Here is a 57,671-nt window from a genome sequence, read left to right as displayed (position 1 = left end):
GTGCTGTTTGTACCAGTTTTTGGACCCTTTTCAGCAAAATAACGTACGTTCTGCTGCTAAATGCACTGCGTTTTGGTGCTAAATGCGGTGCGTTTTGGTGCTAAATGCAGTGCGTTTTGGTGCAAAACGCATGGTAAAATGGTGCTAAATGCAGGGTAAAATGGTGCTAAATGCAAGGTGAAAAGCATAAACATACACTGCTATGGTATAAATAAAACCTCTTAGAACCATGAAACACATGGTTAAAATGGGCAAAATAATCGTTAAAAAGTGGTTTTTTAGGGGCTAAAAGTGGGTTGTTGGGCGCAAAAAATAATGGGCGGGCAGCCAAACTAGAAAGGCTAAATGGTGCAAAATGCAGGTTTTGTTCTTCAAAACAGACAAGACAAGAGGAGTGAAAGGCTGGAAATAGTGGCTATTTACCTACTTTATAACTGATGTTTTCGCTAGAACGGAGCGAAAACTTGAGTGGTTTTGTAAAAGAAAAATAATAATTTAAGCTTTTTGATTTGGTGATTTTCTGAGTTGGAGCTCTTTTGAGTTGATGAGTTCTTGATTTGATTTGCGCGTGTTTATTTTTTTCCTTTGGCAAAATGAAAACATTTTTTCTACGACCGATTTGGGATAAACTAACAAACTCATTAACTTGCAAGCTAATGAATTTATAAACTCATGAACCCATAAGTTGTTTTCATGCGTGTGTTCAGGCCTTAGCATAAGTATCGGTCTGCCAAAGCCAAGCCCGAAGGTTAAGGGCTTTATCGGGTGAGCGAGAATTTAAGGCTTAGGCCGAAGTCTTGCGTTGTGGTGGGGTAGCTGTTGCTACTTAATAGGGGCGTATTGGTTTGTCGGTCGTAGAAAAAGCTCATGGTGAGCAGGCGCGAGAGCGTGTAGTCGGCCGAGAAACTAATCTTAATGGCCGTGTTACCGCTGCTTGCGGCACTTGTTCGCGTGGCAATGTCGCGACTGATGCTAGCTTGCGACCTGTAACTTAGGTCGAGGCGCATGTTTAAATCGTGGTTGGGGTTGCCCTGCGAACTGCTGCTTGTGGCTGTACTTTCGTTGGTGTCGGTGCGCTTAGTCTTTGTCTTCTTGGCACGTGGCGCACGCATTCCAAAGAGTTTAAAGTTGTTGATGCGATAGCCCATGCCCACAACCCAGTCGCGACTGACGGCCTCGTTTATCTGAACACTTGTCATGCTGAGGTTCAGCACGCGCGTTGAGCGATATTCAACCTTGGCGGTGAGGTTGTTGTTAAAGGTCATATCAACGCCAAGCAGTGGTGAGAAAGCCTCGTTTATGCTTACATTGGCCACGTTGTACAGACTTCGCGGAAGGGGATTGCCCGTTGTAACGTCGCTGATGAAACCCAATCCGTTCATGTATTCAACAAAGGTGTTGTACGATGCGTAGGCTCCAACGGCGTAAATGCTCTTATAGCCGTGGTTGATGTTTACGCTTTTGAAGTGGTCGCGCAGCCAAGGCAGCTTGCCTAAACCGCTATAACGGAGGGTCCAGTTGGGCAGCAGGCGCGCCAATGTTGGGAAAATGTTGAGCGAAGAGCCGCCCATCGCCGTGTAAGTGTTGAGGAAAGCGGGTATCATTACGTCCGAACCATATCGGTCTACTGCTCCGTTGGCCGGATTGAACACTGCACCTGCCATACTTGTTCCTGCGGGATAGCGTGCCCCTACATATTGCGATTCCACACGATTGCGGAAGGCATCGAGGGCATTGCAGAACCTTTCGAACGATGCACTGCGGTATCCGTTGGCCGCCGAACCCATTCCCTCAAACGCACTACGTATAGATATGGTGGTCATCATAAACGTTCCGTTTTGCGTTGTGGGTGTTCCGGCGTACATATATTGGATGTTTCGCGCCGTGGTTTGCGTTCGCGAGGCGTGCAGGTCTATCTTTAAGTTGCGCACGGGTTCGAGTGTCATGCGCAGTTGCAGGTCTTCGGTCTTGGTAGTTGCGGCAGGTGTGGCGATAGAGTCGTTGTCGAGCAACCATCCCATGTTGCGTGCCTTATTGATGTAAGAGTCGTCTGTAAGTCCAAAAGCAAAGTCTAAGCCAGGCGAAAGGGCAGAGGGAAGGCGCGCCTGACCGAACGCGTCGCCAATGCGCGGCATGAAACCGGGTAGCGATATGGCGTATTGGTTGCGGTAAGAGATGCTTACGTTGCGCACCATCATCAGCACGCGCGCCACGGTTTGCGCCGTTTCGTACCACGACTGCTTTTCTTGTGGCTGCCGCGGAGTTACGGTTAGTTTCAGCCTTAGTGCCGAGTCTACCTTGCTAAGTATGCGTATGCTGTTCTCGCCACTGGTTTTAAACTTCAGTGGGAAACGTTTGCCGTCTTCTGTTCGTGCCGTAACCATTAGCCGTTTCGAGCGTTTGTTGTGGCTGATGATGAAGGTTGAGTCGGGCATGAGGGTTATTTCTTGCTCAAAGCTGTTGCGGTTTTTGGGCAATTCGTTGCGTTGCTGTTGCGCCAAAGTCTCGTTATTATCAATCTTTTGGCCATTGGGCGTAACGCCTTTACCCTTCATTCGCGCCTCCATAGCCTTGCGTTCTTGCGCCTTTCTCCGCTGTTCGGCCTGCCTTTCTTCGCGTTTTCTGCTCAGTTCGGCAGTGTTTGGCTCGCGGTTAAAGCGTTCGTTGGCCTTTTTAAGGAAAGGTATTTGGTTGTAAAGGCGCACGAGGTCGAACGTTCCGTTGAGATTTAAGTCGCGGTTGTTGGCAATGGTGTTGCCCAACGAAGAACCGTCTTCGAGTTGCGTTCCGCGAACCCAACGATAGGTGGCGTTATAGGTGAGGTCGGCATTAACCCAATTGAAGATGGGCAACAAGTTGAGCGGCGGTTGGTAAGAAAGCGTGAACGACTGGTTGTAATCTAGCGGCGTGCCGAAGTTTCGTATGCTGTTCCACACCGAGTCTTTCCAGGCTTGGTAGCGTTCGGCGTACAGATCTTTGTTGACGGGTGTGTAGGGTTGTTCCACTTCGGCGTGTGTGGCACTTTGGAAATTGGCGTGCAGGTTGCGCGTTAGGTCCCAACGAATGGCAAAGTCGCGGTTCCAAAGGAATTGCGAATTAAAGGTTAGCGGTAAGCGGTCGCCGCCCTTGCTCTCCATGTCGCGCTCTTGCAGTTCGTAATAACTGCGGTTGATGTCGGAGTTAAACGAGAGATTTTGAGGCAGCCAGTTCAGTCCGAACCGTTTAAGAATGTCTAGCCACTTGCTCTTGCTTTTAATATTCTTAAATGGTTCGAGGGGTTTGTACACGGGAGTCCAATTGTATGCCATTGCGGCACGCCAGTTGTTTTCGCGTTCGTAGACGGTTGTTTCGCCGCTAGTGAAACGCGAAGAGTTGCTGTACGAGAACGAGAAGTTGGCCGGGTCGTAGGGCATGGGGTGGCGTTTGTTCTGTATGCCGATGCGAACATTAGACAACGAGAAGTTTGTATTGGTGGTACGCCGTATGGCAATGCTTTTAATTGAGTCGCGTTCTTGGCGGTTTGCCGCATCGAGAGCATCTTTAAGGCGCAAGTCGGTGTCAAGGGGATTGTACTTCGGACTGCTTTCTTCCTGTGTTCGCGAGTAGTAAAGCGGAGCCGAGACCTTGGCTTTTTCGGGGAAGAACTTACCCAATTCGAGGTTTGTTGTTACGCTGTAAGCCTTAAAGTTGTCTTTGGCGCGGTCGGCAACGCCGTCTTCCAGTCCGCCGAAACCTTCTGAAACGTATCGTCCTTGCAGGTTAAGCGTTCCGAAATCGGATAGTTGCACGTTAAGGTTTCCTTGTGCAGCCCATCCGCCTTCGTTCTCATATTCCTTCAATCGCAGTTCGTTCACCCATACTTCGCCGCTTTTTTGCGTGGCGGCATTGTTGCGCACGCCGATGATAATGGTTTTAACCTCGCCCAAAGTGGGGTTACCCATGATGCTAACCTTGTTCTTGGGTTTATCAACATCGTAGGCACTGTATAGCGAAGTAAACGAGGCTAATCCCGTGGCACGTGCCTTATTGCGTGCCTTCTTTAAGTTGGTAAACACGCTGAGGGCAATGTCGAGCATGTTTTCTTCGGGCCAAACGGCGCGACTATCTGCCCACAAGCGGTCGTTATAGCGGTGTGCTGGGGTGAGCGATAGGGGAATGTCGTATTCGTAGAAGTTGTTTTTGTAGTCGCTACCCAAGCGAATGAACACCGACAACTCGCCGTTGGCCAAGGCTGTGGCATTGGGTTCGAGCGCGTTGGCGTGCACAAACATCTGCAAACGACGATATTGTCGCAGGTCGATAGTGGTGTTTTTGTACACGGCTTTCGCTTCGCCCTGACCTAGATTGTCCACAACAAGGCTCAGTGCTTGCTCATTGTTCTCCACCATTTGCGGCTGGTTGGGGTCGGCTCCGCGCTCTATTCCAGGCGGAAGGATATAGTTGACGGGCGTTTTGTCGCTGTTTTCTTCGTAGCTTACGGCACTAACCGACATCCTTCCTGTTTGTGAGGCCGTGTTGCTAAGGTTTTGTTCGTAACTACGCCATTCGCCCCGCACAAGGTCGAGCGAACCGAAACGCAAAACGATGGGGCGCTTAAAGCCCGTGAGGAACATACGCATGAAACGGATGCTGGAAAAGTCGGAGATGGAACCGAACCGCTTTTCGTATTCGCGAACGGGGATGCGGAACTGATACCAAGTAACGTTTTCGTTGGTGCCATTGCGCAGAGAGGCCGATGCTTCGCGCTTGTCTACGATGAAGTTACGGCCCACCACCATGTCTTGTGGGCGCAGCGATACGTGGTATTGGTAGTATTTTTCGTATTCGTTGAGCGTATAGTCTTGGTTGATGTCTTCCACATCGGGCGTAGACTTGTACGACGTGTCGTAGCTTTCGCTGCGTTGGTCGCTGTCGGGCGAGTTGCCTTGGGGGTTGTTTATGCGTTTGTATCGTTGCAAGATGGGCAGTTCGGCACGGTCGTAATCAGAGCCGCGGAAGTAGTGGTAGTTGTCGTTGGCGGGGTCGGCCTGTATCGAATCGAATACGGCAGCATTCACCCTGCCCCTTACCGCGTTAAGGAACGACTGGTAAGCGGGGAACGAACGCTCCTCGTTATCGTTCAATCCGTTAAACCCAACGTCTTGCAATGCCCTCGCTCCACGCGATGTTGCGAAGGCGTAAGTAGTGGTGGCTTGGGTGGGTATCTTACCCCATTGGGTGGTAACAAAGCTTTGTGAGCCGTCCACAGGCATGCCGCTTTCGTAAAATTTCTTGCCGTCGCGCAGCACGTCTTCGCTCACTTCGCCCAGGTTGAGGTAGAAGTCGCCGCCGTAGTCGTTGGCGTTGGGCTGGCGATTAGAATAGATAAAGGGGTCGAGCATCCAGAATTCGATGTACTCGATGTTGGCAGCCTCAAAGTCGTTTGTGTCTAGTTTGCGCATCATACCGCCCCAACGCTTGTCGGGATTGTCGAGTGTACCGTCGGGATTAAGGTTGGGATTGAAGTTGTAAGGTCCTCTTTCGGCCGGGTAGAAGGCCAAATTGAGCACCGATAGGGTTGAAACGCCACCATAACTGTTTTGGTCGCGCTTGGGAAAAAGCTCTCTTACGGGCACTTCGCGCACGTAATGGTTGGACAATTGTTGCAAGTCGCCCTTGATATGCGAGGGCGTTAGCGAGCTACTTCTTCGAGTAAACAGCGGGTCTATGGTGTACCAAGCCAGTAGGCTGCGGTTAAATCCGCTGTTAAGCGTGGCTTTGTCGTTGTGTTCGGCAAACATCGAGGGCGTGCTGGCCAACGTCCACGAGGTGGGCGTGCTAACATCGAGCGAGCTTTTTGTGGTTTCAAAGTCGTCGAGATACGAGGCATTGTCTTGCGTTCCCTTGTTACGGCCCGCTATGAGGTGGGCAAACTCGCCCGTAAAGCTAATCTGCGAGGGCTGAGTAACGTGCAAAAAGGGTATTTTGTCGAGCAAATTGGTAAGCCATTGGCTTTCTTTCTTCCAATTAAGGTTCAGTCCCCATAGGGTATTGTTCAGCGGTTCGGCACCCATATTCACCTTCGTGGTCAGTGCTTGCTCTGTCAGGTGCTGCAAAGTACCGCTTAGTTGCAGGTCTTTCGAAAAGTTGTATTCCCAGTTTAGGCCGAACATCGTTTTGCGTTGTTGGCCATAGTCGGTGTTGCTTTCTAGCGAAACGTTCACCGCTGTGCCTGCATCCAAGATGCTTTGGTTAAGGATGGTTACTTCGCCGGCATAATAATCCACGGTATAATCTACGCCTTCGGTGAGCCTAACGCCGCCAGCCGTGACCACAACCGAACCTTGCGGCACGTTGTATGCGCCAAGTGAGATGACGTTGGCACTGGTTCCGCGGAATTGTCCGGTAAGAATAAACTTGTTTTTCTCGGCAATTTGTTTGGCAATGGTCTTGGTCGAGTCGTACAATTGGTCGTAAGTGTAGCTGCGAGCAACGGCATCTGGCACGCCCTTGGCCCGAAGATAGTTGTACAGGTGCTTGCCGAAAGGCTGTGTTTTGGGCAAGAACACGCGCCCGTTGCTTATGGTATAGCCCTCAACGAAGTCGAAATAGCCGTTGGCATGCACCTTATTGTTGTTGTCAAGTCGGTCTGCGCCCATCACCCTAATCAAGGGTTGGTCTTTTACTTGCGTCTCGGGAATGTAAGTAAGGTAAACACCTGTGGTATCGCTTTGATACTTGATGTCTAGACGGAAACGCTCTTTCTCAACCGAAGTTGCCAGATAATACACGTTCTTCATCATCAAATGCCAGTTGCCTTGCCGCGGGTTGTTACTGGTGTTTTTAAGCGATTTAACGAACAACGCCTGATTGGTGTCGGTGTTGTCGGCAGCAAATTCGCCCACTTGATAGGTGTTTCCGCCGTAAGTGTACTCGTAGGCCACGGCCAAAACCTGGTCTGTTTGCAGGCCTTGCCTTAGCGAAATGTAGCCCATCGTGGTGTTAACGGTGTACTCGGAGGGTTGAAGTAGTCGTGCGTTTTGAAGTTTTTCGTAGTCGTTTCCGCCCACGAAACCCGCTATTCCGTCGAGTGTTGTCGACGTTTGGTCGATGTTGCGGGCTGCAACGTATGTGCTAACCATCGCCGGATATTCGGAGTTGGCGTTGTTGGCAGGCACCAATCCCGATGCGCTCCACAGCGGATTAGAGATGTGGCTCACCTCGCCAAGGTCGGTAAGGGCCACGATATTGCGCGTGTTAGTGGTTGTTCCCGTCTTGTTTGTTACCCAAACCTCCACGCGATTGATGCTGATGCCACTCTTAACGGTGGGTAACGAGGCCATCCACTCGTCGTACTTGTCGCGGAAATAGTGCGAAAGAAAGAAGTGTCGGTTTTCTTCGTAGTTGGCTGCATCCAACTCGAAAGGCGTTAGTTGCACGCCTCCGCGCGAAGAAACGCTTTTCGACGACGATTTCTTTTGCGAGGCCACGAGTTGCAATTTCAGCTTACCAAACTGCAAATCAGTACGTATGCCGAAGAGCGAACTAGCCCCCTTGATGAGCGATGAGTTGGCCGGAAAACTCACGTTGCCAGCCTCAACAAGCTTTATTATCTCGTCTTCCTTACCGTCGTATTTCAGTTTAAGGCTCTGCGCATCAAAGTCGAAGGTGGCATCGGTGTTGTAGTTTAGGTTCATGTTCACCTTATCTCCCACCTTTCCGTTCATGTTGATGTTAATCTTCTCGTCGAAGTTCATCGTCGTAGTCTTGCGATTTCGGATGGGTATAGACGGGTTGTCGATGTTTTTAAGCGTAGCACCGAAACGAATTTCTGCCGAACCTTGCGTTTTGATGCGCACGCCGCCAGGTCCGAATATCTTTTCGGCAGGACCTAAGTCGAAGTGCATGTCGGTAAAGTCGAACTTCTCTTTGCCTTTCGCCTTATATATCTCGTCGTTCTTTTTCCTGAAAAAGCTGTTGCGTGCTTGTCGTTCGCTCCAACGCCGATATTCGTCGGGTGTCATCATGATAGGCGTTCCCAAATACGTCCTTCCCCATTTCGTTCCAAGCAGATAACGGTCAAGCGTGTCGTTATATTCCACCCCCTGTTTCATGTTTTCAGGGCGTTTCAGGTCCATTGCGTTTTGCCACAGGTCGCCATAAGTGGTGGGCGTAGTGGGCTGCACGCGCCAAAGCGGTGTTGCAGGGGCTGTTTGGGGGTTGTCGTTGGTTTGTGTTTCGGGTGTGTCTTCGTTGTCAATCACCAGCGTTGTGTCTTCCGGTTGCTCGTCTTCGGGTAGGGTGGGGCGTTCCACGTCGCGTTGAGGCGTGTTGTTTTGGGGCGTGTTGGCGTTTCTTGCAGGAGCCGTGTTGGCGTTTCTTTGCGTGCGGTTGTTTTGCCTTCGCCCTCTGTTGTCTTGCACAAAGGGCAAAGCGAGGGCATAACCCGTCAAGCAAATGACGAGCACCACCATCAACGTCCTTTTTATTTTCTTACTTCGCAGCACGCCTTTTAGGTCACTTTATCATTTTCAACGCCGCTTTCACCACCTGTTCAACGGGCAGTTCGGGTTGTTCTTTCAGTATTTCAACCACCACTTTGGCCGATGCAGATGGTGCAAAGCCCAGCATGGTGAGCGCGCCCACGGCCTCGTCTTTCACGGCTGTGTTCATCACCGTGGCGTTTGCGTTTGTGGGTACCGACAATTCTTGGGCCACTCCGCTTGTAACAATCTTGTCTTTCAGGTCTACGATGATGCGTTGCGCCGTCTTTGCGCCAATGCCTTTAACGGTTTTCAGCATCTTGTCGTCGCCGGCGGCAATGACGTTGCACAGTTCGGCGGGCGACATTCCCGAAAGAATCATGCGTGCCGAATTGGCTCCAACGCCCGAAACGCTGATAAGCAAGCGATAAAGTTCGCGCTCTTGGCGCGTGGCGAACCCATAAAGCGTGTACGAATCGTCGCGCCCGCCCGTTACCAATGCCTCGTGAACAAACAGCTTTACCTTGTCTTTACCTTGGATAGCGGTGTATGTATTCAGCGATATGTTGAGCGCATAGCCCACCCCGGCCGCCTCAATCACAGCCATGGCTGGGGTAAGTTCGGCCAAGTCGCCCTTGATATATTCAATCATTAATGATGTTTTTTATATGTGTACGTATACGTTATTATATAACGACTCTCGTTGCGCATTATTGTGTGTGCGCATAAAAAACTGCATTTGCAGGCGAAAGAAGGGGGTGTAAGTGCCTTTGCACAAGCTAATTGTGTGCTCAAAAGTGGCGTTTGCTGTTCTGCTTACATCATTTGTGCCTTTTTTGTGAAGTGAAATTGCCGCGTATATGCCAAAATGTAAATAAATCATAAACCATATAATGTAACGCTTGTAGTATAAAAAGAAATGTTTATCTTTGCCAACGTATAGGAATAGCCGAAGAAATTTAGAGGTAGTTTCTGATGTATTCGTCAGAGTTTGATACAAAGTATCGTTTATGGTAAATGGGTTTTACCATAAAGTAAACTTCTACGGCGTTCCTATATTTTTAATATATAACCCTAGATAGCATGGCCCGAACTGATAGAGATGTAAACCTAAAAGCACTAATAGGCAACCAATTGCAATACATATATTCGGCCGACGAGCTGACCAATGTTCTTAATACCTTGGCCAGCAATATTGGTGTGTTTGCCGGTTTCAGGCGAAACCAGATGCTTTGCTTCGCAGATACCAGTAAAGACAACCGCCGGGCAAAACGCTACCGCATGCACAAAAAGCACGGCGGAACGCGTGCTATCGTGGCTCCCCATCAGAGTTTGTTGTACATGTTAAAGGGCTTTAATGCCTTGTTGCAGCAGTATTACGAACCCACAACTTGGTGTTACGGCTTTGTAAAGGGGCGTTCGGTGGTGCAAAATGCCCAACAGCATCTGGGCAAACGCTACATCCTGAACATCGACATCAAAGATTTCTTCCCCTCCATTACTAGGCAAATGGTGGAAGAGGTTTTGTTGGCAGAGCCTTTAAAGTGCTCTGCCGAGGCCGCACGCCTGCTTTCGGGGCTGTGTACTGCTGCCGAACCGCAGGGCGATGTGTTGCCGCAGGGATTTCCCACGTCGCCAACACTCTCGAATATGGTGTGCAAAAAGATGGACGAAGAGTTGGCTGCCGCCGCCCAACGCATAGGGGCAACCTACTCGCGCTATGCCGATGACATGTCGTTTAGCAGCGACAAGGATGTGCTGCGCCCAACGGGAAGTTTTTATTTGCAGGTTTCTACCATCGTTGAGAAGTACGGATTTAGGCTGAACGACCGCAAAACGCGCTTGCAACGACGTGGACGAAGGCAGCAGGTTACGGGCGTTGTGGTGAGCCATAAGGTGAACGTAACGCGCGAATATGCACGGCAGATACGCAGCTTGTTATATATGTGGGAACGATATGGCTATTGGGAGACTGCCAGAGCAGCCTTGCGCGCTTATCGTGAGCAACATGGTAAGACTAGGGGGCATGGTGAATACCTCACCTTGTATGCGGTTTTGCGCGGTCGACTGAACTATATGAAGATGGTGAAGGGCGAAACAGACCCCACATACCTTAAACTTTGGAACAAGTATAACCAACTGATGCAGCGGGATGTTCCTAAGCGCAGGAGGGGTGTTTACGGCACTAACGCGCATAGACCTGAACCTTCTAGGGCCAACGATTATCTTGGCGAACCGCAACGAAAGGGTTGCGCAGGTGTTGTGGCACTCTTTGTGGCGCTTACGTTAGCGGGTTTGCTGGCTTGCAACTTGTTGGCATAATGTCTTTTTATTGGTTGTTGCACGCGTTAATCAGCAGCGTTTTAACCCTCATCGGGCATAAGGATTGCTAAGATTTGTATTGCATAACGCGAAAAGCCTTATGCTTGTCTTTGCCTTGTTTATTGTTAAACACATCTTGTTTTTTGGGAACGGGTGTAAAATTTTTGGTGTATTTTTTAACATCGAGAGTGCCCTCGCCGTTCACCAATTGCCCATTCGGTGGCAAATATTCAATTCTCGCGGAGGTTCTTTTGGGCTAAAATTGGCATTAGCCTGTATAATGTTAGCAAACCACTTTGCGGTGCATAAATGCGTATTTATACAGAATGGTGGGCAATTAACAACAAAAAAAGTGCTATTTGCAGCAAATTGCACTGCATTTAGCGGCAAAACGCAAGGTAAAATGCAGCAAAACGCAGTGCGAAATGCAGCAAAACGCAAGGCGTTTTGCTACTAAATGCAAGGTAAAATGCTACAAAACGCAAGGCGGAATGCCGTAAAATACAAGGTGGAATGTATATTCTTGCATCTTGTATGTTGGCTTTTTGGGGGTTGTGAATGGTAAAGAAAGACATACTTAGTGGAAAAACCCGCTTAAAAAGGTGATGTTTTAACCACTAAAAGTCGTTTTTGGGGTGGCGCAAATTTGCGAGTCGGCGACAATCTAGAAAGGCAAAATGGTGCATTTTGCTTGTGTTGTGCTCAAAAATAGACAAAAAAATAAATGCGAAAGACCGAAAATCCTGCTAAATAGCATGCTTTTGGGCGTTTGTTTTCGCTAGAAGGAGTGGCAAACAGTTTGTGTTTTGTAAAATATGTCGTAAGTTTTTAACTCTGCGAGTTTGTGTGTTTTTTAGCTGTTGAGTTTAAAAATATCTTGACTTCAATAAAAGGTAAGCAAATTAAGACATTGAAATCATTTATACCTCTGTCTTACAGTGAACCTACATTGTGGATAATTTGAGCAACCATAGAAAGTGCCGTATTTACCTCGTCGCTCTATAAGATGGCCTCTACACTTTGGACAGACACCCTGTTTGATAGTTTCATTGACTTCTCTTGCTGTCGCCTGTATGTTCTTAATATGTTGTCTGTCGCTTACGCTCTCTCTTATATTGTTTTCATTAAGTATTGTAAGTATGGTTTGAACATCATTATCTGTCAGGTATGTTGCTTTATATCCACTTATCACCTCCAAGAGTTTGTCTTCGTAAATGACATGATGGTTACTCTTGACGTTATTCAACACGGCCCCGCCAGTAAACACGACAATAGGAACTATTTTAACATGTGGATAAGCGGTTAGCAGCTCTTTAATTTTGAGAGCATGACCTGCAGATTGCTTAACTGGGTTATAAAAATGCTTCTTTGTGACGTAGGTATATGTTTTCCACCATTTTTTCGCAAAAGTAACTTTGGTTACTATAAGCTGCGTCCATTCCTTGCGGTTGTCATCTCCGTATATATTGCCTCGATAGTTCTTGGTTTCGATAGCAATGATGCCATACTTGCTAACAACGATGTGGTCGATTTGTGTTGTGCCTTTTTTTGTTTTCAACACAATGTCACACAATATATGGTATTCTTTCGGTAAATGGGAAAGGATGTCATTTACTCTCTGTTCACCCCGTTTGCCTTTCTGCTTTGGAGAGGAGTACCACCATCCGAGGGAAAAAAGGCTGATGATGATAACAAGTGGAAGTATGGATAAAAACGACTGCATGAATTATATCATCTCAATTGTTATATAGAAGTCATCTTGACTATTCTCTCTTTCTTATCTTCGTTCAGAGGGGTTAAAAGCCAAGACAACTTCAACGCTAATATTCATAAGCAGTTGAAAGCGAGTAAAAACAACCATGTACTTAGAGCCATAAAAGGAGGCTAACCCTCTTCTTCTAGCATTTTCTTTATTTCCTCATCGGTCTTAGTCAATTTGTCTTTGCACATCTTGATAAGTTTCTGAGCCTTTTTCAGTTCATCGGCAAGCGAGTCGAGGTTGAGTTCGCCTGTTTCCATTCGGCGAACAATAGCTTCTAGTTGTGCCACAGCCTCTTCGTATTTTATTTCTTGTTTAGCCATAATTTGAGTTTTTGAGTTTATGAGTTTTTGAGTTTATGAGTTTATGAGTTGTGTAAGTTATTGAGTTTATGAGTGTTTGGCTTTATAAGCTTATTTGTTGTTGAGCGTAATGGGGTTTATAGGGTTAGCAAACTTACTAATTCACTCCCAAATTCATAAACTCAACAACTCAATACCTCACAAACTTCCAAACTCAAATCCTTATTCAACAACAGATTTAACCTTACCTTTTTGCAGTTGGGTAACGATAACATCGCCTTTTTGCAAGTCGTTGGCGTTGCGTACCACCTTTCCGCCACGCGTAGTGATGCTGTAACCTTTGGCAAGCAACAGCGATGGGTCGTGCGACTTGACGGCTTGTTGCAGCAGTTCGAGGCGATGAGCGGCCTTTGTAAGCAGGCGTTCGGCGTGGGTTGGCAGGGCAAGTGCCAGCCGTTGCAGGCGCAAGTCTTGCCGTTGTAAGGTGGTTGTTATGGTGTTTTGCATGCGCAGAGCCAGGTTTTCGAGCCTTTTCTCTTGTCTTGTACGCACCAACGAAAACAACATCGGCACCTTTTCGGTAAGCCGGGCCAGTTGGATGCGCTCCAATTCCATGCGCCTTTGCACCAGGTGCACCATCTCTTCTTGTGCATCGAGAATGCGTTGGTAGGTTTCTGCGAGGTGTTCTACCAGAAAAGCGGCCGCAGCAGTGGGCGTTTTTACACGGCGGAAAGACACCATATCTAGTACACTTTCGTCGCGGTCGTGCCCGATGCCGGTGATGATTGGTAGGGGAAAGTTGGCCACATTCTCGGCCAATGGCAGGCTGTCGAAGCCACTGAGGTCGCTGGTGGCCCCTCCACCGCGGATGATAACCACCACATCGAAGTCGGCTAGCCGCTCGTTGATGGCGTTGAGGGCTGCAATGACGCTCCGTTCAACGCCTTCGCCCTGCATGGTGGCAGCAAAAAGCTGTACCGAGAATTGCAAATGCCATTCGTTTTCGTGCAGATGACGACAGAAATCGCCGTAACCAGCCGCTTGTTCGCTAGAAATAACGGCCACACGCTGCGCAAATAGCGGCAGGCGAAAGTCTTTTTGCAGGTCGAACACGCCTTGCTGTTTCAGCGTTTGCACAATTTCGAGCCGCTTGCGCGCCATGTCGCCCAGCGTGTAAGTGGGGTCTATGTCGGCCACAATCCACGAAAAACCATATGCTTCATGGAAATCGGCGTACACCAAGAGCCTTACTTTCAGTCCTGCGCGTAGTATTTGGTTGGCGTTGCGTTCGAAGTGGGGGCGCAAAAACGCCCATTTGTTCTTCCAACATTTGGCCGATGCCTTGGCCACGGGCGTGTTTCCCGCCGCGTCTTTCTGCACCAACTCCATGTAACAGTGGCCGCGAATCTCCCTCATTTCAGAGATTTCGGCCTCTACCCAATATTCGTCGGGCATGGTTATGGCGAGCGCATCGCGCACCATTTGGTTCAGTTCGTACAGTGTTAGGGTTTCTTTGCGCATGGGTTTGGGTTGTAATGGTATGGAGAGCCTTGCGGTTGGCGACTCTTTACGTGATGCAAAGTTAAGGTAAATGGTGGTAATGACAAAATATAATTTGCTTAAATGGGGGAGTAAGTGGTAAGTAGTAGGGTGGTAAGTGGTAAGTAGTAAGTAGTAAGGTAGTAAGTAGTAAGTGGTAAGTGGTAAGTGGTAAAGGAGTAGGTAGTAAGTAGTAAGTAGTAAGTGGTAAGTAGTAAGTGGTAAGGTAGTAAGTGGTAAGTAGTAAGTGGTAAGTGGTAAGGTAGTAAGTGGTAAGGTAGTAAGTAGTAAGTGGTAAGGTAGTAAGTGGTAAGGTAGTAAGTGGTAAGTAGAAAAGGAGTAGGTAGTAGGGTGATAAGTGGTAAGATGGTAAGCGGTAAGGCGTAAGTGGTAAGTGCACTTACTTACTCTTTTACTCCTTACTACTTACTACCCTACTACTTATTCCTTCACCACTTTGAGCGTGTCTTGCACCTTGCCCCTAGTGGCTTTCACAACGTAAACTCCCGCAGGCAGATGGCGTAGTGACAGCACGTGGGGTGGCTTTGTTGCCGATAATACACGTGCACCGTGCATGGCGTACACTTCAATAGCATCGTAATCGGCGGCGGTGAGTAGGTTGCTGCCGTCGAAACGTAGCGGCGTTTCGCCCACATTCGCTTCATTACGCGGCAATGCAGTGGTGGAAAGGTCGTAAGATAGCAATGGACAAACGGCCATCGACAAGGGTTCGTCGTCGTTGCGATACCACGTATAGGTGCCAGTGGGCTTGTTGTTGCCGTCTTCGTCGGCCAAGAGATGGTATGTTGTGGATTTTTCTTTCGCTTGTCTGCGTAGACAAAGGATGGCAATCTTGTCCGAATTGTTGCCCTCATCGTTGTTGGGCAGTCCGCCAATGACAACGAAGAACTCCTTCTCTACCGTTGCGGGTGTGTTGAAAGTGAAGGTGGTTGGCTTTATCGCATTGTTGTCGTAAACCAATTCAGACGCTTTTAGCGTAGAAGTGGCGAGCACTTGGCCCGGCATACCCTTGTCGTCGGCCAGCGTTAAGGCAATGCTTATTTCGGCATTAGGGCTAACCGTGACCGTAGACCCGAAGTAAACGTCAACACTTTTCACTTCGGCCTTAGCCTGTGGTGCATCGAAATGTTCGGCAAACTTTGACATGCCGAGCCAGTTGGAGCCTGCGTAGAAACCATAAAATCCCAGCCCAATGACATTGAGGTTGGGGTTTTCTTCGGGCGTTATGTTCCAAATGTGCTGCTGTCCACCCACTTGTATGTAGTTTACTAGCGCGTCTTTGCTGGTTCCGGCATCGTTGGTTGCACGTAATCCCACGCTGAACACGCCTTGTTTGTTGTAGGTTACGGTGGGATTTTGCTCGTTGCTCTGCTCGATGTTTGCCCCATTGAACGACCATTGCCATTGGGTGGGGTTGCCCTTAGAGAGGTCTTTAAACGTGAGCGACGAGCCTAAGGCGATGAAACGGCCAACAAATGGCGAGAGATAACCGCCTGGTTCTACCCCGATAAAGGCTTGCGGAGCCTTCTTGCTTACGTTTACATAGGCCTCGCGCGTAAAGCTATGCGCCTCCGTACCATTGCTAACGGTCAGCGTTACGGGGTAAGTTCCTGCCTTTGCATATACAACTTTGGGGGTCTCGTCGGTGGAAACATTGGGTGTTCCGCCCTCAAACTTCCAATTATAAGACGTAACTTTGCCTACGGAAGAATTGTAAAACGCCACTTCTTCGCCTTCAACGACGTGGATGGAGGTGGCGTTCTCATCGTTTTGCGATACTTCAAATCCGTCGATGAACACGTCTTCGCCACCTGAACCCTCATAGACGAAGGAAAATTGTACCTTCTTTTGGGCGTAAGCAGACAGCTTGATGTTGAACTTGTTCCAGTTCGGGCCGTCGAAAGCATTGTCTTGCGACCATTTGAACGCATCGAGTAATTCTTCCGTTTCCTTTGTGTCTACATCGGTGATAAGTAGTTTCCATTTGGCAAAGACCAATAACCCAGGACTGAAACAGGCGTAAAAGCTGCACGTGCTGTTGGGCTTGATGGTTATTTGGGGCGATTGGGCAGTTTCCTTTTGTTTTTTGTTGGAGTAGCCAATACCTAACGAGAACTTGCTGTTTGGATTGAAGTATGAGAAGGGTTTCAGCCCTTTCCAGCTTGGTTTCTCGTATAACTGCCATGTGGCAGTGTTGTTAAGGGCGAAGTATTTCCACTGATTGGCCTCTTCCACCGAGTCCCACCCCATGCGATAATAGGGTGTAGTTCCTCCTAAGGCATAGAAATTGGCTTGTAACGACTGTCCGTATGCCACGAAACACAGGCAACAGAGTAAGAGGAGTAGCGTTCTTTTCATCATGTCGAGGTTTTAATTTGTAATCAAAATATTGCTTTCGTATTGCAAATATACACAATAATATGTTTTAAACCAATAAAATAACATATTTTGTTGGCTTGATAGCTGTGAGAAAGGTGTGAGGAAGAAGGGCACGCCAGCAACACTTGCATTAGTTGTTCTTGAAGTGCTGAGGGCAAGTTAAGCCCCAATTGGTTCATTAGGCCGCTTGTCAAATATTCTAAGTTATGTCCATCGCTTCCTGTTCATCTAAAAAAATAATTTGTGATTATCTTTGTTGTTGCTTTTATTTTACTTAAATTTGCGGTATTCAACTTAAGCATCAATGAGTTTATGGCACACGGAATTTACCTTGACAAACCTTCGCCATACACCACATTTGTGTTGAAGTGAATTGCAATCAATGGGTTCTTAGTGTCTGTCGATACGCTCTCAATTGTCTAAATAAAAAGTTAATGACGTAATGTCTTCTTAAACAGACTGGCGTTGTAGAAAGCTCTCCCCAACACATTTTTTAATTATCTGAGACAATGAAAACAATGTTGATTAAAGTGTTGTTGTGTGGCCTACCCATAAGTTTGTGGGCCCAAGCTACACATGTGATTGAACCGGCCATACTGGAAGTGAATTATAAGGTGGTGTATGGCAAGGATAAAGACGAATATGCTTTGCGGTGTGGTAAACATACGAGTCAATATATTAACATAGACAAGTATGTATCTGACTCTATGAGCAACTCTCCAAACGGCCCCGACTATGATATGGAACGCCTCAGAAGAATGATGGATGCCCTTGAACATCGTGACGACGACAGTAAACGCATGCCTTATAGCCCAGGGTGTGGGCAGTATTTATACCGAAATCTAACGCAAGGTAAAATCACTGTGTATACTTCTTTGTTCGGCGATTATTGTTTTTATGAAGAACCCATACCACAAATGGACTGGCATTTGGTGGCAGATAGCACGCGAACGATAGTTGGCCAGCAATGTCTAATGGCTAAAACGCGATTCAGGGGGCGTGAATGGACGGTTTGGTATGCACCCGAGATTGGCATTCCACTTGGGCCTTGGAAACTGGCAGGCTTGCCTGGGCTGATATTAAAAGCCCATTGCGAGAACTACATAGACTTGGAGGCGAACAGCCTACAAACCAAAGGCGTGCCGCCCGTTATGTTTTACAATTTCTATAACCATAAGTACACACTCATCGCACGTGAGAAATACTTGAAAGCAAGTACCGATCCCAAGACCTATCCACCCAAAACAATCATCGCCCCACCAATGGAATTAGAGTGAATGGTAAGAGTGAAGAGTACGAATAAGCAGTTTTCTTGGAGGCTCCTAGCTCACTTTCCTGCTCTCCTTATATTATAGATGTGGCGGCATAGTGCACATGTTCACATCACGTAACTAAACTTTTACAACGATGAAAAAGGCATGTTTGATGGCAATAGCCATATTGTGGACTTTCGTCACATGTGCACAAGTGGTGAAAGTGGAAGGTCGGTTGACTGATACAAACGGTCAACCGATGCAATGGGTTGTGGTGAAACACGTGGATGCAGAAAGCAACAAGATGCTGAATTATTGCCAAACTGATGCGGAAGGGCGATTCAGCATCGAGGCCAAGGTGGGAAACAGCCTGCAAGTTTCCTCTCTTGGGTATAAGGCTAGGCGTATTGAAGTGAAGGAGGGCATGCCTTTTCAGAAGCTGACAATGACTGATGATGCCGTGACGCTTAAAGAAGTAAACGTGAAATCAGAAAAGGTCAAGCTTAGTGGAGACACCATAAAATATCTGTTAGCTACCTATGCACAAGCCGGCGACCGAACATTAGCCGACGTGTTGAGGCGCGTTCCTGGTTTTGAAGTGAACAAGGAGAGCGGCCAAATTTCCTATGGAGGAAAGCCGATAAGCAACTTTTACATCGAAGGACTCGACCTTCTGGGGGCTAAATACGGTGTGGCCACCAATACGCTACCGCAAGGTGAGGTGGCATCGGTGGAGGTGATAAAACACCATCAACCAGTAAGAGTACTTGAGGAATTTACTTATACCAACGACGATGCCGTGAACATACGTATGAAAGACGGAGCGAAGGCACACTGGATCGTTACGGCTAAAGGCACAGTTGGCATAAAAAGTAAGGGCACTTTGTGGGAAACCGAGAGTTTTGCTATGCGCATTAAGCCACAATGGCAGCTGATGGCTACCTACAAATCCAATAATTTGGGTAAACCAATAGGCAAGGAAACAACAAACCTGTTTAACTTCGACGAGATAAGTAGTAGGCTAACAGATGTGATACAGCTGCCTGTGGCTAATTCGGGATTTCTTGGTAGACGGTCGCTTTTCAACAGAAGCCATAGCTTTACGTTAAATACGCTGAAACGCATAAACGACATTTCGCAGGTGAATTTGCAGCTGATATACGAGAACAACGAAGAAAATACGTGGGAAAGACGGGTGACTGAATATTATAGGGCAGGTGACACGCGCCTGACAGACAACCAAAAACATGGATTGACCCGTGAGAACAATCTCCACGCCTTATTGAAATACGAGAACAATGCCAACAACCATTACCTGAAAAACAAGCTACAAGGCGACCTGGAATGGCGTAAGCAATGGCTAAACGAGACAGGAACGAATGCCCATATCGTGTATGCCAAGCTACCGAAGTTTACCGTCAGAGACGACCTTTACCTTATCAAACGGTGGGGTAAGCACCTCTTGTCGTTCAATTCGGGCAGCATCTACGAAACAAGGCCACAGCGAATACAAGCAGATTCGGCTTTACAGACCCTTACACAGCATTATTTTGAAACCAACACAAGTTTGCATGGAGCCTTGCTTATAGATAAAGTAAAACTATCGACAAGCCTTGGTGTGAATGCGGTTGTGCATAATTTGCAGTCCAATCTCTATGGCGTGCCCGATAGTGTTTGGGCTAATAAGATTGGTGATGGTCGTTTCGGTTTCTGCCAACTATACGCCAATCCCGAAGCGGAATATCGTTTGCGCGACGTACGCTTTACACTTTCGGCCTTCTTGGAGCACAACATGTATTGGTATCGGGGGCATGGTGGCCAGTCGCATGCATACGTCTCGCCCGGCCTAACCATACAGTGGAATGCCACGCCACGGTTAGAATTCAGGTGTAGTGCAAGCGAATACACTTCGCAAGTAGACATCAACAGGTTTTTCGACGTGCTAATTCTGCAAGATTATGAGTATGCCAGCAGGGGCTATAACGGCTATGCCGTGTGCCGGGAACGAAACGTACGACTAAGAATGCTATATAAAAACGCCTTGCAGGCTACGCATTTTAACGTGAATGTGACACGAACGCAGGGCACGAACCCATATACCACATCGCGTGAGTTTGTGGGAAAGTACATTGTGTTGTCGCTGTTGCCCTTCGAAACGCGGTATAATATGTGGAAAGTTACATCGATGTTGTCAAAGGGATTTTCGCTGTTCAACACTAAACTGCAAACAATGGTGGACTATAATCACACGAACACCTACATATCGCAAGATGGAATGCGTATGCCCTTGCAAACAGACGGACTGGGGTTGAAGACTAGTCTCGGCATGGTTTTATGGAAAGGAATGGACTTTAACTATGCCCTGTCTTACCGTTGGAGCAAGATGTACATGCCCGATTGGGACAAAAGGTCGTCGCTAAATAACTGGCATCACGAGGCACAGGCCACCATTCCGCTTGTGGGTGCAATGAAATTGGAAACCAACTTGGAATGGTATCGCAATCAATTACCTGACAGAGGCTATAAGGATATGGTGTTTGTAGACCTGGCTTTGGGGTATGTGGGCAGACACATTGACTGCAAGTTGAAGTTAACCAATGCGCTGAACAAGAGCAGTTACGCTTACAGTATGAATAACGACTTGGTGCGGACTACTACAGACATGCGTGTTAGAGGGCGTGAACTGGTGTTGACACTCACATATAGGCCGTGATGCATGGTGTGAATTGCTGCTAACGGTGATACGCTCGGATTGCTATGGGGGTGCAAAAGAAAACTGTCCACTCGTCAACTTGTCTGCTTTTGTCAACTTTTCAGTGAGAAATTTAACATTATAAGTGCCCTTTTTATCCACCAATCGCCCACCTTGCCGCAAAAAATCGATTCTCGCGAAGGTTTGTTTTGATGCAAAAAGGGGTTAGTCTGTGAATGCAGTAAAATGAATTTTTATTTAAAAAGACTGCCATTTGTACCACATTTTGGGCTATTTGCGGCTAAATGTACTGCAATTTGCTGCAAAACGCAGTGCAATTTGCTGCAAAACGCAGTGCGTTTTGGTGCTAAATGCAGTGCGTTTTGATGCTAAACGCAAGATGAAATGGTGCTAAATGCAGTGCAATATGGTGCTAAATACAAGACGAAAAGAATAAATATGCGCCGTAATGGTATAAACAAAACCTTAAAGAACCATGAAATACATGGCAAAAAAGGGTAAAATGGTGGTTAAAAAGTGGGGTTTGGGGGTCTAAAAGTGGGTTTTTGGGCTGCAAAAATCATGAGTTGGCAACCAATCTAGAAGGGCTAAATGGTACAAAATGCAGGTCTTTTTCTTAAAATTGAACATATTGGAAGGTGCCAAAGACTAGAAATAGTGGCAAATTACCTACTTTATGGCCTATATTTTCGCTAGAACGGAGCGAAAATTAGAGCGGTGATGTAAAATAAAAGATAACAATTTAAGTTTTTGAGTTGATGAGTTTTTGAGTTGATGAGTTTTTGAGTTGATGAGTTTGTGAATTGTGGCGTTTGTGAATTGTTGAGCTTGTGAATGGATGTCTTCGGGAGTTGTTGGGCTTTTGTGAATTTATAAGCCAGTGAGTTGGCTTATCCTGAACACCTCTCAATTTTAGAAATATTGAAGGTCAAGACTACTTCGTTGATATAGGTTAAGATTGTGCACGTTTTAACGCAAATTGCATAGCGAAGGGTGTTTTTTTGTTGGCTTGTTTGCCGTTATTTCATTGTAATGCACTACTTTTGTAGATCGCAGCTGGCGTTTGTTTGTTACATCGCCTGTTGGCGACAAACAGAATGATAACAATACAAACATTTAAGAATATGAAAAAGATTAGAGCGGCCGTAGTGGGCTATGGCAACATTGGGCAATATACATTGCAGACGTTGGAGGTGGCTCCCGACTTTGAAGTGGCTGGTATCGTAAGGCGGCAAGGGGCTAAGGAAAGGCCGATGGAGTTGGAAAAGTACAACGTGGTGAGTGACATTGCCGAACTACATGATGTGGATGTGGCTATCTTGGCTTTGCCAACGCGCGAGTGTCCGACATACGCGAAGAAGTATTTGGCTATGGGGATAAACACGGTGGATAGCTTTGACATCCACACGAACATATTGAACTATCGTGCGGAACTGATGCCTGTGTGTAAGGAACATGGCCGAGTGAGCGTTATTTCGGCAGGATGGGACCCTGGTTCAGACTCTATCGTGCGCATGTTGATGCAGAGTTTGGCACCCAAAGGTTTGTCGTACACCAACTTCGGACCTGGCATGAGCATGGGACACAGCGTGTGCGTGCGCAGTAAGAAGGGGGTTAAGAATGCGCTTTCGATGACTATCCCTCTGGGCGAAGGCATTCATCGCAGGATGGTTTATGTGGAATTGGAGGATGGCGCACGACTTGAAGATGTGGCCGCAGAGGTAAAGGCCGACCCGTATTTCGCTAACGACGAGACGCATGTGTTTGCAGTGAAGTCGGTAGACGAGGTTCGCGACATGGGTCATGGCGTTCATTTGGTGCGCAAAGGCGTTAGCGGAAAGACCCAAAACCAGCATTTCTCTTTTGATATGAGCATCAACAACCCCGCACTAACGGCGCAGGTGTTGGTTAATGTGGCTCGCGCCTCCATGCGTTTGCAGCCTGGATGCTATACTATGGTTGAGATTCCTGTTATTGATATGCTGCCTGGGGATAGGGAAGAGCTGATTGGACAGATGGTTTAAAGGTGAAAGAGTGAAAAGGTGAAAGGGTGAAAAGGTAAAAAAATAGCCTTGTTTGCCCATCGAAAATAAAAAGGACGTGTTACCATTCGTTGGTAGCATGTCCTTTTTTATTGTTGCAGCTCAAGAGGGTGGACTGCAACAAATAAATGTTAGCACCAGTGCTTCTATTCTTCTTTTGTAGGATGTTGCCCTCGCTTAGGAAACCGTTTCACCATTTTATCGAAATCACTTTCGAGCCGTGCCATTTCCCTTTGACGGTAGATGACAAATTCTCGTTCAGCCTTTTCTATCGCTTCGTTGTGTGATATACGGCCTTTCCCTTCCAACACAGTGCGTTGCAGGGATAGAATTTGGTTGTCAAGAGCGGTTATCCAGTCTACCATTCGCATGGGATGTTCATCAAGTGCCTGAAATTCGGCAAAGTCTAGGAATTGCGATACGAGTAGGTTAAGTCGTTGCAGCTCTTTTTGCGTGAGATAGTTCTTGGCAATCTTCACATCGTCTTTCGTGATATAGTCGCCCTTGAAGTTGGTCATGCCTACTAGAGGTTTGTCGCTATCAACCCGATCGAAGATGATTTCCGCGGCGGTGTGTTCGTGTACGGCGTAGTGAAGTTTGTTTTGCACCGTGGCGAAGAACGTATGTGTGAGCTCGGTACGTGGGTCGTAGTCCACCGAAGTTGCGTAAATGTCCGTCACCTGCTGATAGAAGTTACGCTCCGAAGCACGGATGTCGCGGATGCGTTGTAACAATTCACGGAAGTAACGGTTACCCCCTTGCATCAGTCGGTCGTCATCCATGGAAAAGCCCTTTTGTATATATTCATGTAGTCGTTCGGTTGCCCATCGACGAAAGCGGGTTGCAACTTGTGATTGCACTCTGTAACCCAGGGCTATAATCATGTCTAGGTTGTAATGGTCGATGTTGCGCTGTACGGTTCTACCGCCTTCTTGTCGAACTAACAAGTATTTCTTGTGAGTTGCCGTCTCCTCCAATTCAGCATCAGCATAGACGTTCTTGATATGTAGGGCGATGTTTTGTTGTGTTGTGTCGTAAATGTCCGCCAATTGCCCTTGTGTGAGCCATACGTCTTCATCGGCAAAGCGCACATTCACTTTCACCAAGCCGTTGTCGTCTTGGTAGATGATGAGGTGGTTGTTGGTTTTTTTATCTTTCATTGGTTTTGTTGTTGTGGTGGTTCTATGAATATATGGTACGAATCATCTTTTTATTGGCAAACATGTCCTTTTTATTACTCAGAGTTGCTTATGCTTGATTGTGAATGGAGCTGCAATGTGCTTTAAGCTGACTGCTACAATGAAAGGTGCGTGTTACCTACAAGTGGCAACACGCACCTTTTAAATACTATGCGCTGAGTCCCCCGTGATGTAATTAGGCTTGAAATGAAAGTCATTACGCCTCATTTCTCATGGAGAACGGCAGGGGTAAGACCGTGTTTTTCTTCCCCACTAAGTGTCGGAGAAGTGGAACACTAGGTCGCGCCTTTCCCGTTAAGCTGGGTCAGAACAGGCATATTGCCCCTCATTCGCCATTAGGCGAGGTTGTGGATGGGGAATGCTTTTTAGCACGATTTGTAGTATTCCAAGTCTTCCACCTTAAAGTTGACGATGAAAGCATGGTTGCCGATAACCGCCTCTTCGGTAAGGCGAACATACACGTTGGCACTCTTTTCGAAGAGTTCGGGAGCTTTCGATGCGTCGGCAATGATGAGCAACGACATGAAAATCTCGGCAGTCATCTCGTAAAGGCGACGTGCAAGGAAGTCTTGCCTATCTTGGTTGCCACACTCTTTCACGTTGTTCACGCTCTCTTCGTAACGTTCCACCAGCTTGGCCACACGCTCTTTAAGTGGCTGTAAGTTCTCGGCCACCTCGTCTTCGAGCATCTCTTTCATGATGCCGAGGTAAGTTCCGTTGGTGATATAGCGAATGGCGGCCACCACTTGCAACTGCGTTGTGCCCTCGTAAATAGAGAAAATGCGTGCGTCGCGATAGAGGCGTTGGCTCTTATACTCCATGATGAAGCCCGAACCGCCATGAATTTGTATGGCATCGTAGGCGTTTTGGTTGGCGTATTCAGAGTTCATACCCTTCGCCAGCGGTGTGAAGGCATCGGCCAAGCGCATGTATTTCTTTTGCTCGGCACGTTCTTCGGACGTAAGTTTGCGTTCGCGTGCGATGTCGTCGAGCGCTTTATAAACGTCAACATAGCGTGCCGTTTGGTAGAGAATGCTACGTCCTGCATCCAATTTGGCCTTCATGCGCGCGAGCATGTCGTACACGGCGGGGAAGTCGATGATGTTTGTTTCAAACTGTCTACGTTCGCGAGCGTAGTTCAATCCTTCGGTATAGGCGGCCTGCGACACGCCAACGCTCTGTGCGGCGATACCCAAACGGGCACCGTTCATCAGTGCCATAACGTACTTGATGAGGCCCAAACGCGTTTCGCCACATAGTTCGGCCTTTGCGTTTTTGTACACCAACTCGCACGTTGGCGAGCCATGTATGCCCAGTTTGTTTTCTATATGGCGCACGGTAACGCCGCCTTGACGCTTGTCGTAGATAAACATCGACAGTCCGCGACCGTCTTTTGTGCCCTCCTCAGAGCGCGCCAAAACCAAGTGGATGTCGGAATCGCCGTTGGTGATAAAGCGTTTTACGCCATTGATAAGCCAGCAACCATCTTTCTCCGAGTAGGTGGCTTTGAGCATAACGCTTTGCAAGTCGCTGCCCGCATCGGGTTCAGTGAGGTCCATCGACATCGTTTCGCCTTGACAAACGCGCGGAATGTACTTCTTGCGCTGCTCTTCGTCGCCGAATTCGTACAGCGTTTCGATGCAGTCTTGCAAGCTCCAGATGTTTTGGAAACCCGCATCGGCCGTCGCCATCATTTCCGATGCCATAGAATAAGGCGTTATTGGGAGGTTCAAACCTCCGTAACGGCGTGGCATAGAGATGCCCCACAGGCCAGCTTTGCGCGTGGCGTCGAGGTTTTCGAACGTTTTCGAGGCATACACCATGCGTCCGTCGACGAGGTGCGGACCCTCTTCGTCAACCGATTCGCTGTTTGGCTCGATAACGTTAGCGGTGATGTCGCCCGTTATTTCCAACAGTTGCTTATAGTTTTCGATGGCGTCGTCGTAGTCAACGGGTGCGTCGTCGTATTTATCTTTATCTTCAAAGTTGCGCTCTTTCAGCTCAACAATTCTTTTCATCAATGGGTGATGAAGGTGGAACTCCAACTCGGGAGAGTCCGAAAAGTAATTTGCCATAATCTTTTAAAAAGGAGTAAGGAGAAAAGGAGTAAAGGTAGTAAGTTAGGAGGTGTTGCCCTTTGTCTATGGCATATGCTCCTTTACGCCTTTATAATAGGCGTTCAATAGTTTACTTGTCTCCTCGATACTCGTTGTTAATAAGTCATACGTTTCGATATTGATATAGCAAAGGTCTTTTGAAAGCAGAATGTAGTAGCGACATTCTTCAAGACTGCCTTGGGCGAAATTAAGAAAACGCAGTTTGTCTGCCTTCCCATCTCTTCTATATCCCTCGGCAATGTTGGCGGGAATAGATACTGCCGCCCTTTGGAATTGAGAACACAAGCCGAACAACTCGAACTTAGGATAACTCTTCGTTGCTTGATACACAAGTACAACAAAGCTGTGTGCCTTTTGCCAAACAATAAGATCCTTAAAACTTCGTGTCATCGCAAAGCATTCTCCGCTTACTACTTTACTACTTACAACCTTACTACTTATTTTTATAATACTTAATCAGCTTTGGCACCACCTCTTCTACTGTGCCCACGATAACATAGTCTGCAATCTTGTTGATAGGTGCATCGGGGTTGGTGTTGATAGAGATGATAATGCCACTGTCTTGCATTCCGGCGATGTGTTGTATCTGTCCAGAGATGCCGCAAGCGATGTACACCTTGGGATGAACGGTAACACCCGTCTGTCCAATCTGCCTATCGTGGTCGGCCCAACCAGCATCAACGGCGGCCCTACTTGCTCCCACCTCGCCGTGCAGTTCCTTGGCGAGCTTGAAAAGCAGGTCGAAACCCTCCTTGCTGCCTACGCCATAGCCACCGGCCACAACGATGGGCGAGCCTTTGAGGTTGTGCTTGGCCTCTTCAACGTGACGGTCGAGCACCTTTACCACGTAACTTTCGGGTTGTACGTACTGTGTAACGTCGGGATAAACGGTTTCTCCCTTATAGTTTTCGTCCAGCACTTTTTTCTGCATCACGCCACTTCTCACCGTAGCCATTTGTGGTCTGTGGTCGGGGTTGACAATCGTTGCAACGATGTTTCCACCGAAGGCGGGACGAATTTGGTACAGCAGCTTATCGTAATGCTTGCCTGCTTTCTTGTCATCATAGTCGCCAATCTCCAGCTGGGTGCAGTCTGCGGTAAGTCCGCTAGTAAGCGACGACGACACGCGCGGACCCAAATCGCGACCGATAACCGTTGCGCCCATCAGGCAGATTTGCGGTTTCTCTTGCTTAAAGAGGTTCACCAGGATGTCGGTATGTGGCGCCGACGTGTAAGGGAAAAGCCCCTCGGCATCAAAAACGAAAAGCTTATCTACGCCGTAAGGCAAGATTTGGCCTTCGACATGGCCTTTAATTCCCGTGCCAGCCACCACGGCATGCAGTTGCACGCCCAACTCGTTGGCCAGACTGCGACCTTTGGTTAGCAATTCTTGAGACACTTCGGCCACCGTCGTGTCTTCTATTTCGCAATATACAAATACGTTGTTCATGTTTGTTCTTTAATTTAAGAAGGAGATGTTTTTTGAGGAGTTAAGGAGTTATGTAGTTAAGGAGTTAAGCCAAATGCTTTGCGGCTTTCTTCAAAAGCACAGGATTTTAGACAGAAGAACATAAGGACATAAGGTAAGGCATAAACAGCATAATGGCTTTTGATGGCGTAGCATCTTTTCATCCTTTCACCTTTAAAAGCTCTGTTCTTCTTTTAATTCGCAAGGCATATCACTCCCCTCTCCACTTGGAGAGGAGTTGGGGGTGAGGCTTCTCTTTCACTTTACCTCCCCTTATCCGATAATCTTTTCGTCCAACAATTCTTTCATCATCGCCTCGATGTCGGCGTCTGCGGCCGTTAGCGTCTTGCTTTCCTTGGCTTGGAACACGATGTTTTGCACGCTCTTCACCTTTGTGGGCGAGCCGCTAAGTCCGCATTGGGCTGCATCTCCGTCCACATCGGCCACGCTCCATTGGTTGAGCGTGAGGTAAGGGCGCAGATCGAACAGTTCGGGATGCGGCTCTTTGCCGTTGCGTTCCATGGGGCAACGCGCGTTTTTGTACTTCATCACCAGCTTAGCGTTGCAAGGACGGCATGGGGCAGCACTTCCGTTAACCGTCACCACGCAAGGCATGGGTGCCTCAACCGTTTCAACACCGCCGTCGATGTGTCGGCGAATGGTTAGCTTGCCATCCTCAACTTTCAGTATTTCTTCGGCGTATGTAACCTGATTAAGGCCCAATTTCTGTGCCACCTGCGGTCCAACCTGTGCCGTGTCGCCGTCGATGGCTTGTCGTCCGCCGATAACGATGTCCACATCGCCAATCTTTTTGATGGCTGTAGCCAAGGCATAGGATGTGGCCAGCGTGTCGGCACCGGCGAAAAGCTTGTCGGTGAGCAGCCAACCCGTGTCTGCTCCGCGGTAAAGTCCTTGTCTGATGATTTCACCTGCACGTGGAGGACCCATCGTCAGCACGCCAACGGTAGAGCCAGGGTGCTGTTCTTTAAGGCGCAGAGCCTGTTCCAATGCGTTTAAGTCTTCTGGATTAAAGATTGCGGGCAAGGCTGCGCGGTTCACCGTGCCTTCTGCCGTCATGGCATCTTTGCCCACGTTTCTCGTGTCTGGTACTTGTTTGGCAAGTACAACGATTTTCAAACTCATAGATTTTATAGTAATATAATGTGATTTCTGCTTGTAAAAGTACACTTTTTTTGCTTTATGGCAAAAGAAATGAAACGAAAAAAACGTAAGAGGGGCTGTGTGTGGCTGTTTAACAAGCATCGTTAAGTGCTTCTAGCGAGAGCTGTTGCAGGCGTTAGCAGCCAGTGGAAGCGTGTCGGCGCGTATAATGTTGGTACGTGTCTCATGCGCGCGCGTATATTAATGAGGTGTGTTCTATAAATCCCCCTTTACATGTTATACACGCTGTAAGGAACTTATAGAACACACCCTAAGAAGGTTATGCGGCCTTATTTATGCCCTTGGCGAATGATGCTCACCACTTCTACGGTGTAAACCAGCGTAGAGTAAGGGGGCACAGATACTGTTTTGCTTAGCGAAGGAGCAATGGTTCCGCTCCCTGTTGCCGAGCCAAAACCCAGTTGGTAAGGCACGTACACGCGCCATTTGGCACCTACGGGCATGTTTTGCAATGCCGTTTGCAGACCTGGCGCAACCGAACTCACCGCCAGTTTAGCGGCGTTGGCCGTGGTGTTGTCGTCACTTCCCACGTAGGTTTGGTGGAAAACCTTGCCTTGCGGATAACTTGGAGATGCTTTAAGTCGGCCTTGCAGTATCACGCGCACCGTGTCGTTCTGAAATGCGCGGTCACTCCCTTCGCCCGCATTGATTACTTCTGCGGCCACGTTGTCGGTCTTGTTTTTCACCGCCTCCTTGGGTAGCGTGATGCTAGGTATCACTTGCCATTGGGCGGTATTGGCCTTCGCCACATTATATATGCTGTCGAAATAGGCCTCGTTAGCGGCTTGCCAGTTGGGGAAGTCGTCTGCCGCGTTGTCCGTTTCGCTGCATGCGGTGAAGGCAAAGGCCATAAATGCGGCCGCGGCCATCAATAAAAAGCTTTTTCTCGTCATGGTTATTGCAGTTTTTTGAGCAAGGTGGTGATGCTCACTTTGTCTTCAATGATGTTTTCTAGTTGGTCTATGTTCACGCGTTCTTGCTGCATGTTGTCGCGGAAACGCAACGTAACGCAGTTGTCGGTCAGCGTGTCGTGGTCAACCGTTACGCAGTAGGGCGTACCAATGGCGTCTTGTCTGCGATAGCGTTTGCCGATAGTGTCCTTTTCGTCGTAGTGCGTGTTGAACTTGAATTTCAGGTTGTTTACAATCTCGCGAGCCTTTTCGGGCAGCCCGTCTTTCTTCACCAACGGCAGCACGGCCAACTTAACGGGTGCCAGTGCAGCGGGCAATTTCAGTACGGTTCGCGTTTCGCCGTTCTCCAACTTCTCTTCTTCGAAGGCGTGGCACATCACCGAAAGGAACATGCGGTCTACGCCGATGCTGGTCTCGATAACGTAAGGCGTGTAGCTTTCGTTGGTTTGCGGGTCGAAGTACTTGATGCTCTTGCCCGAAAATTTCTCGTGTTGCGAGAGGTCGAAGTCGGTACGCGAGTGTATGCCTTCCACCTCTTTGAAACCGAAGGGCATGCGGAACTCAATGTCGGATGCGGCGTTGGCATAGTGCGCCAGCTTTTCGTGGTCGTGGAAACGATAGTTTTCAGCACCAAATCCCAATGCTTGATGCCATTTCATACGCGTTTCTTTCCACTTGTGGAACCAGTCTAGCTCGGTGCCGGGCGTAACGAAGAACTGCATTTCCATTTGCTCGAACTCGCGCATGCGGAAGATAAATTGGCGTGCCACAATTTCGTTTCTGAACGCCTTTCCTATCTGGGCGATGCCGAAGGGCACTTTCATGCGCCCCGTTTTTTGCACGTTCAGGTAGTTAACAAAAATGCCCTGTGCCGTTTCGGGGCGCAGGTAAATCTTGCTGGCGGCGTCGGATAGCGAGCCCATTTCGGTAGAGAACATGAGGTTGAACTGGCGAACGTCGGTCCAATTCTTTGTACCGCTGATGGGGTCTACAATCTCCTCGTCCTCGATAATCTGTTTCAGCTCTTCCAAGTTAGGGCCTTGCATGGCCTGCGCATAGCGTTCGTGCAGTGCGTCGCGCTTGGCTTGGTGTTCCTGTACGCGTGGATTGGTTTGGCGGAACATGGCCTCGTCAAAGCTGTCGCCGAACTTTTTGGCAGCCTTAGCCACCTCTTTATCTATCTTTTCTTCGTATTTGGCAATTTGGTCTTCTATCAGCACGTCGGCACGATAGCGTTTTTTAGAGTCGCGGTTGTCGATAAGGGGGTCGTTGAAAGCGTCCACGTGTCCGCTAGCTTTCCAGATGGTTGGGTGCATAAAGATGGCCGAGTCGATGCCCACGATGTTCTCGTGCAGCAGCACCATGCTCTTCCACCAATACTCCTTAATGTTGTTTTTCAGTTCAACGCCGTTTTGTCCGTAGTCGTAAACGGCTCCCAGCCCATCGTAAATGTCGCTGCTGGGGAACACGAACCCATATTCTTTGCAGTGCGAAACTATTTTCTTGAAAACGTCTTCTTGTGCCATTGTCTTTTTCTTATTTACTTATTTGTGGCACAAAGTTACACATTATTTCTGATAGAAGGCGAACTGGGGCGTTAAAATCAGCGTTTTAGGTGGGGGTAAACAACAATGATGGGTTTGTTCGGATATTGGTGTTGCGAGAAAAACGCTGTGTGAGGAGAAGGAAACAAGGTGCTTAAAAACATCCCATTCACGATGCGAGGTGCACGAAAACAGAGCCCAAAGAAAAGAAGTTGTCTTGACTTTTAATATTTCTATAAATTGAGAGGAGTTTGTTGTCTTTGTACTGTAAAACCAAGATAGACACATCTCTCATGTACGAAGAGTAGGACAAGTCAACTCACTGTATTATAAACTCACGAAAACCCTACAACTCCCGAACACATCAACTCATCAACTTACAAACCCAAGAGCCCATAAACTTATCAACTCAAAAACTCATAACCTCACCAACTCACCAACTCAAAATCTTAAATCGTTATTATTTATTTTACAATATTGCTCCAATTTTCACTCTGTTCTAGCGAAATTTTAGGTTAAAAAGTAGGTAAAAAGTCGCTTTTTCTAGTGTTTCGCGCCTTTTGTTTTGTCTATTTTTAGGCAAAGAACCTGCATTTTGCACCATTTCGCCTTTCTAGTTTGGTTGTCAACTCATTATTTTTCACGCCAAATTCCCCACTTTTAGCCCCTAAAACCCCACCTTTTGATGGGTGTTTTGCCCTTTTCAGCCCTGTTTTTCGTGGCTCTGAAAGGTTTTGTTTATGCAATTGTAGTGGATTTTTATACTTTTCGTCTTGCATTTAGCGGCATTTAGCGCCGCATTTTGCTGCATTTTACCTTGCGTTTTGCAGCAAAACGCATTGCATTTAGTACCAAAACGCACTGCATTTAGCGGCATATTGCACGCCATTTAGCACCAAAATGCACTATATTTTGCTGCAAATAGCCCCAAAATGGGTGCAAAAGGCGGTGTCTGGAAATAAATATTCATTTTGTCGCATGCACATGCTAACCCTTTTTTGCATCAAAACAAACCTTCGCGAGAATCGATTTTTTGCGGCAAGGTGGGCGGTTGGTGCGCAGAAAGGGCACTGATAGTGTTAAAATTTACGCTGAAAAGTTGACAACGTTTCAGGCTGACGGGTAGACAAGTTACCAAGAAGGCAAGTGGATAAGTGAACGGGTTAATCGTTCGTCTTTCGGGTTTTGACATAAATACGTCCATTTCTGACATAAGAACATAAGGAACATAAATAAGGTCGTCTTGACTTTCTCCTCATTATGTGCCACTGGTAAGATGCTTTCAACTTGTAGAGAATGCACTGAAAGAACTTCCGCCTAATTATCTTTTTGAGACATAGCCATGTTTTTCCACCGGCAAATGGGGCAGAATTTCTGGTTTTATCGTATCTTAGTTCAGCACTTCGTACATGAAGAAGGTTGTTTATCTGGGTTTTACAAAGCAAACACAACAAACTCCTCTCAATTTATAGAAAGGCTAAAAGACAAGCCGACCTCAGTGGGCATGAATGCCCCATTGTTTTTGTTCCTGGCGTTTTTGCTGCAACTAAGAAAAGGATGTGGTGCAAAAGTAGTCCTTCTATCATTCCAAAAGTAATGGAAGAATAGCAAGAAACATCAAAAAAGTGTAGGCTAATAGTGGCTTTGAACGGTAAAAAGTGTCCAAAATAACTAATTGGCGGCGATAAAACACGGCTAATCCAAGTTTTATTTGTATTTTTGCATGATGCTGAATAAAACTGGCTAGTGTACCTGTTTCATGTTTATTATGGAACGTAAAAGAGAAACTCACACTATGGACGACGAAATAAAAGACCCGAACGAACTGGAAGAAGGCCTGGACATGGCCGACGAAAAGCAACAAGACGAAAACGAGGAAGAGGGCGTTGAAACGCATTCCGACTACAAACCCGCCGACCGCTTCGATGCCTCGGCGGTGCATCACCTTAGTGGCATGTACCAAAATTGGTTCCTCGACTACGCCTCGTACGTTATCTTGGAACGCGCCGTGCCTAACATCGCCGACGGCTTGAAACCGGTTCAACGCCGCATATTGCACTCGATGAAACGCATGGACGACGGAAGGTACAACAAAGTGGCCAACATTGTGGGCCATACCATGCAGTTTCACCCCCACGGCGACGCCTCTATCGGCGATGCCCTTGTGCAGATGGGACAGAAAGACCTGCTTATCGACACGCAAGGAAACTGGGGAAACATACTCACGGGCGACCGCGCTGCCGCCCCACGTTATATCGAGGCGCGGCTTTCTAAGTTCGCGCTCGACACCGTTTTCAATCCCAAAACCACGCAATGGCAAGCTAGCTACGACGGAAGAAACAAAGAACCCATCGCGTTGCCCGTGAAGTTCCCCTTGCTTTTGGCGCAAGGGGCGGAGGGAATTGCCGTTGGACTAAGTTCCAAAATCCTTCCGCACAACATGCGCGAGCTGTGCCAGGCGGCCATACATTATCTTAAAGGCGAACCGTTTAGGCTGTTTCCCGACTTCCCCACGGGCGGTTCGATTGATGCTAGCCGATATAACGACGGACAAAGGGGCGGCTCTATCAAGGTGCGCGCCAAGATTGAGAAACTGGACAACAAGACACTTGTTATCCGCGAGATACCTTTCAGCAAGAACACCACCACGCTTATCGAATCTATTCTTAAAGCGGTGGACAAGGGGAAGATAAAGGCTAAACGCGTAGACGACAATACGGCGGCCGAAGTGGAGATACAAGTGCACCTCGCCCCCGGCATTTCGTCGGACAAAACCATTGATGCACTCTACGCATTTAGCGACTGCGAGATTAACATTTCGCCCAACTGCTGTGTCATCGAAGACAACAAGCCGCGCTTCCTCACCGTAAGCGAGGTGTTGCGCCATAACGTTGACAGCACGATGGGGCTGCTTAGGATGGAATTGCAGATAAGGAAAGACGAACTGTTGGAGCAGCTTTTCTTCTCTTCGCTTGAGAAAATATTCATCGAAGAGCGCATTTACAAAGACAAGAAGTTTGAGAATGCCGAGAATATGGACGTTGCCGTGGAGCATATCGACAACCGACTGACGCCCTTCAAGCCCAACTTCATACGCGAATTGCGCCGCGAAGACATCATGCGATTGATGGAAATAAAGATGCAGCGCATACTTAAATTCAGCAAAGATAAGGCCGACGAGTTGCTGGCACGTATCAAAGAAGAGATTGCGGGCATTGACCACGACTTGGCACACATGACGGACGTCACCATCAAATGGTTCAAATTCTTGATTGATAAGTACGGAAAGGACCACCCCCGACTAACCGAGATAAAGAGTTTTGAAACCATCGAGGCCACCAAAGTGGTTGAGGCCAACGAGAAACTATACATCAACCGTCGCGAGGGATTTATCGGAACGGGGTTGAAAAAAGACGAGTTTGTGTGCAATTGCTCGGACATCGACGACATTCTGGTGTTCCATCGCGACGGCAAGTATAAGATAATGCGCGTGGCCGATAAGATTTTCGTGGGCAAAAACGTGTTGCATGTGCAGGTGCATAAGCGCAACGACAGACGCACCACTTATAATATTGTGTATCGCGACGGCAAGGAAGGCCATTATTTTATCAAACGTTTCAACATCACCAGCGCAACGCGCGACCGCGAATACGACCTTACGCAAGGCACAGCGGGTTCGAAAGTGGTTTATTTCACGGCCAATCCCAACGGCGAGGCCGAGACGATACGGGTTATTCTCGAACCGGAAGCACCCCCAAGCCGCAAAAAATGTATCGTGGATTTCGACTTCTCGAAGGTGATTATCAAGGCGAGAACCTCGCGTGGAAACATCATTTGCAAACGTCCGGTGAAGAAAATAGGCTTGCTCGAAGCGGGACACAGCACATTGGGAGGCCGTAAAGTGTGGTTCGACCCCGATGTGAAACGCATTAATTACGACGACCACGGCCGACTGCTGGGCGAGTTTAACGAGAACGACTCTATACTTGTGGTGCTGGATAACTGCGAGTTCTATCTCTCGGACTTCGATGTGAACAACCATTACGAAGACAACTTAAAACTGATTGAGAAGTGGGACGAGAACAAAGTGTGGAGTGCCGTGGTGCGCGATGCCGACAATGACAAGTTCGCTTACGTCAAACGTTTCACGATGGAGGGCTCTAAGCGCAAGCAAAGTTTCCTTGGCGACAACCCCAAGAGCGAACTTCTCTTCCTGTCCGACCAGCCTTACCCGCGCATTAAGGTGGTGTTCGGCGGTAGCGACAAAGACCGTGCGCCCATGGAGATTGACATTGAAGACTTTGTTGGCGTTAAAGGGTTCAAGGCTAAGGGTAAACGCATCACCACTTCGCATGTAGACCACATTGAAGAACTGGAGCCTACACGTTTCCCCGAACCCGAACCAGAGCCTGAAGACAATGGAGAACAAGGCAATGATGGTGCAGAAAGCGCGCCGTCTGCCGTCTCTTCGTCGCCCCGTATCAAGCCTACGGCCAGTCCAGAACAACCAAGTCTTTTTCAAGATGAACCTTAGTGCATCCCCCTTGTGGCGCATTCAGACTGTGGCCACACACGCAAGCGAAACCTTTACCTGTGCCAACGTTCGCCAATGGGCGTGGGCAGGGTGGGTGCTTTGCCTGCTTTTGTTGTGCCTTAGCCCCACGGCGCAGGCGCAAAACGAGCTTTATCAAGACCCGACATTGCCCACCAATCGCAAGATAACTACCACTGCACGCATGTTGGGCATCAGCCGGGCGCAGGTGTTAGACACTTATCTTTCGCCCGAACATTACACAGGTCCCGACCTCCGTTATATCTCGCAGACCCAGCGCGAGCGCGAAGGACGCCGTCTTTCGCAGCTCATCACGCACACGGGAAACGTGGCTTACCTTAAAAATAGGGCAGGAAGTGGCAACGAAATAGCGGGCATGTACTGCTTTGACTATGCTTTGCACTATGGCTTTGATTGGCTGGACCACCGCTTGCAGTTGCAAGTAGGGGGTAGGGTAGAAACCCATGTGGGCTTTATCTACAACACCCACAACTCCAACAACCCTGCTCAGGGGCGTGTGTTTCTGCATCTTGCACCCTCGGCAGTGGCCAGTTACAAGCTTAGGGCGGGCAGCATATCCCTGCTCTTGCGTTACGAAGTGGCCGTACCCCTGCTTGGCGTGATGTTCTCGCCCAACTATGGCCAGTCGTATTACGAGATATTCTCAGAAGGAAACTACGACAACAACATCGTCCCCACCACTATTGGCTCTGCTCCTTCCTTGCGGCAGATGCTCACTGTCGACTTTCCGCTCTTGCGCTCAACCGTTCGTTTGGGCTATATGGGCGACATCCAGCAGTCGCGAGTCAATGGATTGAAAACCCATGTCTATACACATGGCGTGGTGATTGGCCTTGTTAAACGTTTCACCCTCATCAAACTTGCGCCATGAAAAGAAAGCTGTTATACTTCTTTTTGCCGTTAATGGCGGCGTGGGGCTTGCTTGGCGCCTGTGTTGATGTAGAGCAATACGATAACAATCCGCGTGGAAACTTCGAGGCTTTGTGGCGAATAATCGACGAACATTATTGCTTTTTCGACTATAAGCAGCAAGAATATGGTTTGGATTGGCATGCCGTTTACAACAAATATGCACCCCAATTCGACGACCAAATGACCGAGGAGCAAACCTTTGAGGTGCTGACCAACATGCTAGGCGAACTTAAAGACGGGCACGTTAACCTCTATGCGCCCTTTGATGTGGGCCGGGATTGGTCGTGGAAAGAAGATTATCCCACCCATTTCAGCGAGAACGTGCTGAAACTTTACCTCGGAAAAGACTACAAGATTGCGGCCGGCATGAAGTATCGCATACTTAACGACAACGTGGCTTACCTGCGTTGCGCCACGTTCGTGAACGATTTCGGGGCAGGAAACCTCGACCGCATCTTGCTTTACTTCGCTCCTTGCAACGGACTGATTATAGATTTGCGCGAGAATGGCGGCGGAATGGTGACCAGTGCTGAGGCTCTTGCGGCCCGTTTTACCAACGAAGAGGTGCTGGTGGGCTACATGCAGCACAAGACGGGACGCGGACATAACGATTTTTCGCCCCGTCGGCAGCAGATACTTAAACCCTCTAAGGGGCTTAGGTGGCAAAAACGAGTGGTGGTTCTCACCAATCGCGGCGTGTACAGTGCAGCCAACGAGTTTGTGAAATACATGAAGTGTCTGCCCCAAGTAACCATTGTGGGTGACAGAACGGGCGGCGGTGCGGGGCTACCTTTTTCTAGTGAGCTGCCCAACGGCTGGATAGTGCGTTTCTCTGCCTGTCCTATGTACGACCGCGATGGGAAAGATACCGAGTTCGGCATCGCCCCAACGCATCAGGTAGGCATGAAACCTACGGACCAGGCACGCGGTAGGGACACGCTTATTGAATACGCCCGAAAGCTGTTGGCGAAGTAAAAGCGTGCGGAAAGGAGCTTCTCGAATAGTGGTAAATAAGGCAGGCCAATAGCAATGAAAACGGGGTAGAATATGCTTTTGTCTGGCGTCCTACACCATAATATGATACGCGCGCACGCGAGAAAAGCGTAAAAAGACGGCGAAAAATTTGGCTTGCCCCTAAAAAATCACTAACTTTGCACCGCAAATCGCGCCTGTGGCGAAATTGGTAGACGCGCTAGACTTAGGATCTAGTGTTTCGCGACGTGTAGGTTCGAGTCCTATCAGGCGCACAACGGCAATCCCGACTGTTCCATTTAGAGCGGTCGGGATTTTTTTTGTTCCCGCAATTCTGGTCCTAGAATGATCCTTATCGCCCCGTCCTTAGTTCGATAAGGAAAGTCGTTCCCACGCCCACTTCCGAGCTTTTCACGCTGATTTTGCCCTTGTGATACTCTTCCACGATGCGTTTGGCAAGCGACAACCCCAGTCCCCAGCCGCGTTTCTTGGTGGTAAACCCAGGGCGGAACACGTTGGCGATGTCTTTTTTGCGGATGCCTTTGCCCGTATCGCTCACTTCGATAAGTACTTTTTGGGCTGTTTTTTGCACGTTTAGCGTGATGCAACCTTCGCTTTCGCCGATTGCATCCATCGCGTTCTTGCAAAGGTTTTCGATAACCCACTCGAAGAGCGAGGCATTAAGGTTAAGGATGATGTCTTCTTCGGGCAATTGCGTTTTAAGGGTGATGCGTTTGGGTGTGCGCTTGTCCATGTAGCTCACAACGTGTGCCAAAACGTCGTTCAGGCTAGAAGGAACAGGCTCGGGCAGTGAGCCAATCTTAGAAAACCTGTCGGCAATCAGCTGCAACCTACTGATGTCTTTCTCCATTTCGGGTATCAGTTCGTCGTCGGGATGTGTTTCTTTCAGTACCTCCGTCCATGCCATAAGGCTCGAAATGGGCGTTCCCAGCTGGTGAGCCGTTTCTTTCGACAGTCCCACCCACACCTTGTTTTGCTCTGCTCGCTTAGAAGTGCGCAAGGCAATGATGGCCACCATGACGAAAACCAGCACGATACCTAGCTGCACGTAGGGGTAAGTGGCCAATCGTTGCAGCATCAGCGAGTCGTCGTAGCACACGTCGATGTATTCGCTTTTGATAGAATCGTTGAGCGATATGCGGATGAACCGCCCCTCGGCAAGCAGTCGTTGTCCCATATTGCTAACCAAGAGCACGCTGTCTTCCCCCGTTTTGCCTTTTAGGTTGATGTTGCGGGCCGTCTGCGGCTTGCCTTTTGCATCCAGCACCACCACCGGAATGGTGTTGTTGGCGTTGATAACTTGCAGCACCAGGTTCAGGTCGGTGTTCTCGTCGGCTTGGTTTAGCGTGCGCATAGCCTCTGCCCATATTTCCATTTTGTGGCGTTCTTCGGTTTCGAGGTCGCGTGTTAGCACATGCGACACCACCAGTGAGGCCGTAACGATGATGGTTGCGGCAATCACCAGTATGATTTTTACCTGCCTAATTCTGTCTGTCCATTGCATGTTTTCATAACGCACTTCTTATATATATATTGTGTGGCGGCGTGTTCTATCGGCTTTTCGTTTCATTAAGGCTGCGTTATGCCGCGGCGATTTTGCTGTATTTGGGTGCTTGGATGGTGTAGTTGGTGCGCTGTGTTGGCGGCTTTTGGATGTAGGGTTGCATCGTTTAGAAGTTGCGTTTGGTGGACGAAAGGGGGCGATTTTCGAAACCGTGCAGCGCGTTTTTTCGGCATTTCACTATGCCTTGCTTTCGATTGAGGATATTTTCGGCCGAATTTTTATAATTGGTGAAAGATATTTGGTTTAATTAACAGTTAGAGAAATCAATCTCGTAACCAGCTCATTTTGTTATATTTATGCGTATTTTATGGCCAATTTTACCCTTGTGTGCGGACACACTAGTGCTTGATTAGCATCAAAAGAGGGCTGTTTTATGATGAAAAACATGTTTTTTCTCTTGGCTGTTTGCGCAAACACTAGTACCTTTGCATCGTAAAAAGAAAACTAATCACAATCATACGGATTAAAATGAACAAATGTGAGAGGTTTGAGAGAATAGAAACAAGTAGGTGTTTAGTTAAGTACAAAATTGAAGATTGTTTAGTTGTTGGAGTGATCCAATTTGTTTAGGTAGAAGGTATTGCTTTTAGAGGCGATTAGATTGTAGCAGGAGAACGAACTCGCCCCTGTTGTAAGGGGCGACCTTTGAAGGAAAAAGTATGTACAAACATAAATAAAAGGTTTAGTTGTAATATGAGGTATATTTGAGAGATTGATGATAAGGATAGACATTTAGGTATATAGCAAACATTGAGGTAAATAAGATTAAAGGTAGAACAGACTTCAAAAGTATTAGACAAAGGTAAGACAAGAGATTGACTTTTCAGGGAACAATACATATTTAGGTTTAGGTATAGATAGGTAAGATTGATTTTTCAGGATTATTGGGTATTAGTTTAAGGTAAGATAATAAGGTTGTTAATAAGGATTTTCAGTTTAGATTGTAGTCTTAATAGGTTAAGTTTGATAAGGTAGAAAGAGAATGATGTTAGATGACGCCCTTTTACAGCCTCGTGCTGTAATGGGCTACGCGGCGGGGATGGGATAACCGACGGAACCCCCCGCCACCCGGTAGTGAGCGTAGAAAGAAATGATTTAAGGTTTGCTCTTTGCTTATGGCCTGCGGCTTGCTTATGCCGCTGGCGATGGCGGGGCAAAGTGTTGACATTAGCAGTTGGTGCGGTATCCTTGGATGTAAAAGGGTATCGCTTTTTTGTTTGTTGGCCACTTAATGTGTACCTTTGCAAGGTTGCCACCAAACGATAAAGTAAGTAAAGGGCATGTTTGATAAGAAAAGCAACGACACACTTCTTGCCGGCATCAGGCAGGGAAAGACGCTTACGCGCAACGAGATGCTAAGCCTAATCGTGGGACTTAGCATACCCTCGATATTGGCGCAGGTAACCAACGTGCTGATGTTTTACATCGATGCGGCTATGGTGGGCAAGCTAGGTGCTGCTGCATCGGCATCCATCGGCTTGGTAGAGTCGGCCACGTGGCTCTTTGGCGGGCTTTGTTCGGCCGTTTCGTTAGGTTTTTCGGTGCAGGTAGCCCACTTTATCGGCGCAAACGACTTTGTTAAGGCGCGGCAGGTGTTGCGCCATGCGTTGGTGGTTACGCTGTCATTCAGCTTGTTGGTAACCTTGTGTGCATCGCTCATCGCCTTTAAGCTGCCCATTTGGTTGCGCGGTGGCGACGACATAGCCCACGATGCCGCATTATATTTTCTTATTTATGCCCTTTCCGTGCCCTTTTTGCAGTTGGGCATCCTTTCGTCTAACATGCTGAAAAGTGCAGGCAACATGCAGATACCCAGCATTATGAGCGTGCTGATGTGCGTGTTGGACGTGGGTTTCAACTATCTTTTCATCTATGTGGCCGGCCTTGGCGTACCCGGTGCAGCCCTTGGCACGGTGTTGTCCATAGCCATTGTAGCCTCGGTTGAGGCTTGGTTCGCCCTTTTCCGCTCGTCCATCCTCGCATTACGGCTCGATAAGGTGCGTTTCGTTTGGATGTGGTCGTATGTTCGAAACGCCGTGAAGATAAGTGCGCCCATAGCTGCGCAATATGTGCTGATGACTGGGGCGCAAGTGGTTAGCACTTATATCGTTGCGCCCTTGGGCAACTTTGCCATCGCCGCCAACACCTTTGCCATCACCGCAGAGAGCCTTTGTTACATGCCCGGATATGGCATTGGCGATGCCGCCACTACGCTTGTGGGGCAGAGTATAGGTGCCGGACAGTATGGCTTGTGCCGAAGTTTCGCCAAACTAACCGTAGGCATGGGTATGGCTGTTATGGCCTTGATGGGTGTGGTGATGTATGTGTTTGCGCCAGAGATGATAGCATTGATGACGCCCGTTGACGAAATACGCGCCTTGGGCACGCAGATTCTTCGCATCGAGGCCTTTGCCGAACCCATGTTTGCAGCGGCCATAGTGGGCAATAGCGTTTGCGTTGGGGCGGGCGATACGCTTAAGCCTTCGCTGATGAACCTTGCCAGCATGTGGGGCGTGCGCCTTACGCTTGCCGCAGTGTTGGCCCATTGGTATGGTTTGCAGGGCGTTTGGACGGCCATGGCCGTTGAACTAACCTTCCGCGGCATGCTTTTCCTAGCTCGTTTAAAGTGGGGTGCATGGCTAAGGGCTGAGGGTGATGTAGAGAAAAGCAATGGTGATGGTGGGCGGCATGCGTTGTAGTAGCCGGCCCGCATTGAAGCAGTCTTGACTTTTAAGCTTTCTACAGATTGAGAGGAGTTCGTTATCTTTGTGATGCAAAACCAAGACAAACACCCCACTCACGTACGAAGTGCCAGACAAAGATGTGATGAAATCTGAAATTCTGCCCCATTCGTCTGTGGCAAAATGTGTCTTTGTCTCAAAAAGGTAACTTGGCGGGCACCCTTTCAACACATTCTTTACAAGTTGAAAGCATCTTTCCTGCGGCACAGAATGAGGAAAAGGTAAATGTAACTTCTTTATGTTTCTTATGTTCTGATGTTAAAATGGACGTATTTTGGTCAAAATAAGAAGTGATGAACGATTACCCCGTTCACTTATTCATTCGTCCACTCGCCAGCTAATCCACTCGTTACCTTGTTACCTTGTTCGCTTGTCAGCTCGTCAATTTGCCAAGCTTTGTCAACTTTTCAGTAATAATTTTAACACCAAGAGTGCCCTTTTTATCCACCACGTGCTCACCTTGTCGCAAAAAATCGATTCTCGCAGAGGTTTGTTTTGATGCAAAAAGGGCTTAGTTTGTGAATACGAAAAAATGAATATTTATTTCAAGAAACCGCCATTTGTACCACATTTCGGTCTATTTGCTGCTAAATATAGTGCAATTTGCTGCAAAACGCAGTGCAATATGCCGCAAAACGCAGTGCGTTTTGGTGCAAAATACAGTGCGTTTTGGTGCTAAACGCAAGGTGAAATGGTGCTAAATGCAATGCAAAATGCGGCTAAACGCAAGGCGAAAAGCATAAATATCCACTGAAATAGTATAAATAAAACCTTGCAGAGCCATGAAAAACAGGGCTGAAAAGGGCAAAACAGCCATTAAAAAGTAGGTTTTAAGGGGCTAAAAGTGGGTTATTGGGCACAAAAAATAATGAGCCGGCAAGCAAACTAGAAAGGCTAAATGGTGCAAAATGCAGGTTCTTTGCCTAAAAACGGACAAACAGGAAGACGTGAAAAGCAAAAAATGGTAGTCATTTACCTACTTTTTAACCTATATTTTCGCTAGAACAGCGCGGAATTCAGAGCAGTATTGTAAAATAAATAATAACAAATTAAGTTTTCGAGCTGATGAGTTTGTTAATTGGGGAGCTGATGTCTTCGGAAGTTGTTGGGCTTTCGTTAGTTTATAAGCCAGAGAGTTGACTTCTTCTGCACTCTTCTCAATTTACAGGAGTATTAAAGGTCAAGACGACTTCATTGTGTTTTTTATGCCCGCCAACGAAGTGGAGAAGGCGGCTACTAGGCGCATGCCTCAGTGCAAAGCCCCTTGTGCTGACACTGCAAGACGCTTGTACCCGCACTACAAAGCCCTTGTAGTGATACTACAAGCCGCTTTGTACTGATGGATTGCAGGGAGAATGGCGTGCAAACGAAATCCTAATATCCATTCTTTTTTATGATATAGATGAGTTTGGCTTGGCATAACGCCCCTTGATGCCCTACGAAATGGCACTGCTAAGCTTGTTTTTGCAACGATTTAATGTAAAAAGTACAATATTGTTTGCATATTGTTTAAAAAATGTGTACTTTTGCAATTCTTTATTTGATAGGTACAAGAGTTAGACGTCTATCTCGATTGAGATAGAAGCGATTTATAAATTGAGCGTGTGAAAGAAAACAGAGAAAGGATAACATTATAGATGAGAAAACAAATGCAGAAGACTAATTTTGTGTTGCGTGCGTGGGCTGTGTTGGCCCTCGTGCTACTGCTTGGCAGTGTAACCACAGCGTTGGCGCAAACTCAAAGCGTAGACAACATGCGGGTAACGCTGTCGATGAAACAAGTTACGTTAAAGACTTTTCTTGATGAAGTTTCAAAGCAGACGGGTTTGCAGTTTGATGCAGACGCCTCGCAGCTTGAAAAAGCCGAACGCGTGAGCATTGAGGCGCGCGAACAGCCCGTGCGGGCCGTGCTGGGACAGGTGCTTAACCAAGCTGCCTTTGCATATGACATTACGGGCAATAAGGTAAAACTGACTCGTAAGAACGCTGTTGAACGCAGAAAAGGCGTGTATGGGCAGATAACTGACGCCGACGGGCAACCCTTGCCTGGCGTAACCATCAGGATGCAGGGTTTTAGTGGCGGCTATATCACCAACTTGGACGGATATTACGAAATAGAAACCGACCAACCCGAGGTGAAACTTACCTTTAACTACATAGGCTATAAGCCGCTGGAAAAGACCGTAAAGAACGGAACAGCGGGCAACTTTGTGATGCACGACGATGCCGATGTGTTGGGCGAAGTGGTGGTAACGGGTTTCGCCACAAAGAATAAGAACAGCTTTACAGGTGCGCAGGTGTCTATCAAGAAAGACGAGCTGTTGGCCGTGGGTACAAAGAACGTGTTGACAAGTCTTGCCACCTTTGTGCCGGGCATGAACATCTTGGAAGACAATGCAGGAGGTTCGGACCCCAACAAAATGGCCGACATCAACATACGTGGCCGCGCAACGTTTACGGGACAGGCCAACATGCCCGTGTTTGTGGTGGATGGTTCGCAGGTGAAAGTGGACTATGTGAACGACATGGACATGAACGACATCGAGACCGTTACCGTACTTAAAGACGCGTCGGCATCGGCTTTGTATGGCGCGAAGGCCTCGGCCGGCGTGATTGTCATCACCACTAAGGCTCTGACAGGTGGCAAACTGAAAGTGAATTACAGCAGTACGTTGCGCTTGTCGACACCCGACCTCAGCGACTATAACCTGCTTTCGGCATCGCAGAAGTTGGAGTACGAGCGTTTGGCCGGTCTTTACACTTCGACCGACCTTACTGAGCAGTATGCGCTAGACAAAAAGTATGCCCAGTATTACAACCAGATACAAGACGGCGTGAGCACCGATTGGATATCGAAACCTTTGCGCAATGCCCTCTCAACCCAACAAAGCCTAAGCATAGACGGTGGCGACGAACACGCTCGCTACAACTTGGGTGTGCGCTACGGAAACGATGCTGGTGTGATGAAAGGCTCTAACCGCGAACGTCTTTCAACCAACTTTAAGCTCTCGTACAACCTGCCGGGCAAGTTCTTCGTTTCAAACACGGCCACGATTTCTTCGGTTAAGTCGACTCAATCGCCTTACGGCGACTTTTCTGATTGGGTGAAACAAAACCCCTACGAGTACCCTTACGACGAAACGGGAGCACTAAAACCCAAGCTTAACTACGACTTGTCGAACCCGCTTTACGAGGCATCGTTGGGTAGTTTCAGCAAGGGCGACAACTTCGACTTCCTCAATACCACCTCGTTGCAATTGTGGCTGGGCGAGAAATTCCGCATAGACGGCGACTTCTCGATACAGAAAAGCAAATACGACGGCCGTACATTCGTGTCGCCTTTCTCGGCCGACCAACTTAAAAACGTTGCCGATGTGTCGCGCAGGGGACGTCTCAACGAAACGTTCACCAAGACCACTACTTACCAAGGCAAGCTGATGGCATCGTACAACGACTATTTGTTGAAGAAACTTTTCCTCACGGCAATGGCTGGTGCGAGCATCGAGTCGAACTCGGTAGACGGCAGCACTTATGGTTCTGTGGGCTATTATACCGACAATATTGCCCACACATCGTTGGCTGGAAGTTATCCTACGGGCCGTCCTTCGGGCACTGATACCAAGTATAATGGTGTGGGTTTCTTCGTAAATGCCAATGCCATTTGGGATAACCGCTATTTCCTCGACGTGATTTACCGCTACGAGGGCTCGTCGAAGTTTGGTAAGAACACACGTTTTGCGCCGTTTTGGAGCTTGGGTGCGGGCTGGAACGTTCACAACGAGTCGTTTCTTAAAGGCTCGCCTTTCCAATTGCTCAAACTTCGTGCCAGCGTAGGCTATTTGGGTAACATCTCGTTTGAGCCTTATCAGGCACTTACGATGTACACTTACCTCAACGGATATAATTATATAAAAGGTATCGGAGCCGTTCCAAAGGGCATTGGTAACACCAATTTGAAGTGGGAACGCACGCTAAGCGGAAACGTTGGTGTGGACTTAACGGTGTTTAAAGGGCGGTGGGACTTCTCTGCCGACTTCTATGTGAAGAACACCGACAACCTTTTGCTCGACATAACCAAGGCCCCTTCGGTGGGTGTAAGAACGTCGCGCGAGAATGTTGGCGAGGTAGAGAACCGCGGATTAGAGTTTCAAACACGCGTAATACCCATCCAAAACAAAGACTGGCAGTGGTCGCTTAGCCTCAATTATGCCTATAACAAGAACAAGATAAAGAAGATAAGCAACGCCTTGCGCGAGCAAAACGAGAAGAATCAGGCCAAGCGCGGACTAGCTCCGTTGCCCATTTATGAAGAAGGGCAGTCGCTTACGGCTTTGAAAGTAGTACCCTCGGCAGGCATCGACCCCATCACGGGCGACGAAGTTTTCATCAAGCGCGATGGCAGTTACACCTTTGTTTACGACCCTAACGACAAGGTTGTATTTGGCGATAGCACGCCCTTTGGCAACGGTTCGCTCAGCTCTTACCTCACTTATCGCCAATTCTCGATGGGTGCATCGCTGCGTTACTCGTTCGGAGGTGCGGTTTACAACCAAACATTGGCATCGAAAGTTGAAGGAGCCGACCCACGTTACAACGCCGACGAAAGGGTGTTCAGCGACCGATGGAAACAAGTGGGCGACCATACGGCGTATAAGCGCATCAGCGATTCGAGTGTGCCCATGCAAACATCACGTTTCGTGCAGACCAACAATTATCTCACTTTAAGTAGCTTGTCGTTTGCCTACGAAGTGCCTTTGGCCTTTATCCAGAAGTACGGATTGAGGCGATTGCACTTGGAAATGCTGGCCAACGACTTGTTCTACCTCTCGTCGGTAAAGCGCGAACGCGGACTTAGCTATCCTTACGAGCGCAGTGTTGAACTCTCCGTGAGGTTGGGATTCTAGCCAATGGCGGCCCGTGGGTTCACAATCTAGCGAACGCCATGCGCCACATTCACAATAAGAAACAAAGATAAGACAAGAAAACAATGAAGAGAACAACATATTGGATAAACCTGTTGGCAGGATTGGTGGCAGTGGTTTTCGCCACATCGTGCAACGATTTCCTAGACGTTCACCCCGCAGGCGAGGTGGACGAGAGCGAACAGTTCGGCTCCATTCGCGGCTATCGCAACGCCATGTATGGCGTATATGGTAGTATGGCTGCAACAAACCTTTACGGAAAGAATCTGAGTTATGGTTTTGTAGACCAGCTAGGTCAACTGTTTGGTTATGATAATACATCGGAAACAAGCTACTTCGTGTCGCAATACAACTACCTTCGCAGTGACGTACGCGCCATTGTAGACGGGATATGGGAAGGCCAATACCAAACCATCGCGTATGCCAACAATGTGCTGCGCAATGCTGAGAACCCCCAATTCGACCACAAGGAACTGGCCTTTATGCGTGGCGAGTGTTATGGTTTGCGTGCCTTTTTGCACTTCGACCTTGTGCGCTTGTTTGCCGAAGACTATACAAGGAGTAACGCATCCACGCGCGGAATACCCTACGCCACCACGTTCGACCTGAACAATAAGCCGCTACTAACGCTGCACGAAACGTTCAAGGCGATATTGAAAGACCTCGATACGGCAGAAAGCTTGCTGGCAGACGACAATGAAGTGACCGTGGAACAAACCCCAACGAGCGACTATCTTAAAGGTCGTGCCACGTTCTTCAACAAGTATGCTGTGGCTGCAACCAAGGCACGCGTGTACTATGCCATGGGCGACACGGCCAATGCAGCCAAGTATGCACGGCTGGTTATTGCCGCAACGAGCAATTTCTCGCTTAAAAAGCTTACCTCGATGGCAGATGTGAAACGTTTTCCCGCAACGGGCGAACTAATCTTCGGCCTGTACAACAACACGCTTTCGGCCGATATTTCTTCAACATTCCTTTCGCAAACGGCGCGCGGAACGTTCACCGAAGGTCGTCGCGACTTGGAAGAACTCTACGAAACATCGGCTTTCTCGGCCACAAGTGCCGACCTTCGCTATACGGGATATTATCGACAGAACACCACCCCCGACGGAATAAAGACCTATTCGTTCGTTCGTCTTTTGGAAAGCGACGCTCAGGTAAACAGCAGTCCGTTGCAAGGGCTTACGCTTATACGCTTGCCAGAAATGTATTACATACTTAGCGAATGTACCTACGATAACAACAAGGCCGAGGCAGTGCGCCTGCTAAATGTGGTGAGAACCAGTCGTGGTCTTGAAGCGGTGGCCGATGCGAAGGTTGCCGACCGCACCGCTTTCGACAAGGAAATGCTGCGCGAACGCATGCGGGAGATGCCTGGCGAAGGACAAACGTTCTTTGCTTTGAAACATTACAACAAGGCATTCGGTGACTATCGCGGCATCAACACTTACCAACCGTCGAGCGCAATCTTCGTGTTGCCTTGGCCAGAGAGAGAAAAGGAATATGGTGGACAATAGAAAAAACAACGCTCAGATGAAAAAGACATTCAAACATATACTGCTGGCCAGCGCGGCCTTAACCGCACTGGTGGCTTGCAGCAACATAGACTATACGGGCGAATACAGCGAAGACGGCACTTACCAATCGGGAAATCAGGCATACTTTTACTTCGCCGAACCGGGGGATAGCGTACTGAATTACTCCTTTGGCGTGAAACCGCTCGACACGTTAACGCACGTTGTGTACGTGCCGGTTAACTTGGCGGGTCGCCTATCGGCCGACAAGCAGGCCTTTCGTGTAGAAATTGGCGCGGGCAGTACGGCCGTTAGTGGCAAGCATTACACCCTCGATGCCGACACGCTTGCTTTCTTACCCAACTCGCATCGGGCTTATGTACCCGTGAAGTTGATAAGGGAGAACCTCTCGGAAGATAAAAACGACTCGATAAATCTTGTGTTAAACTTGGTTCCCACAGCCGAAATGGGCGTGAGGTTCAAGGCAAACAATAGGGTGAAGATAACCTTTAACAACGTGTTGTCTAAGCCCGACTTCTGGACAGTGCTTGAAACCTACTGGGGGTTGGGTGCTTTCACCAAGAACAAGTATCGCAAACTGCTCTCTTATTACGATGGCAACGAAGATGCGATAAGGCAAATACTCACCGGAACCGATGCCACAGCGCAGGGCTATCTGTACCAAAGAGTGCAAGAAGTTATCGCCTATTTTGCGGCGCATCCCGACGAATTATGATTATCAAGGCAAAGGCATCAGCGTGGAAAAAGCATCTTGTGCAGCCCATTGCCTTTGCCTATCTATGGCTAACAGATAAAAGAAACAATGATGATAAAGAAACATTTGCTACATGTCTTGGCACTTTCGGTGGCCGTGTTGTCCTTGCAATCGTGCATTACCGACGACTCAACGTCGCCTTCGGGCAACGCTTCTAAGCTGTCGTTGAGCCAGGATTTGCAACAGAAATACACGCTCGACAGGTGGGACACGCTTAAAATTGCGCCCAAAGTGGTGCAAACCAACGCGCAGAAAAACGTTGCCTACGAGTGGGAGATAAACAGGAAAGTGGTGTCTACCGATGCCCAACTCAAATATGTGTGCGAAGAATTTGGGGTGTTTCCTTGCCGTTTGAAGGTGAGTAACGGCGATAATATACAGTTTTACGAGTTCGAACTGAACGTGCAATACTCATACGTGGAGGGCCTTTACATATTGGCCAGTCACGGAGGACGCGCCATTGTGTCGTATTTACCCGAACCACAGAGCAACAAATCGTTCGACTTGGACGTACTTCAAAAGAACAATCCCAACGCCAACTTCGCTTCCGAGCCCAAGGATATCGACTATGTACTGGCTCGCGACAATAAAACACCATTGATTTATGTGGCAGTTGGCAACCCTAGCACCATCTACGAATTGGATGGAAACCTCATGACAACGCGCTTTAAGACTACGGCCACGGGCAACGTTTCTTATCTAAAACGTAGTGCGCTGACCTATCCGAAGTCGATGTTGGCTATGGTAGACCATGTTCCCGCTCGGCTAACGCTTTCCGAAACGTCGCTCTTCGACCTCGGAAAATTCATTAAAGACAGTCTGAAAACCGACATGTCGATGGCCGATGCCGCCGTATCTTGGAAACAACAAGACTTGCGTTACGTGCATGGTTACGTGTTGTTCGATAACGCCGAGGGCCGACTCGTTCCCCAAAAAGTGCAGGCCACGGGTAAAATTCCAGCACAATTGCTCAAAGGAACCTTCACGGGCGACTCGCTCATCGGCATGGGAGCCGTGGATAGCGAGCGCAATCTCGTGCTGATGACGTGGAATAAGGCTGCATCCAAATTCAGATGCTACTACGTTGCACCTGGTTTCTATCCCAGCAATATAACAAAAGTGGAGGCGGCCACATTGAAACACGCTGCCGATGTGCCCACCAGTGCAGGATTTACTAAGAACTCGGTGGTAAGGGTATCGCCCGAAAAGAACCTTGTTTATTATGCTACGGGCAACAAACTCTATGCTTACAATGTGCTATCTAACGGAAATTTCCCCACCAGCGCGTTGACAACCTTCGGCGATTCGGGCGAAACCATCGCCGATATGTTGATAACCGAGGGCAGCGACAGGCTATTCGTGGCCACCAATGCTGCAAGTGGCAGTCTTGTTGGAAGCATTTATTGTTTCGACTTGAACGAGAACAAACTGCTTTGGCAGAAGAAGAACATAACGGGAACCATAAAGCGCATCACTTACAGGCAATAAAGCATGTTGGCGTGGGGTGGATAAACACCCTTCGGCAACCCATATTTATAAGATGATAACAAACAAAACCAAGGCAACGGCGCGCACAATAGGGATGGGTTTGTTTCTATTGTGCTTTGGCTTTCAGGCCTTTGCCGACGACAATAAGAAGGTCGACGACAGTAAGAAAGCAAAGAAAGAAACGAAGTACGACAGACTATTTAAGGACAAGAAGAAAGAAACGGCACGCAGCACTTTCCTTACCCTACATAAAGTAGACGGCAAGCTATACTTGGAAGTGCCAGTAAAGCTAATGCAAAGGGAAATGTTGTTGAGTGGTGCCGTGTCGTCTACAACCGACCCAACCTACATAACGGTGGGGGCGAAGAACTTTGCGCCCTTACACTTCTTCTTTGAATTGCAAGACAGCAGCTTGGTGATGAAAACACCAAACGGCGTGGTATATTCAGACGGCAGTGCTAGCGAAGAAATGCAGCAAGCATTGAACGTTAGCTACCGCGACCCCGTTCTAATGGGATTTAGGGTAGAGGCATACAACAACGACAGTTCGGCTGTTGTGGTAGATGCCACTAACTTCTTGGCGCGCCCCAACACCATGCTGCCCCTCATTCCCAAGAAGTCGGGCGACCTTGCTGTGAACGCCTCTCCCAAGAGCGAAATGTCGTTTGTGCGTTCCATCAAAAGTTTCGAGCAGAACGTCACGGTGAAAGTGGATTTTAATTATTTGCTCACGGCTACATTGATGTCGTTGCCCGTGGCTAGCGAAATTCCCACCACCGTAGGCGCAACGTTCAGCATCTCCTTGCTACCCGAAAGCAAGATGCGCCAGCGCATATCCGACTCGCGTGTGGGCATTGCCGCCGTGTCGAAACTTACTTTCAGCAACGCCATTGCCAAGAGCAAGCCCACATTTGTGGCGCAAAGGTGGAACCTTACGCCCAAAAACGCGAAGGCTTATGCGCAAGGCAAGGGCAGCGAGCCTGTAAAACCCATACGTTTCTACATCGATGACGCCTTTCCCAACGAGTGGAAAGCGGCGATAAAGCAGGGAGTGGAACTTTGGAACAAGGCTTTTGAACAGGCTGGATACCTGAAAGCCATTGAAGCGGTGGACTTTCCCACAGCAGATAGAGCCTTCGACCCCGACAACATCTCCTTTTCTTGCATACGTTATGTGCCTAGTGCCTCAGAGAAAGTGTCTTCGTCGTTCATGGCTAACCCGCAAACGGGCGAGATAATCAATGCCTCGGTGTTTGTTCCTGCCAACGTTGGCGACCAACTTTACCGCTGGTTCTTCATCGGAACAGCGGCTGCCGACCCCGCAGTGCGCACTTCGCACTTGCCACAAAGCAAGTTCAACGAGGGCTTGCGCTATCTTGTGGCACGCGAAGTGGGGCATGTTTTAGGACTACTCGACAACATTGGTGCCTCATCCGCTTTCCCCGTAGATTCACTTCGCAACGCCGTTTTCACCCACGCCAATGGCTTGGCCGCCTCGATTATGGCCAATACGCCCTTTAACTATGTGGCCCAACCTGCCGACAAGGGTGTTGTGCTCATGCCTTCGGCAACGGGTATATACGACAGGCACGCCATTGAGTGGGCCTATCGCTACTTCGACCCAGCAAAAACAAGCGTTAAAGAAGAGGCGGAGATATTAGAAAAGATGGTAGATAAGCGCGTTACGAACCCGCGTTACCGCTTTTTCCGTACCTCTTCGCTGGCTTGGGACCCCCGTGTGCAAGAAGGAGCACTGGGCAACGATGCCATTAAGGCCAGCGAATACGGCTTGCGCAACCTCCAAATGGTAGAGCGCAACCTCTATAATTGGGTTAAAAAAGATGAGGATAGCCGCATAAAGGAAAAGCTTTACCTCACCATTGCACAGCAACGATATGCTTTTTTCAAGCGCGTGTTGAGCAACGTGGGTGGCATATACCTCAACGACATGAAACTTTCTTCGGGCGTGCCACGCTACGAAGTGGTGTCTAAGGCGCGCCAACGTCAAGCTATGTTGTGGTGTTTGGCGCAGGCAAAGCGCTTTAAGCGTTATGCCGACCCCACATTCGAAAGGAAAAGTTTCATATCGGTTAGCTATTACGACCAACTGTTAGAGTTTATTGGTTACGACCTTTTTGGCGTGCGCACGCGTTTGGCCGTGTCGTCGCACCTATCTGCGCAAGGTTATAGCCAAAAGGAATATTTCGACGATCTCTTCTCTGCCATCTTCCAAAGCGTGGAGCAGCAAAAAGCCCCTTCGCAGGAAGAAAGGGTGTTGCAGCGCGCATACCTCACTTACTCTCGAGCCGTGGTAGACAAGGCCAACAAGCAAGGCGGCAACGGCCCAGCGGCACTTCAAGGCGAGGTTTCTGCAACAGCCATGCCTATTGCAGCGGCTTACGGCAGTCCCACAGCATCGCTTGCACCAACCGTCGATGCGGCATTGCTCGATGGTTCGGCTATCTATTTTTACAGTTCGTTGCTAAGGCTTAAGCCCTTGCTCGAAAAATGTATTAAGTCTAACCTTTCGCCCGATGCACGCTCGCACTACGAGATGTTGCTCTTTAAGGTGAATAAGGCATTGGAGGACGGCAAATGAAACACTCCTTATTATATAGCGCAACGTCGCGACGCATTTTCTCGCTTTCGCTGATGCTTGTCGTGCTTGGCTCTTCGGCAACGGCTTTCCCCCTTTTCAAGCGTAAGAAAAAGGCGCAAACCACGCAAACCGAGAAGAAATCGGCCTACGAACGCGCACTAACCGAACACGCCACCGAGTCGTGTAGGGGTGCTTTCGTGTCGTTGCACAAAACGGATGGGAAGTTGTTGGTTGAGTTGCCGCAGGCATCTTTGGGGCGCGACATGCTTATCGGAGTCACCATCTCGTCGGTATCGAACCCCAAAATGGGCGACTTGGGCTTTAAAAACTCCAACCTCGTGCATGTGCGTTTTATCGAGAAAGACAGCGCAGTGGTGATGCAGGTGGTAAACACCGACTTGTTTATTCCGAAAAATAGCCCATCGGCAAGCATTGCCGCAAGGCTAAACTACGACAATCTCGACTTCTTTTCTTTTCCCATCAAGGCACGGAGTGCAGGCAATGCCTCGGTGTTGTTTGATGCCTCATCGTTCTTCTTGAAAGAAGACCGTTTCTTTCCCATCATTGCCAAGAATGTGGGCTCGTACTCGGTAAGCTCGTCTTTAAAGGAAAACCTGTCGAGAATAACCGCGCTCAAGGTGTTCGAACGCAACGCCTGCATCAAGATGGACCGCCATTACCTGGTTAGCTTGTCGGGAAAGAGCGGCACGCCCATTTCCAACTACCCCGTAACCATCGGCGTTAACTTCACCCTTGCCTTGCTGCCCAACGAGCAAATGACGCCTCGTTTGAGCGATACGCGCGTGGGAATGTTTCTCATTAACAAGGATGTGTTGGCCAGCGATGGCTCGGTAGACAAGGCCACGTTTGTTAAACGCTGGCGTATAGAGCCCAAAGACACGGCGGCTTATTTCGCAGGAACGCCCACCGAACCCGTTAAGCCCATCGTGTTTTATGTGGAAAACACCTTTCCACCGCTTTGGAAACGCGCCATTAAGGCGGGTATATTGTGGTGGAACAAGGCTTTCGAACGCATTGGGTTTAAGAATGTGATGCAAGTAGCCGATTTTCCCACCGACAATCCCGACTTCGACCCCGACAATTTCGCCTATTCCTGCATCAGGTATTTGCCTACTGACGTTGAAAACGCTATGGGACCATCGTGGACCGACCCACGAACGGGCGAGATAATCAATGCCACGGTGCTGGTTTACAACGACGTGGTGAACACCATAGACAACTGGCGACTGGTGCAAACGGCGCAGTTAGACCCCGCCGCACGTGCTGCGCAGATGCCCGACAGCATTGTGGAACAGACGTTGGAATACATCATTGCGCACGAAGTGGGGCATACCCTGGGCTTTATGCACAACATGGCTGCATCGGCAGCTATCCCAACCGACTCGTTGCGCTCGACAACTTTCACTCGTAAGTATGGAACAACGGCCTCGATTATGGACTATGCGCGTTTCAACTACGTGGCACAACCCTCTGATAGCGGCGTGCGACTTACACCACCGCGACTGGGCGTGTACGATTTTTATGCTGTGGAATGGGCGTATAGGCTGTTCCCTGGCTCGAAAGGTTACGAAGACGATGCCAAACAGCTGCGTAACTTGGCAGACAAACACGAGGGCGACCCCTTCTATCGTTATGGCTTGCAGCAGACAAACACGCGCTACGACCCCTCGGCCATTGAAGAAGACCTTAGCAACGACCCCATAAAAGCCGGCGATTATGGTATGGCCAACCTGCGATTTATACTGTCGAACCTCGACCATTGGATTAGCGATGAGGACGGCGGCAAGCGTAAGGCCGAACTATACAATGAGATTTTGCAGCAAGCCATGCGCTATGTGCGCCATGTTTTTGCAAACGTGCCCGGCATTTACCTGTACCAAACGAGCGAAAAGTCGGGCTTGCCACGCTATAAGGTTGTGCCGAAAGACCAGCAGAAGGCATCCGCACAATGGCTTTTACGTCAAGCGCGCACCTTCGCCACCTTGGGCAACGACACGATAGAGCGTAAGTTGCCTTACGGTGCCAACAAGCCGTTTAAGATATTGGCACGCGATGTGCAGTCGTTGGCAATGATGGCCAATGCCAAGTTGGCCATATCCTATTATCTGGATTCTACCTCGTATTCGCCGCTTGAATATATGGAAGATGTTTATGCAGACGTGTTTGGGAAAACCATAGCAGGGAACGAGAACCTATCTGTTGCCGACTTGTCTATGCAACGGCTCTATGTAGACTTGTTGCAATCGGGCGTGGCCGATATGAAACAGGCACCCAATGTGCACAATTTGCAGGCCGACAGCGTACAAACAGACCTTTCTGCATACCCTCTTCGCTCTGCTGGTGCACATCATTGGTGCGGCTCGCACGCTTGTTTCCCAACAACCGATGGGCAGACGGATAATGCCGCAACCGCTTTCCTTAACTTCGGCAATGCTTATGGCGAACCCGAACCCTTGTGGGGAACAACGGTTAACCGCACGTCCGAGTTCCAATTGTTTTATGCACAAAAGCTGCATAGCCTGTTGTTGTCGTGTATTCCAAAGGTTGGTTCTCCCGACTTAAAAGCGCATTACATGCTCCTTGAAAAGCGATTGAAGTCGTATTTGAAGTAAAAGCCTATGCACACGGCCAAAATTTGTACCGATAATGCGACTTAAAAATCGCCCTAAACTAAGGGCAAACTAAGTAATAGGCTTGTATCTTTAACCCAAATCGCTCGTTAGAGCCTGTGCAGATTTTGTGTATTGTTGAGCATATTGTCTGCCTTATTCGTGAGGACGTAGCGAGCTACGTCAAGAAAATAAGACAGGCAAGATGCCGACAAGCAAACGAAAGATGAACAGGAAGCGACGGAAACAACCTAAGATAATAGGTAAGCGGTCTAACGACCGATTGGGGTTTAATGCTCCCCGATGTCTTATATATGCAGCGATGTTATCATTAGCAACGCTACGTATCAGGCATCGGGGAGTATTCGTATTGGTTTGGGCATGAATTACAAGCGATAAGAGATACATGGGCAAACCAACTGAAACGCGAAGACGACTAGGCACAGCCAAGAATAATTGGCGATAAGCGGTGCATGGGCAAACCAACTGAAACGCGAAGACGACAAGGCACAGCCAACAATTATTGGCGATAAGGTGTGCATGGACAAACCAGCTGAAAAGCGAAGACGACAAGGCACAGCCAACAATTATTGGCGATAAGCGGTGCATGGGCAAACCAATTGAAACGCGAAGACGATGAGGCACAGCCAAGAATTATTGGCGATAAGCGGTACATGGCCAAACCAGCTGAAACGCGAAGGCGATGAGCGTAGCTAAGAATAATTGGTGATAAGCGGTGCATGGACAAACCAACTGAAACGCGAAGGCGATGAGGCACAGCCAACAATTATTGGCGATAAGCGGTGTATGGCAAACAGATATGTGAGAAATCTGTGTTAGATGTTTGCTTTTCGTGTTTTTCTAGCTACTGACTTTGAGTTAAATTTGTTTTGAATACTTTACAAAACACGTGTCGCTTGCCACTCCATTCTAGCGTAAATATTGTTCTAAATGCAAGATATTAGCTACTATTTTCGGCCTTGCATGTTTCTTTTGCACCCCATTTTTGAGTGCATCATTTGCATTTAGCACCATTTTACCTTTCTATTTTGCTGCCGGCTCGTGGTTTTTCAATCCCTAAAATCTGCTTTTTGCCACTAAAACACCACTATTTTCCTACCTTTTTGCCGATTTTCTCCCCCTGTTTTTTATCAAATGGTAAGGTTTATGTCTCTACATTCAGTGCATTTTTATGCTTTTATCCTTGCGTTTAGCACCAAAATACACTGCGTTTAGCACCAAAATGCCTTGCGTTTAGCACCAAAATGCGCTGCGTTTAGCACCAAAATGCACTGCGTTTAGCACCAAAATGCACTGTATTTAGCACCATAATGCACAAAATCTGGTGCCAATTGCGATTTTATGCAGTGTGTATTCATTTTCCCGACATTCGCATACAACCCCTTTTTGCATCAAAACCAACCATCGCGAGAATCGATTTTTTGTGGCCGGATGGACGTTTGGTGAATAAAAAGGCGCTCACAATGTTAAAATTTGTACTGAAAAGATTACATTTTTAGTTGGGAAATTAAGGAGTTAAGCCAATATTTCAGGAGTTATGGAGTTAAGGAGTTATGGAGTTAAGGAGTTAAGGAGTTAAGGAGTTAAGCCAATAGCTCAGGAGTTATGGAGTTAAGCCAAATGTATAGGTGGCGTTAGCCATTTTTTCACTTTTTCACCTTTTCACCTTTAGGAGTTATGGAATTAAGCCAAATGTATAGGTGGCGTTAGGCTAATAGGATAA

The 57,671-nt window shown here is 48.2% G+C and carries 30 protein-coding genes and 1 tRNA gene; 16 read left to right on the top strand and 15 right to left on the bottom strand.

Features of this window, described 5'->3' with window-relative positions; genetic code table 11:
• Nucleotides 1-758 precede the first annotated feature (758 nt).
• Nucleotides 759-8,453, bottom strand: a complete 7,695-nt coding sequence (gene sprA, locus HMPREF0670_RS14275) for a cell surface protein SprA (protein ID WP_009231855.1) — start codon at nt 8,451-8,453, stop codon at nt 759-761.
• A gap of 43 nt (nt 8,454-8,496) precedes the next feature.
• A complete protein-coding gene (ruvA, locus tag HMPREF0670_RS14270; RefSeq protein ID WP_009231854.1) occupies nt 8,497-9,114 on the bottom strand; it encodes a Holliday junction branch migration protein RuvA in 618 nt (205 codons plus the stop codon).
• A 431-nt stretch (nt 9,115-9,545) separates the two neighbouring features.
• Here ruvA and HMPREF0670_RS14265 point away from each other — a divergent pair, with 431 nt between their 5' ends.
• Entirely contained in the window at nt 9,546-10,784 is a 1,239-nt protein-coding gene (locus tag HMPREF0670_RS14265) for a reverse transcriptase family protein (RefSeq protein WP_009231853.1), read from the top strand.
• Between the two features lie 916 nt (nt 10,785-11,700).
• Here HMPREF0670_RS14265 and HMPREF0670_RS14255 read toward each other — a convergent pair.
• From HMPREF0670_RS14255 to HMPREF0670_RS14240, 4 genes are all read right to left on the bottom strand, one after another.
• The gene (locus HMPREF0670_RS14255) at nt 11,701-12,507 is read right to left on the bottom strand and encodes an NERD domain-containing protein (protein ID WP_009231851.1); all 807 of its coding nucleotides are present in this window, start codon (nt 12,505-12,507) and stop codon (nt 11,701-11,703) included.
• Between the two features lie 161 nt (nt 12,508-12,668).
• A complete protein-coding gene (xseB, locus tag HMPREF0670_RS14250; RefSeq protein ID WP_009231850.1) occupies nt 12,669-12,866 on the bottom strand; it encodes an exodeoxyribonuclease VII small subunit in 198 nt (65 codons plus the stop codon).
• 201 nt (nt 12,867-13,067) lie between these two features.
• Nucleotides 13,068-14,366 carry an exodeoxyribonuclease VII large subunit gene (xseA, locus tag HMPREF0670_RS14245; protein ID WP_009231849.1) on the bottom strand — a complete coding sequence of 433 codons (1,299 nt, stop codon included), beginning with the start codon at nt 14,364-14,366 and terminating at the stop codon, nt 13,068-13,070.
• A 459-nt stretch (nt 14,367-14,825) separates the two neighbouring features.
• Nucleotides 14,826-16,766 (bottom strand): PKD domain-containing protein, encoded by a 1,941-nt coding sequence (locus HMPREF0670_RS14240; protein WP_009231848.1) that lies wholly within the window; start codon nt 16,764-16,766, stop codon nt 14,826-14,828.
• A gap of 527 nt (nt 16,767-17,293) precedes the next feature.
• Here HMPREF0670_RS14240 and HMPREF0670_RS14235 point away from each other — a divergent pair.
• The 3 genes from HMPREF0670_RS14235 (at nt 17,294) to HMPREF0670_RS14225 (ending at nt 22,774) form a co-directional block, all read left to right on the top strand.
• Nucleotides 17,294-18,061, top strand: a complete 768-nt coding sequence (locus HMPREF0670_RS14235; protein ID WP_009231847.1) for a GLPGLI family protein — start codon at nt 17,294-17,296, stop codon at nt 18,059-18,061.
• Nucleotides 18,062-18,191: 130 nt separating this feature from the next.
• A complete protein-coding gene (locus tag HMPREF0670_RS14230) occupies nt 18,192-20,750 on the top strand; it encodes a Plug and carboxypeptidase regulatory-like domain-containing protein (protein ID WP_009231846.1) in 2,559 nt (852 codons plus the stop codon).
• A gap of 1,124 nt (nt 20,751-21,874) precedes the next feature.
• Nucleotides 21,875-22,774: a diaminopimelate dehydrogenase gene (locus tag HMPREF0670_RS14225; RefSeq protein ID WP_044078400.1), complete on the top strand. Its 900-nt coding sequence runs from the start codon at nt 21,875-21,877 to the stop codon at nt 22,772-22,774.
• 164 nt (nt 22,775-22,938) lie between these two features.
• Here the strand turns inward: HMPREF0670_RS14225 and HMPREF0670_RS14220 are convergent, their stop codons facing one another.
• The 8 genes from HMPREF0670_RS14220 to HMPREF0670_RS16520 form a co-directional block, all read right to left on the bottom strand.
• Nucleotides 22,939-23,952, bottom strand: a complete 1,014-nt coding sequence (locus HMPREF0670_RS14220) for a virulence RhuM family protein (RefSeq protein WP_009231843.1) — start codon at nt 23,950-23,952, stop codon at nt 22,939-22,941.
• A gap of 404 nt (nt 23,953-24,356) precedes the next feature.
• Nucleotides 24,357-26,066, bottom strand: a complete 1,710-nt coding sequence (locus HMPREF0670_RS14215) for an acyl-CoA dehydrogenase family protein (RefSeq protein WP_009231842.1) — start codon at nt 26,064-26,066, stop codon at nt 24,357-24,359.
• Nucleotides 26,067-26,132: 66 nt separating this feature from the next.
• Nucleotides 26,133-26,498 (bottom strand): four helix bundle protein, encoded by a 366-nt coding sequence (locus HMPREF0670_RS14210; RefSeq protein ID WP_009231841.1) that lies wholly within the window; start codon nt 26,496-26,498, stop codon nt 26,133-26,135.
• A 43-nt stretch (nt 26,499-26,541) separates the two neighbouring features.
• The gene (locus tag HMPREF0670_RS14205) at nt 26,542-27,558 is read right to left on the bottom strand and encodes an electron transfer flavoprotein subunit alpha/FixB family protein (RefSeq protein WP_009231840.1); all 1,017 of its coding nucleotides are present in this window, start codon (nt 27,556-27,558) and stop codon (nt 26,542-26,544) included.
• 291 nt (nt 27,559-27,849) lie between these two features.
• Nucleotides 27,850-28,719, bottom strand: coding sequence for an electron transfer flavoprotein subunit beta/FixA family protein (locus HMPREF0670_RS14200; protein ID WP_009231839.1), 870 nt, complete (start codon nt 28,717-28,719; stop codon nt 27,850-27,852).
• 308 nt (nt 28,720-29,027) lie between these two features.
• The gene (locus HMPREF0670_RS14195) at nt 29,028-29,651 is read right to left on the bottom strand and encodes an FKBP-type peptidyl-prolyl cis-trans isomerase (RefSeq protein WP_009231838.1); all 624 of its coding nucleotides are present in this window, start codon (nt 29,649-29,651) and stop codon (nt 29,028-29,030) included.
• A gap of 2 nt (nt 29,652-29,653) precedes the next feature.
• Complete coding sequence (locus tag HMPREF0670_RS14190; protein ID WP_009231837.1) at nt 29,654-31,195, bottom strand: glycine--tRNA ligase; 1,542 nt, start codon at nt 31,193-31,195, stop codon at nt 29,654-29,656.
• A 593-nt stretch (nt 31,196-31,788) separates the two neighbouring features.
• Nucleotides 31,789-31,992: a hypothetical protein gene (locus tag HMPREF0670_RS16520; protein ID WP_044078393.1), complete on the bottom strand. Its 204-nt coding sequence runs from the start codon at nt 31,990-31,992 to the stop codon at nt 31,789-31,791.
• 1,016 nt (nt 31,993-33,008) lie between these two features.
• On the opposite strand from HMPREF0670_RS16520, the gene HMPREF0670_RS14175 reads away from it, so the two are divergent.
• From HMPREF0670_RS14175 to HMPREF0670_RS14160, 4 genes are all read left to right on the top strand, one after another.
• Nucleotides 33,009-35,747 (top strand): DNA gyrase/topoisomerase IV subunit A, encoded by a 2,739-nt coding sequence (locus HMPREF0670_RS14175; RefSeq protein WP_044078391.1) that lies wholly within the window; start codon nt 33,009-33,011, stop codon nt 35,745-35,747.
• The gene (locus HMPREF0670_RS14170; RefSeq protein ID WP_009231835.1) at nt 35,737-36,657 is read left to right on the top strand and encodes a DUF3316 domain-containing protein; all 921 of its coding nucleotides are present in this window, start codon (nt 35,737-35,739) and stop codon (nt 36,655-36,657) included. Before HMPREF0670_RS14175 ends, HMPREF0670_RS14170 begins: the two co-directional genes overlap by 11 nt.
• Entirely contained in the window at nt 36,654-37,673 is a 1,020-nt protein-coding gene (locus tag HMPREF0670_RS14165; protein ID WP_009231834.1) for a S41 family peptidase, read from the top strand. The genes HMPREF0670_RS14170 and HMPREF0670_RS14165 overlap by 4 nt, the downstream gene beginning before the upstream one ends.
• Before the next feature lie 190 nt (nt 37,674-37,863).
• A tRNA-Leu gene (locus HMPREF0670_RS14160) sits at nt 37,864-37,945 on the top strand.
• Nucleotides 37,946-38,022: 77 nt separating this feature from the next.
• On the opposite strand, the gene HMPREF0670_RS14155 is transcribed toward HMPREF0670_RS14160, so the two are convergent.
• Nucleotides 38,023-39,195, bottom strand: a complete 1,173-nt coding sequence (locus tag HMPREF0670_RS14155; RefSeq protein WP_044078390.1) for a sensor histidine kinase — start codon at nt 39,193-39,195, stop codon at nt 38,023-38,025.
• A gap of 1,340 nt (nt 39,196-40,535) precedes the next feature.
• Here HMPREF0670_RS14155 and HMPREF0670_RS14150 point away from each other — a divergent pair.
• From HMPREF0670_RS14150 to HMPREF0670_RS16515, 8 genes are all read left to right on the top strand, one after another.
• Entirely contained in the window at nt 40,536-41,954 is a 1,419-nt protein-coding gene (locus HMPREF0670_RS14150) for an MATE family efflux transporter (protein ID WP_009231832.1), read from the top strand.
• A gap of 1,679 nt (nt 41,955-43,633) precedes the next feature.
• Nucleotides 43,634-46,900 carry a SusC/RagA family TonB-linked outer membrane protein gene (locus tag HMPREF0670_RS14145; RefSeq protein WP_009231831.1) on the top strand — a complete coding sequence of 1,089 codons (3,267 nt, stop codon included), beginning with the start codon at nt 43,634-43,636 and terminating at the stop codon, nt 46,898-46,900.
• A gap of 83 nt (nt 46,901-46,983) precedes the next feature.
• Complete coding sequence (locus HMPREF0670_RS14140; protein WP_009231830.1) at nt 46,984-48,438, top strand: RagB/SusD family nutrient uptake outer membrane protein; 1,455 nt, start codon at nt 46,984-46,986, stop codon at nt 48,436-48,438.
• Nucleotides 48,425-49,171 carry a DUF4843 domain-containing protein gene (locus HMPREF0670_RS14135; protein ID WP_044078389.1) on the top strand — a complete coding sequence of 249 codons (747 nt, stop codon included), beginning with the start codon at nt 48,425-48,427 and terminating at the stop codon, nt 49,169-49,171. Before HMPREF0670_RS14140 ends, HMPREF0670_RS14135 begins: the two co-directional genes overlap by 14 nt.
• Nucleotides 49,172-49,258: 87 nt before the next feature.
• Nucleotides 49,259-50,698 (top strand): PKD-like domain-containing protein, encoded by a 1,440-nt coding sequence (locus HMPREF0670_RS14130; RefSeq protein WP_009231828.1) that lies wholly within the window; start codon nt 49,259-49,261, stop codon nt 50,696-50,698.
• A 52-nt stretch (nt 50,699-50,750) separates the two neighbouring features.
• Entirely contained in the window at nt 50,751-53,297 is a 2,547-nt protein-coding gene (locus HMPREF0670_RS14125) for a zinc-dependent metalloprotease (protein ID WP_044078388.1), read from the top strand.
• A 53-nt stretch (nt 53,298-53,350) separates the two neighbouring features.
• Entirely contained in the window at nt 53,351-55,930 is a 2,580-nt protein-coding gene (locus HMPREF0670_RS14120) for a zinc-dependent metalloprotease (RefSeq protein WP_083786899.1), read from the top strand.
• Nucleotides 55,931-56,383: 453 nt separating this feature from the next.
• Entirely contained in the window at nt 56,384-56,527 is a 144-nt protein-coding gene (locus HMPREF0670_RS16515) for a hypothetical protein (protein WP_009231825.1), read from the top strand.
• Nucleotides 56,528-57,671: the final 1,144 nt, after the last annotated feature.

It is taken from the genome of Prevotella sp. oral taxon 317 str. F0108, assembly GCF_000162415.1.
GTDB classification, from domain to species: Bacteria; Bacteroidota; Bacteroidia; order Bacteroidales; family Bacteroidaceae; genus Prevotella; species Prevotella conceptionensis.
Note: the sequence above shows the minus strand (reverse complement) of the source record. Positions and strands in the feature narration are given on the sequence as shown.

What these genes read in the sequence shown, in the direction of transcription:
- sprA (WP_009231855.1), bottom strand. Translation starts at nt 8,453, where the DNA reads ATGGTGGTGCTCGTCATTTGCTTGACGGGTTATGCCCTCGCTTTGCCC.
- ruvA (WP_009231854.1), bottom strand. Translation starts at nt 9,114, where the DNA reads ATGATTGAATATATCAAGGGCGACTTGGCCGAACTTACCCCAGCCATG.
- HMPREF0670_RS14265 (WP_009231853.1), top strand. Translation starts at nt 9,546, where the DNA reads ATGGCCCGAACTGATAGAGATGTAAACCTAAAAGCACTAATAGGCAAC.
- HMPREF0670_RS14255 (WP_009231851.1), bottom strand. Translation starts at nt 12,507, where the DNA reads ATGCAGTCGTTTTTATCCATACTTCCACTTGTTATCATCATCAGCCTT.
- xseB (WP_009231850.1), bottom strand. Translation starts at nt 12,866, where the DNA reads ATGGCTAAACAAGAAATAAAATACGAAGAGGCTGTGGCACAACTAGAA.
- xseA (WP_009231849.1), bottom strand. Translation starts at nt 14,366, where the DNA reads ATGCGCAAAGAAACCCTAACACTGTACGAACTGAACCAAATGGTGCGC.
- HMPREF0670_RS14240 (WP_009231848.1), bottom strand. Translation starts at nt 16,766, where the DNA reads ATGATGAAAAGAACGCTACTCCTCTTACTCTGTTGCCTGTGTTTCGTG.
- HMPREF0670_RS14235 (WP_009231847.1), top strand. Translation starts at nt 17,294, where the DNA reads ATGAAAACAATGTTGATTAAAGTGTTGTTGTGTGGCCTACCCATAAGT.
- HMPREF0670_RS14230 (WP_009231846.1), top strand. Translation starts at nt 18,192, where the DNA reads ATGAAAAAGGCATGTTTGATGGCAATAGCCATATTGTGGACTTTCGTC.
- HMPREF0670_RS14225 (WP_044078400.1), top strand. Translation starts at nt 21,875, where the DNA reads ATGAAAAAGATTAGAGCGGCCGTAGTGGGCTATGGCAACATTGGGCAA.
- HMPREF0670_RS14220 (WP_009231843.1), bottom strand. Translation starts at nt 23,952, where the DNA reads ATGAAAGATAAAAAAACCAACAACCACCTCATCATCTACCAAGACGAC.
- HMPREF0670_RS14215 (WP_009231842.1), bottom strand. Translation starts at nt 26,066, where the DNA reads ATGGCAAATTACTTTTCGGACTCTCCCGAGTTGGAGTTCCACCTTCAT.
- HMPREF0670_RS14210 (WP_009231841.1), bottom strand. Translation starts at nt 26,498, where the DNA reads ATGACACGAAGTTTTAAGGATCTTATTGTTTGGCAAAAGGCACACAGC.
- HMPREF0670_RS14205 (WP_009231840.1), bottom strand. Translation starts at nt 27,558, where the DNA reads ATGAACAACGTATTTGTATATTGCGAAATAGAAGACACGACGGTGGCC.
- HMPREF0670_RS14200 (WP_009231839.1), bottom strand. Translation starts at nt 28,719, where the DNA reads ATGAGTTTGAAAATCGTTGTACTTGCCAAACAAGTACCAGACACGAGA.
- HMPREF0670_RS14195 (WP_009231838.1), bottom strand. Translation starts at nt 29,651, where the DNA reads ATGACGAGAAAAAGCTTTTTATTGATGGCCGCGGCCGCATTTATGGCC.
- HMPREF0670_RS14190 (WP_009231837.1), bottom strand. Translation starts at nt 31,195, where the DNA reads ATGGCACAAGAAGACGTTTTCAAGAAAATAGTTTCGCACTGCAAAGAA.
- HMPREF0670_RS16520 (WP_044078393.1), bottom strand. Translation starts at nt 31,992, where the DNA reads ATGCAAGACGAAAAGTATAAAAATCCACTACAATTGCATAAACAAAAC.
- HMPREF0670_RS14175 (WP_044078391.1), top strand. Translation starts at nt 33,009, where the DNA reads ATGGACGACGAAATAAAAGACCCGAACGAACTGGAAGAAGGCCTGGAC.
- HMPREF0670_RS14170 (WP_009231835.1), top strand. Translation starts at nt 35,737, where the DNA reads ATGAACCTTAGTGCATCCCCCTTGTGGCGCATTCAGACTGTGGCCACA.
- HMPREF0670_RS14165 (WP_009231834.1), top strand. Translation starts at nt 36,654, where the DNA reads ATGAAAAGAAAGCTGTTATACTTCTTTTTGCCGTTAATGGCGGCGTGG.
- HMPREF0670_RS14155 (WP_044078390.1), bottom strand. Translation starts at nt 39,195, where the DNA reads ATGCAATGGACAGACAGAATTAGGCAGGTAAAAATCATACTGGTGATT.
- HMPREF0670_RS14150 (WP_009231832.1), top strand. Translation starts at nt 40,536, where the DNA reads ATGTTTGATAAGAAAAGCAACGACACACTTCTTGCCGGCATCAGGCAG.
- HMPREF0670_RS14145 (WP_009231831.1), top strand. Translation starts at nt 43,634, where the DNA reads ATGAGAAAACAAATGCAGAAGACTAATTTTGTGTTGCGTGCGTGGGCT.
- HMPREF0670_RS14140 (WP_009231830.1), top strand. Translation starts at nt 46,984, where the DNA reads ATGAAGAGAACAACATATTGGATAAACCTGTTGGCAGGATTGGTGGCA.
- HMPREF0670_RS14135 (WP_044078389.1), top strand. Translation starts at nt 48,425, where the DNA reads ATGGTGGACAATAGAAAAAACAACGCTCAGATGAAAAAGACATTCAAA.
- HMPREF0670_RS14130 (WP_009231828.1), top strand. Translation starts at nt 49,259, where the DNA reads ATGATGATAAAGAAACATTTGCTACATGTCTTGGCACTTTCGGTGGCC.
- HMPREF0670_RS14125 (WP_044078388.1), top strand. Translation starts at nt 50,751, where the DNA reads ATGATAACAAACAAAACCAAGGCAACGGCGCGCACAATAGGGATGGGT.
- HMPREF0670_RS14120 (WP_083786899.1), top strand. Translation starts at nt 53,351, where the DNA reads ATGCTTGTCGTGCTTGGCTCTTCGGCAACGGCTTTCCCCCTTTTCAAG.